The following is a 55,027-nucleotide window of genomic DNA, read 5'->3' on the forward strand; positions in this document are numbered from 1 at the left end:
CCGGAGCTGATCGAGGCCCACACCACCATGCTGCCGATCAAGCATGTGCTGGTCTGGGGCCGCAGCCTCGACAAGGCGAAGAAGGTCGCCAGCCGCTTCCACCGCCCGAAGTTCCGCATCGAGGCCACCGACGACCTGGAGGGGGCCGTGCGCGGCGCACACCTCATCTCCTGCGCCACCCCGGCGACGGAACCGCTGATCCGGGGCGACTGGCTGCAGCCCGGCGCACACCTCGACCTTGTCGGCGGCGTCACGCCGGAGATGCGGGAGGCCGACGACGACACCATCCGCCGCTCCCGCGTCTTCGTGGACACGCGGGACGGGGCCTGCACGGAGGCGGGCGACATCGTCCAGCCGCTGAAGGCCGGCATTTTGACCGAGGACGACATCGCCGGCGACCTCTACGACCTGACGCGCGGCCAGCGCGCCGGGCGCCGCTTCTACGACCAGATCACGCTGTTCAAATCGGTCGGCACCGCTCTGGAAGATCTTTGCGCCGCCCAGCTGGCGGTGGAAATGGTCGTCCACAACGACACGATTCGATAGCGATACCATCCGCCAGGGTCTTCTTCTCATGTCTCTTCGCATCACCGTCGTCGGCGCCGGCATCATGGGGCTGTGCACCGCCTGGGCGCTGGCCCGCCGTGGCCACACCGTCTCGGTCTTCGACCAGGGCCATGTGCCGAACCCCTTCGGCAGCTCCGTGGACCAGCACCGGCTGTTCCGCCACGCCTACGGCAACCAGGCCGGCTACGCCCGCATGGCCGACACCGCCCTCCAGGCCTGGGAGCGGCTGTGGACCGACCTCGGCGAGCGGCTTCTGGTGCCCAGCGGCACGCTCTGCACCGCCTCGGCGGAGGGCGGGCGGCGCTGGCTGGCGGACAGCGCGGCGGTGCTGGAGTCGCTCGGCCACCCGTTCCGCCGCCTGACCCCGGCGGAGATCGCCGCCGAGTTCCCGCTGGTCGACGCCTCGGCGGTGGCGGAGGGGCTCCACATGACATCGGGCGGCGTGCTTCTGGCCGGCCGCATCGTGGAGTTGCTGAGCCACCACTTGAACGCGCTGGGCGTCACCGTCCACGCCCGCAACCCGGTGACGGCCATCGACGCGGAGCGCGCGACGGTGACCCTGGCCGACCGCCGGGAGATCGGGGCCGACGTCCTGGTGGTCGCGGCCGGGGCCTGGGTGACCAAGCTGCTGCCGGAGACGGCGCGGCGCCTCGTCCCGTCGCGGCAGGTCGTCGCCTATCTGACGCCGCCGGAGGGCCTGCGCGGCGTCTGGGCCAACGCGCCCATGCTGATCGACGCCGATTCGGAAAGCGGGGTCTACGTCGTCCCGCCAGTCGCCGGCACCACCATGAAGGCGGGCGACCACCGCTTTTCGCGCAGCGGCGACCCGGACGCCGACCGCGATCCCGACCCGGAGGAGGCGCGCGACGTGCTCGACCGCGCCCGCCGGGTGCTGGCGGACGGGCACCGCTACAGCCTCGCCAACGCGGCGACCTGCTTCTACACGGTCACCGCGGACGAACGCTTCGTCGTCGAACCCCTATCACAGCGCAGTTGGCTGATGAGCCCCTGCTCCGGCCATGGCTTCAAGTTCGCGGCGGCGCTGGGTGAGGCGCTGGGCGCCGCCGTCGACGATCCCGAAGAGGGTGGAAAGACCCTCCCCCTTTGGGCAGGGGGCTATTGAACCGTCGCACGGAACGCTGTCGCCGCGCCCCTGTTGGGAGGATCGAAACGCCTTCATTTCAACAGGGAGTAAACCCCCCATGGCCGACGATCCTCGGAAAGTGGGCGTCTACGACACGGACGGCACCCGAACGACGACGGGCAGCACGGCCGGCCACATGAACTGGTGGATCATTGCGCTGGTGGTGCTGCTGATCCTCGTGGCGCTCTACTTCCTCTTCTGATCGCAAGGACGGCGGCCATGACAACGGAACGGCCACCTTCCGAGCACGAGCAGACGATTCCCCTCTACGACGAGGTCCTCTCCGTCGGAAAGCGCGCGGTCGAACGCGGCCGTATCCGCATCACAACGGAGGTCCACGAACGCGAGGAAACCGTCGAACAGGAACTGGACAGCGACTCGGTCGAGGTCGTCCGCGTGCCGGTCGGCCGTCCGGTCGACGCAGCCCCGGAGCCGCGCCATGAGGGCGACGTGCTGATCATCCCCGTGGTGGAGGAGGAGCTGGTGGTGACCAAGCGCCTCATCCTCCGGGAAGAGCTGCACATCCGCAAACAGACGACCCGGCGCACCGAGCGCATTACCGAAACGCTGCGCTCGGAAGAGGCCAGCGTCGAGCGCTTACCCGCGTCTCCAATCAAAAATCCCGAAACAGTCGAAACGCCTCCACAGGAGTAGGTACATGAACAGGAAGACCATCGTCGCGCTGTATGATGACCTGTCCAGCGCCGAACGCGTGCTTGGCGATCTCCAGGCCGCCAACCTGCGCCAGGATTTCACGATGATGGGCGCGGACAGCGCCACGCTCGGCGCCCGCAGCACCGCGATGGCGGGCGAGGACGGCCGGCTGGAAAGCTGGCGCCACGCCGCCGACTTCGGGCAGGACCCGAACTTCAACGCCCGCGACCAGCGCGTGTCGATGCTGACGCGCATGGGCGTGACCCGCGACGACGCGGAGGTGTTCGCCGAGGGCGTGCGCCGCGGCGGCGTGCTGCTGATCGGCCGTGTCGATGACACCCGTTGCGACGAAGCCCTGAACATCGTCGAGCAGCACGGGCCGGTGGACATCAGCCAGCGCGGCCAGACCTACCGCGAATCGGGCTGGACCGGCTACGACGCGACCACCCACGACTATGACGAGACCCAGGTGACCGAGGAGCGCACGCGCTACGGCACCGGCCTCGGCGCCGCGGCGGCCTCGCTGCGCGACGTCAACGCCGCCGGAACCACGACCGACCGGACCACGACCGACCGGACCATCGAAACCGACACGACCCGCAGCGACGCCGATCTGGGCGCGCGGCGTGCCGTCGGCACCGGCGAGGAGGAGCGCATCCCGGTTGTCGAGGAGCAGATCAACGTCGGCAAGCGCACCGTGGAGCGCGGCTCGGTCCGCGTGCGCAGCTACGTCATCGAGACCCCGGTCGAAGAGCAGGTCCGCCTGCGCGACGAGACCGTGACCGTGGAACGCCGCCCGGTCGACCGCGCCGTCGGCGAAGTCCCGCCGGAGGCCTTCCGCGAGCGCACCATCGAGGTGACGGAAACCGACGAGGAAGCGGTGGTCGAAAAGGCCGCGCGCGTCCGCGAGGAGGTTGTGATCCGCAAGGAGGCCGAGGAGCGCGCCCAGACCGTGTCCGACACGGTCCGCCGCACCGAGGTCGAAATCGACGACAACCGCACGGCGGGACGCACCGACCGTCCTGTGGACCGCGACCGCCTGGCAAGCGACCGCCCGATCGATCCCGACCTGGACCGTGATCTCGACCGCGACCCGGCCCGCAAGATCTAAGTCCCCCAATTCCCTCCCCCGCCCAGCGGGGGAGGGTCAGGGTGGGGGCAAGATCTTGCTTCGCACGAGAGTTTTTCATCACCAAGACACCAAGGCACCAAGAGTCCATCACCCCGGCAAGGCGAGGACTCTTGGTGCCTTGGTGTCTTGGTGGTGAATCTCCCCCCGACACGCATCTCCCATCCCCGGAAGTCTGGTTATCGCGCCCCGCCCTTGTTAGGCTGCGCCGCAACGACCATCTGCCAGGGTTTGGAGAGACGCGCACCATGACCACGCCGGCCTCGCGCATTTTCTGCGCCGTCGATACGACCGACCTCGACACCGCCCGCGACCTCGGCCGGCGCATCAGCGGAGTCGTCGGCGGCATCAAGCTGGGGCTGGAATTCTTCGTGGCGCACGGCCCCTCTGGCATCCGCGCGGTGATCGGCGAAGACGGCCCGCCGCTCTTCCTCGACCTGAAGCTCCACGACATTCCCAACACGGTGGCTGGCGGCATCCGCGCGGCGCTGCCGCTGAAGCCGGCCTTCATGACCATCCACAGCGCCGGCGGTCCCGCCATGATGCGCGCGGCGGCCGAGGCCGCGGCGAGCGCCGGGGCGGAGCGTCCGAAAATCCTCGCCGTCACCGTGCTGACCAGCCTCGACGCCGGCGACTTGGAATCGGTCGGCCAGCGCACCCCGGTGGCAGAGCAGGTGACCCGCCTCGCCAAGCTCGCCAAGGAGTCGGGCGTGGACGGCGTCGTCTGCTCCCCGGCGGAGGTCGCGCTGGTGCGCGCCGCCTGCGGGCCCGACTTCATCCTGATGGTGCCGGGCATCCGCCCGGCCTGGGCCGCTGCCAACGACCAGAAGCGCATCATGACCCCGGCCGAGGCTCTGGCCGCCGGGGCCGACCATCTGGTCATCGGCCGCCCCATCACCGGCGACACCGACCCGGCCGCTGCCGCCCGCCGCATTGTTGCGGAGATCGAGGAAGGAGCCCGGCCATGACCGTCAGCGTGAAGATTTGCGGCCTCAGCGAGCCCCAGTCGCTGCATGCCGCGGTGACGGGCGGAGCGCGCTACGTCGGCTTCGTCTTCTACCCCGCGAGCCCGCGCTACGTCTCCCCCGCCATGGCGGCGGAGCTGGCGCGGCTGGTGCCGACGGGCGTGCGCACGGTCGGGCTGTTCGTCGATCCCGACGACGATTTCCTGGAGCATGTGGTCAGCCAAGTCCCCTTCGACCTGATCCAGCTGCACGGCAAGGAAACGCCGCGCCGCATCGCCGAGGTGAAGGCGGCCTTCAGCATCCCCGTGATGAAGGCGATCAAGGTCGGCGGGCCGGAGGATCTGGCCCACGCGCTGGAGGTGGCGGAGGTCGCCGACCGCCTGCTGTTCGACGCCAAGCCGCCGGCCAAGGTGACGGCCCTGCCGGGCGGCAACGGCATCGCCTTCGACTGGTCCCTGCTGGCCGGGCGCCGCTGGCCGCGCCCCTGGATGCTGTCGGGCGGGCTGAAGGCCGACAACGTGGCGGATGCTGTGGCGACGACCGGGGCGGAGGCGCTCGACGTTTCCTCCGGCGTGGAGGACCGGCCGGGCCACAAGGATCCGGCGCTGGTCCGCGCCTTCCTCGACACGGTTGCCGGGCTGTAGGGGCCAGGTTGTAAGGGGCCCCCGCCGCTTTCCCACGGGTGTGTGACCCTTTGCCTCAAATGCCCGGCCTTAACTTGATCGCACGTACGCGCCCCGCGTGTGCGATAAAGAGAGCGGCCGTTCGCATCCGGCGGGATGTGGCGGTGGCTGCTTCAACGTTCCGGGAAGACCCGTAGGCCCCATGACCGACTCGACCGACACGCGCACCCCGGCCGAGAGTTTGGGCATCGTGCTCGACGAGCATCTGCGCTGGATCGGGCAGTGGCACCGCGCGGCCTTCTTCCGCGACGGGGAAGGGGGCAACCGCGCCTCGGCTCCGGCCTCCTTCGCGGCCTGGTGCGCGGTGGCCAGCAAGGACGACCTCGTCCACCAGCCGGCGGTGCGCAAGCTCGCCACGCTGCACGAGCAAATGCACCGCCACGCGAAGCTGGTCCTGCTGAAGGCCGCCGACGGGGAGCGCCCGACCGAAGCGGAGTACGAGGCGGTGATGGGCCGCTTCGAGGAGTTCGTGCTCCAGGTCCGCCGGGTGGAGCGCGCCTTCGGCGCCGCGGCCAGCGGGCTCGACCTCCTGACAGGCCTGCGCACCCGCCGCGGCATGCAGGAGGCGCTGGAGCGCGAGCAGAACCGCTTCCGCCGCACCGGCCAGGCCTTCTGCATCGCCATCTGCGACATCGACAAGTTCAAGGGCATCAACGACACCTACGGGCACGACGTCGGCGACCGCGTGCTGGCCGCCACGGCGGCGGCTGTCAGCCGCGGCATCCGCAGCTTCGACGAGGCCTTCCGCATGGGCGGGGAGGAGTTCCTGATCTGCCTGAAGGAGAGCAACCTTGCGGAGGGCTATCAGGTCATCGAGCGGTTGCGCATTGACCTGATGAAGTCGCCGGTGACCCTGCCCGACGGCCGCGTCGTCGCCGTCACCGCCTCCTTCGGACTGGTGGAGGCGGAGCAGGAGCTGTCGCTGGACGAACTGGTCGTCTGCGCCGACCGCGCGCTGTACCAGGCCAAGAATTCCGGCCGGAACCGCGTCATCCGCCACGGGGTCGACAAGCCGGAGCCGGTTGTGCCCGCGGGTGCGCCGGGCCGCCGCTGAGCGCCTCCGCCGATGGGCATTGATGACCCGCTTAAGGGCGGCTTGGCCAGACGGGGGCGGACGGGTTAGGATCGTGGACAATCCAGGCCGCGGCACGGAACCCCATGCGCACGATTCCCGAATTTCCGAACCTCTTCATCCTCGACCACCCGCTGATTCAGCACAAGCTGACGCTGATGCGGGCCAAGGAGCGGTCGACCGGCGGCTTCCGCACGCTGCTGCGCGAGATCTCGCTGCTGATGGGCTATGAGATCACCCGCGACCTGCCCCTGACGACGGAGCGCATCGACACGCCGCTCCAGCCCATGGACGCGCCGGTGATCGCCGGCAAGAAGCTGGCGATCGTGCCGGTGCTGCGCGCCGGCCTCGGCATGGCGCAGGGTCTGCACGAGCTGGTGCCGTCCGCGCGCGAGGGGCACATCGGCCTGTACCGCGACCACGACACCAAGATGCCGCACGAGTATCTGGTGAAGCTGCCGGAGGCGGCGGAGGGGCGCCTGTTCATCGTCGTCGACCCGATGTTGGCGACCGGCAATTCCGCCGTGCACGCCTGCGACGTGCTGAACCGCCATGGCGTGGACGACGAGAACATCCGCTTCATGGCCCTGGTCGCCGCGCCGGAAGGCATGCGCGTCTTCGCCGCCGCGCACCCGCGCGTGAAGGTCTTCACCGCCTCGCTGGACAGCCACCTGAACGACGACGCCTACATCGTCCCCGGCCTGGGCGACGCCGGCGACCGCATGTTCGGCACGAAGTGAGGTGATCAACCCTCTCCCAGCGGGGCTGGGAGAGGGTTGACATGCGCATCACCTTGCCATTGCGAGTTATTCTCAGTCTGTGAGACGATGGGGCACCTCCATCCCCATGGGCGTGCCTCGCGTTGACCACCGACATCCTCGACAAGCCGCAATCCCGCGCCGAAGACTCCCTCGTCCGCTGCCGTGTCCGCGTCAGCGGCTGGACGGTGGCGACCCTGCTGATCGCGGCGCTGGTCGCGCTGCCGGTGCTGGCGGTGGGCAGCCGGATCGTGGTGCCGACCGACGGGGTGTGGCAGCACCTCGTGGACACGGTGCTGGCGGAATATCTGCTGAACACCCTGCGGCTGGTGCTGGGGGTGGGCATCGGCACGCTGGTCATCGGGGTGGGCACGGCGTGGCTGGTCACCATGTGCCGCTTTCCCGGCAGCCGGGTGCTCGAATGGGCGCTGCTGCTGCCCATGGCGGTGCCGGCCTATGTGATGGCCTATGTCTACACCGACCTGCTGCAATTCGTCGGGCCGGTGCAGACGGCGCTGCGCGAGACCTTTCACTGGACGCGCCGGGACTATTGGTTCCCGGACATCCGCACGGTGGAAGGGGCGGCGGCGATGATGGCGCTGGTGCTGTACCCCTACGTCTACCTGCTGTCGCGCGCCGCCTTCCTGGAGCAGTCGGTCTGCGTGCTGGAGGTCAGCCGCACGTTGGGGCGCGGCCCATGGCGCAGCTTCTTCACCGTGGCGCTGCCGCTGGCGCGGCCGGGCATCGTGGCGGGGCTGGCGCTGGTGCTGATGGAGGTGCTGGCCGACTTCGGCACCGTGCAGTATTTCGCGGTCAACACCTTCGTCACCGGCATCTACCGGACCTGGTTCGCCATGGGACAGCCGGTGGCGGCGGCGCAGCTCGCTTCCATCCTCATGCTGTTCGTGCTGGTCCTGCTGGTCATGGAGCGCTGGTCGCGCCGGCAGGCACGCTACCATCACACCACGACCCGCTACCGCCGCCTGCCGAAGCACGAACTGACGGGCTGGCGCGCTGCGGCGGCGCTGGCCGCCTGCGGGCTGCCGCTGGTCCTGGGCTTCCTGCTTCCCGCCGGGCTGCTGGTGCGCATGGCGCTGACCGCGGGGGACGAGGCCTTCGGGCCGATGTTCCTGGCGCTGGCGCGCAACAGCTTCACGCTGGCGGCCCTGGCGGCGGTGCTGGCCGTGGCGCTGGCGCTGGCGCTGGCCTACGGGCAGAGGCTGCGCCCGACGCCGGTGTTGAAGGCGGCCGTGCGCGTCGCGGCCATGGGCTACGCCATTCCCGGGTCGGTCATCGCGGTCGGCGTGCTGATCCCCTTCGCCAATCTCGACAACGCCGTCGACGCCTTCCTGCGGCGGACCGTCGGCGTGTCGTCGGGCCTGCTGCTCAGCGGGACCATCGTGGCGGTGCTGTACGCCTATCTGGTCCGCTTCCTGGCGGTGTCCTTCAACACCATCGAGGCGAGCCTGGGCAAGATCCGCCCGACCATGGACTTCGCCTCCCGCGTTCTCGGCCACACGGCGGGGCGCACGCTGGTCCGGGTGCACGCGCCGATCATGTGGGGCAGCCTGCTGACCGCCGGCCTTCTGGTCTTCGTCGACGTGATGAAGGAGCTGCCGGCGACGATGATCGTGCGGCCCTTCAACTTCGACACGCTGGCGGTGCGCGTCTACACGCTGGCGTCCGACGAGCGCCTGACCGAGGCGGCGACCGGCGCGCTGGCCATCGTCGCCGTGGGCATCCTGCCGGTGATCCTGCTGAGCCTGTCCATCGGCCGGTCCCGCCCCGGCCAAGCGCCCGACTGATGCCGTTGCGTCCGACGCAACAGTGTTGCGCGTTCTCGTAACTTTATCCAAGACACCGGGACGATTACCTCTTTGCAGGCAAACGAACGCCTGAGGAGGCATCCATGAGCGCCGCAACCATTCGTCCCGTCCTGTCCGCCGTCGCCGGCATGGAGGCGTCCGACGGGGCCGGCGTGCGCATGACGCGGATGGTCGGCACGCCGCAGCTGCGCATGCTCGACCCGTTCCTGATGCTGGATTATTTCGGCTCCGACGAGCCGCAGGACTATCTGGCCGGCTTCCCGGACCACCCGCACCGCGGCTTCGAGACGGTGACCTATATGCTGGCCGGCCGTATGCGGCATTGGGACAACCACGGCCATGAGGGCGTGATCGAGACCGGCGGCGTGCAGTGGATGACCGCCGGGCGCGGCGTGATCCATTCCGAGATGCCGGAGCAGACGGAAGGCCTGATGAAGGGCTTCCAGCTGTGGATCAACCTGCCGGCCAGCCTGAAGATGGGCGAGCCGCGCTACCAGGAATTCGCGGCCGACCGCATTCCGGTGGAGACGCGCGCCGACGGCACGACCGTCACGGTGATCGCCGGCACGACGGAGCAGGGCACCGTGGGCCCCATCCAGGCCGGCCCGACCGAGGCCCGCTACTTCGACGTCCGCCTTCCGGAGGGCGCGACCTTCGCCGAATCGGCCCCGGCCGGGCACACGGCGGCGCTGATCGTGTTCGAGGGTTCCGTCACCGTGCCCGGCAGCTCGCTGCGGCTGGGCGGCCCGCGCGTGGTGGTGCTGGGTGAGGGCGACCGGGTCGAGGTCACCGCCGGCCCGGCCGGCGCGCGCTTCCTGCTGCTGACCGGCCGTCCCATCGGCGAGCCCGTGGCCTGGGGTGGCCCCTTCGTCATGAACACCCGCGAGGAGGTCGTGCAGGCCTACCGCGACTTCGAAGAAGGCCGGTTCTGAGGCGGGTGGTTGCCCGTTGCGGCGTACCAAGTCTTCACGGATTGCGCGGATTTGAACACGGATTTCCGGGTTTTCACTCTTGAGAAAGAGAAATCCCATGAAATCCGGTCATCCGTGCAAAAATCTGTATATTCCGTGAAGAATGAGCGCTGAGCAAAAAGAAAGGGCGCGTCTCCACCGCTGGGACGCGCCCTTTTTCGCGACGGCTGTGGCTTACTTCCAGCCGGCGCGGTCCATGATCTTCAGGGCTTCGGCGTTGTTCTTGCCGTAGACGGCGGCGTTCAGCGGGTCTTCCTTGAAGGTGCCCCAGCTGACCAGCACCGGCGCGGTCGGCGCGCCCGCGACGATCGGGTACTCGAAGTTCTTCTCGGTGAACATGCGCTGGGCGTCGGGGCTGATCAGGTACTCCAGGAACTTCTCCGCCGACTCCTTGTTCGGCGCGCTCTTGGTGATGCCGGCGCCGGAGATGTTCACGTGGGTGCCGCGGTCGCCCTGGTTGGGGAAGATCACGCCCAGCTTGTCGGCGATGGCCTTGTCCTCCGGCTTGGTGGAGGAGGCGATCCGCGCGAAGTAGTAGGTGTTGGACACCGCCACGTCGCCCTCGCCGGCGGCCACGCCCTTGATCTGGTCGGTGTCGCCGCCCTGCGGCTTGCGCGCCATGTTGGCGACGACGCCCTTGGCCCAGGCCTCCGTCTTCGCCTCGCCGTCGGCGGCGAGCAGGGAGCCGACCAGCGACTGGTTGTAGACGCTGTTCGACCCGCGGACGAGCACGCGGCCCTTCCAGGCCGGCTCCGCCAGCGACTCGTAGCGCGGCAGGTCGGCCGGCTTCACCGTGGCCTTGTTGTAGACGATGATGCGGGCGCGCTTGGAGATGCCGAACCAGTGACCCTCAGGCTCGCGCAGGTGGGCCGGGATGGCGGCCTCCAGCGCCTTGTTGCGGGTCGGCTGAAGCAGGCCAGCCTCCTGGGCGCGCCACAGGCGGCCGGCGTCAACGGTGATCAGCACGTCGGCCGGGCTGTTGGCGCCCTCGGTCTTCATGCGCTCGATCAGCTCGTCTTCCTTGCCCTCGATCACGTTGACCTTGATGCCGGTCTGCTGCGTGAAGGTGTCGTAGAGGGCCTTGTCCACATCGTAGTGGCGCGAGGAGTAGACGTTCACCTCCGCGGCGCTGGCCCCGACGGACGCGAGCAGCGTGGCGGTGAAGGCGGCGGTCAGCGCGGCGCGCGTTCCGATGTGCATCCAGATGTCTCCCGATTTCCTGATGGTCTTGCGGTTCCTAATTGCGAACCGTTCTCACCGCCAACTTGGCCGGAGGACGTCACTCTGTCAAGCGCGAATGATAACCGTTCTCATAATGGGGTTACGGAAGCTTCTGGCGAAAGGAGGAAGGTCTTGTACCACTTTTGGGTATGCCTATAATCCGCGCGGGCGGTCCGACGACCTTCCGCAACACTCCGCGACGGTTGAGGGGCAAAGACGATGCGTTGGAAGGTTCTCATCGCTTTTGGTGCGGCGCTGCTGTCCGCGATCGCCGCCGTCGGCCCGGCGTCCGCCGTGGACTTCTCCAAGGCCGCCGGGGAGTTCGGGCCGGAAGGGGCGTGGACGAACCGGTGCGAGATCGACCGCATGACCGACAGCAAGGTCTGCCGCCTGATGAACTACCGCCTGTTCGACGACGGGAAGGAGGTCGGCTTCGTGGCGCTCAGCGTCATCCCGACCGGTAACGACTTTCACCTGTTCCTGACCACCAGCCAGGGCATGGTCGAGAATTGCGCGATCCGCGTGGACCGGCAACCGCGCATCGAGACGCAGATCGCCACGCTGAACATGTGCATGTTCCCGAACTTCGTGTCCGGCCGCGTGGTGGACCAGTTCCGCAACGGCTCCACCGTGCTGGTCCGCGTCAACTTCCTGCGCGCCGGCAAGCGCGACATCGACTTCCCGCTGAACGGCTTCTCGCGCAGCTTCGAGGAGATGCAGCGCAGCCTGCAGTAACCGGCCCCACCAGAGGCGAATCGAAAAGGCGCGGAATTCTCCCGCGCCTTTTTCGTTGCGGCCTTACCGCCAGACGCCGCCGCGGCCGCGGCGGTCGTCCTCGTCGAACAACTCGGCCAGCTTGTTCATCATGGTGCCGCCCAGCTGCTCCGCGTCGACAATGGTGACGGCGCGGCGGTAGTAGCGGGTGACGTCGTGGCCGATGCCGATGGCCACCAGTTCCACTGGGGAGCGGGTCTCGATGTACTCGATCACCTGCCGCAGGTGGCGCTCCAGGTAGTTGCCGGAGTTGACCGACAGCGTCGAATCATCCACCGGCGCGCCGTCGGAGATGACCATCAGGATGCGCCGCTGCTCCGACCGGCCGATCAGGCGGTTGTGCGCCCACATCAGCGCCTCGCCGTCGATGTTCTCCTTCAGGATGCCTTCGCGCAGCATCAGCCCCAGGTTCTTGCGCGCGCGCCGCCAGGGCTGGTCGGCCGCCTTGTAGACGATGTGGCGCAGGTCGTTCAGGCGGCCGGGATTCGGCGGCTTGCCGGACGCGATCCATTGCTCGCGCGCCTGCCCGCCCTTCCAGGCGCGGGTGGTGAAGCCCAGCACCTCCACCTTCACGGCGCAGCGCTCCAGCGTGCGGGCGAGGATGTCCGCGCTCATCGCGGCGATGGAGATCGGCCGGCCGCGCATGGAGCCGGAATTGTCGATCAGCAGCGACACCACCGTGTCGCGGAAATCCGTCTCCTTCTCCTTCTTGAAGGACAGCGGCAGCACCGGGTTGACGACGATGCGGGCCAGCCGGGCGGCGTCCAGGATGCCCTCGTCCAGGTCGAACTCCCAGCTGCGCTGCTGCTTGGCCAGCAGGCGGCGTTGCAGGCGGTTGGCCAGCTTGGAGATGACACCCTGCAGGTGCTGCAGCTGCTGGTCCAGCATGTGGCGCAGGCGGGCCAGTTCGTCCGGGTCGCACAGGTCGGCGGCGTCCACCACCTCGTCGAACTGGGTGGTGAAGGGCTTGTAGGCGTTGGGATCGGGCTCGTTGCGGCCGCGCGCCTCCGGGCGCCAGGGCTGGCCGGGGCCGGCGGGCTCCTCCGCCCCCTCGCCCTCGCCCATCTGGGTGTCGCCCTCCTCGCCGGTGCCTTCCTCGGCTTGGTCGCCCTCGTCCGACTCCTGCATGTCCTGCGAGGTCATCGAGTCGGTCTGGCTCTGGACGTCGTCGGAGCCCTGGGTCTGGCCGCTGTTCGGCTCGTTGTCGTCCTGCTCGTTGTTGCGCTCGTCCTCCTCGCTCTCCTCCGGCTCGTCGGGCTCGTTGCCGACCTCCATGTCCAACTCGGCGAGCAGCTTGCGCACGGCGCGGGCGTAGGCGTCCTGGTCGCCGATGTGCTCGGCGAGGCCGTGCAGGTCGGACCCCAGCTTGTCCACGATCCAGGGGCGCCACAGGTCCACCGCGTGGGCGGCGGAGGGGGGCGGGACGGCGCCGGTCATGGCCTCGCGCGCGATCATGCGCAGCGCCTCGGCCAGCGGCACCTGGTCGCGGTCCTCCATCCGGTCGAAGCCCTGCCGGTGGTAGCGCTCGTCGAGCGAGGCCTCCAGGTTGGCGGCGATGCCCGGCATGTTGTTGGCGCCCAGCGCCTCGCAGCGGGCCTGCTCCATGGCGTCGAAGGCGGCGCGGGCGGTGTCGCCCAGCGGCATGCGCTGGAGATGGATGGCGTTGTCGTGGAAGCGCAGACGCAGCGACGCGGCATCGGCTGCGCCCCGGAGCTTGGCGACGTCCTGCGGGTTCAGGTCACGCGCCGGCGTCGGCACGCGCACGCGCAAGCCCGCCACGCCCGGCGGCTCGGTGGAGAAGCCCACCTGCACGTCCGCGCGACGCGAAAGGGCGCGCACCGTGGCGGCGGTGGAGCGCTTGAAGGCCTCGACGGGGTTTTCGCGTTCGGTCATGGCGGGCTGTCAGCAGAGTTGGGGACTACCGGGGCTTCACGGATTTCGCGGATTTTGGCACGGATTACACGGATTTTTTCCTTAAGGAAGGACGCGCCGGATCGTCAGGCTCGGCGTACCGAAGTTGAGGATGAGGCCAACCGGCATCCCGCTGGCGCGAAGATAGTTCACCACTTGCTTGATGTGCGGTTGGCCGATGGCCTCGGCGACCTTCAGTTCGACGATGACCCGCTGTTCAACCACGATGTCCGCGGAGTACGTCCCGACGCTGTTCCCCTTGTAGGAAACGTCGAACGGAATCTCCAAGCCGACATCCAGGTCACGGCCGCGGAGTTCATGAACGAGGGCGTTTTGGTAGACCGATTCGATAAAGCCTTGCCCGAGCGTGTTGAAAACCTCGAAACCGGCTCCGATGATGCGCTCGGTGAGCGCTTCGATCGTCTGGTCTAAGACAACCCTCATTCATGAAAATCCGTGTCTAAATCCGCGAAATCCGTGAAGAATGAGCACTTCACGGACAGGCGGAACACCGCCGTTTCCCGGTTCACACCAGGTTCGCCTGCACCCCCGTCTCCGGCAGTTCGGTGCCGAAGCAGCGCTGGTAGTATTCGGCGACCGTCGGGCGCTCCACCTCGTCGCACTTGTTCAGGAAGGTGATCCGGAACGCGAAGGCGACGTCGTTGAAGATCCGGGCGTTCTCGGCCCAGGTGATGACCGTGCGGGGGCTCATCACGGTGGAGATGTCGCCGTTGATGAAGCCGGCGCGGGTCAGGTCGGCCAGGCGGACCATCGATGCCACGGTCTTGCGGCCGGCCTCGTCGTCGTACTCCGGCACCTTGGAGGCGATGATCTTCACCTCGGCGTCCAGCGGCAGGTAGTTCAGCGTCGCCACGATGTTCCAGCGGTCCATCTGGCCCTGGTTGATCTGCTGCGTGCCGTGGTACAGGCCGGTGGTGTCGCCCAGGCCCACGGTGTTCGCGGTGGCGAACAGGCGGAAGCCCGGGTGCGGCCGGATGACGCGGTTCTGGTCGAGCAGCGTCAGCTTGCCTTCCACCTCCAGCACGCGCTGGATCACGAACATCACGTCCGGGCGGCCGGCGTCGTACTCGTCGAAGACCAGCGCGCAGGCGTGCTGCAGCGCCCAGGGCAGGATGCCTTCGCGGTATTCCGTGACCTGCACGCCGTCGCGCAGCACGATGGCGTCCTTGCCCATCAGGTCGATTCGGCTGATGTGGCTGTCCAGGTTGATGCGGATGCAGGGCCAGTTCAGGCGCGCCGCCACCTGTTCGATGTGGGTGGATTTGCCGGTGCCGTGATAGCCCTGGACCATGACGCGCCGGTTGTAGGCGAAGCCCGCCAGGATGGCGAGCGTGGTGTCGCGGTCGAAGCGGTAGGCCTCATCGATGTCCGGGACATGCTCCGTGCGCTGGCTGAAGGCCGGCACCTGCATGTCGCTGTCGATGCCGAAGACTTGACGCACCGACAGGGTGATGTCGGGAACGTGATCGAACAGGGCCGAGCTGGCCTGGGTGGCTCCTTGAGAAGGCATGGGAGGTTCTTATCGTTCCAGCGAGTGTCTGTGGTCGGGTGCGGCCCGGCCGAACGGATCCGGCCCAACCGTCAGGGTTCATACACCATAGCAGGCTTTTAGAGTGTTGTAGGCCTGATTGATCTCCTTCAACTTCTCTTCGGCCGCCTTGTCCCCGCCGTTGGCGTCGGGATGGTGAATTTTCACCAGTTCGCGGTAGCGGGCCTTGATCCGCGGGAAGTCCACCGGCGGGCTGAGGTTCAGCACCACCAACGCCTCCTCCTCCGCGGTGCGGGCGGCCTGGCGGCGCTGCTTCTGCTCCTCCGACGCGCCCTTGCCGGCGTCGCGGCCGAACTCGAAGCTGAAGCCGTTCATGGCGCGGTCGCGCAGGAACTTCTCCTGCACCGCCCAGAAGCCGAGCGGCCAACTGGGCCGTTGCCACGTCGTGTCGCGCCGGACCTCCTCCTCGATCTGCTCGGGCTTCATGCCGGCGTAATAGTCCCAGGCGCGGTTGTACTCGCGCACATGATCCAGGCAGAACCAGTAGTAGTCGTTAAGGTGGGTGCGGCTCTTCGGCGCGCGGTATTCGCCCTCGCACTCGCAGCCCGGATGGTCGCACGCGCGCGTCGCGGTGCGTGGCCGGGAGAAACTGCTGAAGTCGTAACGAGGGCGCTGCTTGGTCATGACGGAAGTATGGGAAGAGGCACTCACTCTGGCAAGCGCACGCAAGGGGCGGGTCCCATGACGCGGAATAACCCCCGGAAACCTTGACACGGGCTCGGCCGTGGTCCCTCCTCAGCGGCTCATCCGACCGCAGGATCCCCTCCAGGATCATTGGCCCACAGGATCACCGTTCCCCAGGATCACCATCATGGAATACGCGACCCGCATCCGCCAGAAGCTGACCGACGCCCTGGCCCCCGAGGCGCTGGACATCGCCGACGAGTCCGGCCGCCACGCCGGCCACGCGGGGGCCCGTCCGGAAGGGGAAACACACTTCCACGTGACCATCGTCTCCGCCGCCTTCGCCGGGAAGTCGCGGGTGGAGCGGCAGCGCATGGTCTACGGCCTGCTCGCCCAAGAAATGGCGGAGCGCATCCACGCGCTCGGCCTGACCACGCTGACTCCCGACGAGGCGAACCGGTAACAACCCAAACTAGAACGGCACCTTGGCCGCATTCGTCACCGTCAAAGCGGCTGCGGAAGCGGGCAGGGAAAATGCATACATATGCATGCAACCATCAAGAGTCCTTTTCCTTCGGTCCATCGTAATTTGAGTGCGGCCATGGTTGCAATTCTCGCGGTATTTAGTACAGTGCGGCTCATGCAACCATTTATCGCGCCGTGACCGACGCACGCCTCGCGCGTCATCCGGCGGCTTCGTGGAGAGTGCGGCGGATGGCGAAGCGCGGGCCGAAGAAGCGGGTGAGCACCATGCCCAGCCTTGGGGTGGAGCCGCTGAAGAGCATGAACATCATGGTGGGCGGCCATCGCACCAGCATGCGGCTGGAGCCGTCCATGTGGGACGCGCTGGAGGACATCGCGCGGCGCGAGGGCCTGACCGTCAACAAGCTCTGCACCCAGATCAAGGAGCGGCTGGACGAGCAGGCTCGGCGCAAGGGCCTGTCGGCGGACAGCGTGGAGGTGACGCTGACCTCGGCGGTCCGCGTCTTCATCGCCGCCTATTTCCGGCGGGCCTGCACCGAGGACGGCCACGTGCGGGCCGGCCACGGCGGCGGCGACCCCTTCGTCGGCACGCCCTTCGAACTGCCGCAGCCGGAGGACCTCGACCAGCCCGCGGGCAACACCGGCACACAGGCGATCGCCACGCCGCCGGGCTTCCCGGCCACCGGCTTCACCGACGTTCCGCGCGCGACCTACGAAGCATAAGCTTGGCGGGGCGTAGCCCGGCGCCGGTACGGTCGGAAATACGATCCAAAAGGCGGTGGGAGGCGGTCAGTCAGCCGCTTCCGCCGCCTTTTCCGTGTCGCCGGTGTAGTGGTCGGGCCAGTTCTTGCGCACGACCTCGCCCTTGCTGTCGAAGATGTGGCAGGTGTTCAGCAGGACCGGCCGCTTGGTGCTCAGCATGGCCTCGCCCGTTTCGCCGTTCTTCGCCTTCGCCGCCTGCTCGCGGGCGAGGATCGGGTAGATGGTCTGGAACGCCGTCGTCGCGACCGGACCCAGCAGTTCCACCAGATGGGTGCAGCCCTGGATGCCGCCCAGGCGTTCCTTCACGGCGCGGGTCCAGCCGCTGGCGATCCGCAGCCCGACCAGGCGCTGGAAGTTCGGGAGCACCGCGCCGCAGGTGCGGTAGGGGCTCTTCTCCGTGACCGCCTCCACCGCCCGGACCGTCAGGCTGTCGTCCACCGTCAGGCGAATCCACATGCCGTGCACCGGGTCGCCGGGCAGGATCTGGCCGCGCTGCTCCGTGGTGAATTCATAGGCCTTCACGTCGGTCAGGTGGCCTTCGATGTCCCACAGGCCGTCGGCCCGCCGAAAGCCCCGGCAGGTGACCTCCCGGGTGTGGATCGGCTCGCGGGCGGCGGGTTCGGACAGCGGCATGGTGCTCTCTGGTCTCGGTGGGTGTGGGGCTCGGGTGGTCCAGCCGGTTCGACGTAAACCGGCCGGCCGTCTTTCCAATGGCCGTCTTGCTGGGACGGCGTGTTTGTGGGTTGAAGGAATATCGGCGGGGCCAGCGTTCAGGTCAAGCCGGCCCCGCCGCATTGCAGCATCAACTGGGCAACATTAACTGTGAGGCATCAGCCGGGTTCCGTCGGTTGGGTCTCCTCAGGGGGACACGCCGACGGAATAGTTCGACCCGAAGATGAAGGCCTCGCGGTCGCGGATTTCGTCCTCCAGATGCGCGCGCACCACGGCGAACAGGTCCCGGATCGACACGATCCCCAGCACCGCGCCGCCGTCCGGGCCGTCGGCGGTGACCGGCAGGTGGCGGTAATGGCGCCGCTCCATCAGCTCCAGCGCCTCGATGGCGCGGGCGTTCGGCCCCAGGGTGTCGGGGTTGGCGGTCATCACCTCGGCAAGGCGCGTGGCGGCGGCGTCACGGCCTGCGGCGACGACTCGGGCGGTCAGGTCGCGTTCCGTGACGATTCCCTTGAGCGTCCGGCCCTCCGTCACCAGCACGGCGGCCACCCGCCGCTCCGCCATCAGCACGGCGGCGTCGCGGGCGGTCGCGTCGGGCGGAAGCGTGACGAGCTGCTGGTCCTTGATGACGTCGGGCATGAGCTTGCGGTTCGGCATGTCTCTTCTCCCTCTTTGGGCAGCGACTCGGCGCCCGATAGGGCGCGAATCGAGACGATGGAGAATTCTGACAGTTCGCCCCGCCAACGGTCAAGGCATCCGGTTGTGATGCCGGCCGGTTGTTATACCGGAACCTCAGTTCCCGGAAACGGCATCCTCCAGCAGGGAGCGCACCGCGGCAGGCTCGACGTCGCGCAGGGTGAAGGCGTCGCCTAGGCCGCGGACCAGGACGAAGGTGACTCGGCCGTCCTTGACCTTCTTGTCCTTGGCCATGGACAGGATCAGCCCGTCCACGTCCCACTCCACGCCCGGCACGTCGGTGGGGCGGACCGGCAGGCCGACGCCGGCCAGATGGGCCCGCGCCCGGTCGGCGTCCGCCGCGGGGCAGAGGCCGAGCCGCACCGACAGGTCGAAGGCCAGGACCATGCCGATGGACACCGCCTCCCCGTGCAGCAGGCGGGAACCGAAGCCGGTCGCCGCCTCCAGCGCGTGGCCGAAGGTGTGGCCGAGGTTGAGCAAGGCGCGGTCGCCGCTCTCCCGCTCGTCCACGCCGACGATATCGGCCTTGGCGCGGCAGCTGGCGGTGACGGCGTAGCGGCGGGCGTCGCTGTCGCCGGCCACCACACGGGGGCCGTTCTGCTCCAGCCACGCGAAGAAGTCGGGCAGGCGGATCAGCCCGTACTTCACCACCTCGGCGTAGCCGGCCAGCACCTCGCGCCGGGGCAGGGTGTCCAGCGTGGCGGTATCGGCGATGACCAGCTTCGGCTGGTGGAAGGCGCCGACCAGGTTCTTGCCGTGGCGGCTGTTGATGCCGGTCTTGCCGCCGACCGAGCTGTCCACTTGGCTGAGCAGGGTCGTCGGCACCTGGATGAAGTCGATGCCGCGCAGCGCCGACGCCGCGGCGAAGCCGGTGATGTCGCCGATCACTCCGCCGCCCAGCGCCAGCAGAACGGCCGACCGCTCGATCCCGCGCTCCAGGATGGCGTCCATCAGCCGTTCGAAATGGGCGAAGTCCTTGGTCTTCTCGCCGGCCGGCAGAACGATGGCCTGGGTCGGCTCCACGCCGGTCTCGCGCAGGGTGCGCTCCAGCGTGGGCAGGTGCAAAGGCGCGACGTTCTCGTCGGTGACAACGATGGGGGCGCGGCCCCGGGTGACCGCGGCGATGCGCGGGCCGGCGTCGGCCAGCATGCCGTCGCCGACCAGGATGTCGTAGCTGCGCGGACCGAGGTCGAGGCGAACGGTGTCGGTGACGGACGTGGTCATGGTCGGGCCTCGGTCAATGCTTGTCGGAAGGGTGGGCGGCGTGGTGGCGATGATGGTGATGGCCGCCTTGGCGCAGGGCGATGCCGAAATGCGCTTCCAGCGCGTCCAGGACCTGCTCCACCGTCGCCTCCGGCGGGCGTTCGTCGCTGATCACCGTCAGGTCGGCCTCCGTGTAGACGGGGTAGCGGGCGGTCATCAGCTTCTGCAGGATTTCCTTCGGGTCCCCGGCGTTCAGCAGTGGCCGGTGGGTGCGCCGCGCGGTGCGCGCCAGCAGCACGTCCAGTTCCGCGCGCAGCCACACCGACAGGCCGTGCCGGCGGATCATCGCCCGCGTCTCCGGGTCCATGAAGGCGCCGCCGCCGGTCGCCAGGATGTGGACGGGCTGCTCCGTCAGCAGGCGGGCGATTATCTTGCGCTCCACCGACCGGAAGACCGCCTCGCCGTCGCGGGCGAAGATTTCCGCGATGGTGCAGCCGGCCGCCGCCTCGATCTCCGTGTCGGCATCGACGAAGGGCAGGTGCAGGCGCGCAGCCAGGCGCCGGCCGATGGCGCTCTTGCCCGCACCCATCAGCCCCACGAGCACGACCGTCTTCGGCAGGGCCTTCGCCGGGCCTGGAGGCGGGCTCTGCGGCGGGCCTGGAGGCGGGGTGTGTGACGGTGCGCGAGCGGTCATGACGTTGCGAAATCCCTGATACCGGCGTCCAAATCCAGATCCGCCGCACGACCGGTTGTTGCGCCGAACCGTGCCGTGCGTCTAAGGTGGTACGTCCTGCGGTCATCGACCATCGGGTCAGCGGCGCGGACGGGTTCGCGATGCTTTAGCATGAAGCGCATCCTTGTCCCAAGCCGCACGGACGCAGACCGTGATACAGCGCCGCCGTTCCTTCCACAGAAACACGTCAACGATCACTATGAGCCGGGTCATTTCCGTACTCTTCGTCCTGCTTCTGCTCGTTGTCGGCGGCGGCATGGCGTTCCTCGCGTCCTGGGACATGCCGGCACCGTCGAAGACGGTGGAAAAGGTCATTCCGGATGAGCGGTTCCCCCGCTGACGCCGGGATATCCGCCGGGCGACCGCGCTCGCCCGCGGCCTCCACCGTCGTGGCCGCGGGCGCGTTCGCCGTCTCGACTGCATTTTTGGCCGCCTTTTTGATCGCCGCGCCTGCGCTGGCGCAGGACGGCCGCGTCGGCCCGCCGATCCGGCTGGTGCCTGCGCCAGCGCCCGCACCGGCATCGCCCGCCCCGCCGCCGGCGGTCGCGGCGCCGCCGGCTGCCCTACCGCCGCCCGTGACGCCGGTGGCGCCCCCGCCCCCGTCCTTCGACGTGGTGCCCAAGGTGGCGCCTCCCGCCCCGATCCAGGTGGAGACGCTGGGGCCGCTCGACCCCGACGGGGCCGGCACGCTCGACGACCCTCGCGGCCTGGGCGGCAACCCCTGGCAGGGCCTGCCGCGCGCCGTCCTGCTGCGCCTTCTGCCCGAACTGCCCGTCGCCACCCCGTCGCCCGCCGTCAAGGAGCTGGAGCGCCGGCTTCTGCTCAGCCGCGGTTCGCCCCAGGCGGCCCCGGGCGAGCCCGCCCCGCCGCGCCGCTTCGGCGCGCTCCGCGTGGAGAAGCTGGCGGCCATGGGCGACCCGCGCGGTGCGGCCGACCTCGCCGCCCTGCTGCCCGACGCCCTGGCCGACGAGGCCGCCGCCCGCGCCCTGACCGACGCGCAGATGCTCGCCGGCCCCCTGGACTGCGCCGCCGCGCAGGAACGGGCGAAGCCCTTCGCCGGCGCCTATTGGCAGCGGGTGACGCTGTTCTGCCGCCTGCGCGCCGGAAAGGCGGCAGGGGCGGCGGCGGAGTCCTCGGACACCGGCCTGACGCTCGACATGCTGCGGGAGCAGCCGGGCGGCGACCGCCTGTTCCCAGCCTTGGCGGAGGCGATGGCCGGCGGCCCGCCGCCCGCGCTGCGCGGCCTGAAGGATCCCGGCCCGGTGACCCTGGCGGCCCTGCGCGCGCTCCAGCTCGGCGCGCCGCCCGACGTCCTGGCATTGAGCGACCCGGCCCGCCTCGCGGCGGTCGCCACCAACCCGTCCACCGACCCCGCCACCCGCGTCACCGCCGCCGAACGCGCCGCCGCGGCCCTGTTCCTCGACGCCCGCCAGCTGGCCGACGCCTACCACGCGGTTCCCTCCAAGGCTGAGGATCCGGTCCTGCTGAAGGACATGGCGGCCCGCGACCGCTCCGCCCGCACGCGGGCGCTGGTGCAGCGGGCCTTCCTTGCCGCGATGGACGGTCGGCGCCGGGTGGAGCTGGCGCGGCTGGCCGTGGACCTCGTGGACGCGCCGCTTCTGGCCGGCCCGCTGGGGGCCGCTGCGGCGGGGATGCTCGACACGACCCCGGACGCCGCGGCGCTGGCCCCAGCCGCCGCGCGCCTCTGCTTCGCGCTGGGCCGCGCCGAGGCGGGCCGGCGCTGGTACGACCTCGCGTTGCGCAGCCGGCCGACGGCCGAGGTGGCGCGGCTGTGGCCGCTGTCCGTCATCGCTGGTGGCGCCCCGCCGGGGAACGCCGGCCTTGCCGGTTGGCTGGACGAGGCGCTGCGCGGCGCCGACGCCGCGGCCCGGGCGCGGGTCGCCGGCCAGCTTGCCCTGTTGCAGGCGGTCGGCGTGGCCGTGCCGGACGACGCCTGGCTGCGCGCCGCCGACGGCGAGGCGCCCGCCGCACAGATCAATCCCATGCTTCCGAACCCCGCCCTGTGGGAGCGGCTGAAGGACGCCTCCGCCGCCGGCCGGACCGGGGAAACCGTGCTCGCCGCCCTTCTGCTGCTGGGGGAGGGTGGCCCTGCCGCCGCCTCGCCCGTGGTGGTGGCCCGCGTCGTGGCGGGCCTGCGCGCCGTAGGTCTGGAGGCCGACGCCCGCGCCATCGCCCGTGAAGCCGCCGCGGCCCTGGCTGGATGACCCGAATGCCCCCAAAGAACCCCCAGGCCAAGACCCCAGCCAAGAGCACCGGGGCCAAGCGTCGCGGGCGCCCCTGCAAGCCGCGGCCGGTCGCCGCGTCGCCGCATGTGGACGCCTTCCTCGACATGCTGACGGCGGAGCGCGGGGCCGCGCTGAACACGCGCATTGCCTACGAACGCGACCTCGCCGACCTCGGTCTCTGGCTCGCCCAGCGCGGCCTGCCGCTGGACAAGGCCGGGACGGAGGATCTGCGCGGCTATCTGGCCTACCAGCACGCGGCCGGCGGCGGCGACCAGAAGCCCGCCGCCCCGCGCACCGTGGCGCGCCGCCTGTCGGCGATGCGCCAGTTCTACCGCTTCCTGGTTTCGGAAGGGCGGCGCCAGGACGACCCGGCCTCGGCGCTCGACAGCCCCAAGCAGGGCCGGCCGCTGCCCAAGATCCTGACGGTGGACGAGGTCACCCGCATGATCGACGCCGCCCAGACCCGCGGCGGGCCGGAGGGGCTGCGGCTGGTGGCCCTGCTGGAGGTGCTTTATGCCACCGGCCTGCGCGTGTCGGAGCTGGTCGGCCTGCCCATGGCCTCCATCCTGCGCGATGGGCGCGGCCTGATCGTGCGCGGCAAGGGCGGGAAGGAGCGCATGGTCCCCCTGTCGGAGCCCGCCTCGGCCGCGCTGGCCGCCTACCTGCCCTGGCGGAGCCACTTCATCCTGGCTGGCCGGGAAAGCGGGCCGGTCGCCTTCATGTTCCCGTCGCGCAGCTCCACCAACGGTCACCTGACCCGCCAGCGCTTCGCCCAGCTGCTGAAGGAGCTGGCCATCGAGTCGGGCATCGACCCGGAGAAGGTCAGCCCCCACGTGCTGCGCCACGCCTTTGCCACGCACCTGCTCGACCGCGGCGCCGACCTGCGCTCCGTCCAGAAGATGCTGGGCCACGCGGACATCGCGACCACCCAGATCTACACCCACGTGGTTTCGGAACGGTTGAAGCAGGTCGTGCACGAGCACCACCCCTTGGCGCGGCGAAAGACCGCACGTACGCAATAGTGTTACGCCGCGACCGCTTGGCGCGACCGATCCGTGCGATGCATCGTTGGTCCGATCCTCCCGTTGTGGTATAGCCCTGAACCAATTGGGCCAATTGGGGTCTGGCGGCCGCGCAACGACGCGCCGCTCCGTTCGGGGGGAGAACACGCATGGGCACGACCATTTCCGGTCTGGAGATCCTGGGGCCGATCAAGCCGGGCTTCGACGCCATCCTGACGCCGGAGGCGCTGGCCTTCCTGGCGGAGCTGGAGGGGCGCTTCGGGTCGGAGCGCCTGCGCCTTCTCGACGTGCGTGCCAAGCGGCAGGCCCTGCTGGACAAGGGGCAGAAGCCGGACTTCCTGCCGGAAACCCGCGCGGTGCGCGAGGCGGCGTGGATGATCGCGCCGCTGCCGCACGACCTGCTCGACCGCCGGGTGGAGATCACCGGCCCGGTGGAGCGCAAGATGATCATCAACGCGCTGAACTCCGGCGCGAAGGTCTTCATGGCCGACTTCGAGGATTCGCTCTGCCCGTCCTGGGCCAACCAGGTGGAGGGGCAGATCAACCTGCGCGACGCCGTGCGCCGGACGATCAGCCACGAGGATCCGGCCAGCGGCAAGAAGTACCGGCTGAACGACAAGACCGCCGTGCTGAAGGTCCGCCCGCGCGGCTGGCACCTTGAGGAAAAGCACGTCCTGCTGGACGGGGAGCCGATCTCCGGCGCGCTGTTCGACTTCGCGCTCTTCGCCTTCCACAACGCCAGGGAATTGCTGGAGCGCGGCTCCGGCCCCTATTTCTACCTGCCGAAGCTGGAAAGCCATTTCGAGGCGCGGCTGTGGAACGAGGTGTTCACGCTGGCCGAGGACTACCTGAAGATTCCGCACGGCTCCATCAAGGCGACGGTGCTGATCGAGACGATCCTGGCCGCCTTCGAGATGGACGAGATCCTCTACGAACTGCGCGACCACTCCGCCGGCCTGAACTGCGGGCGCTGGGACTACATCTTCAGCTTCATCAAGAAGTTCCGCAACGACCCCGCCGCCGTCCTGCCCGACCGGGCGGAGGTCACCATGGCGACGCATTTCCTGCAGTCCTACAGCCTGCTGGCGATCCGGACGTGCCACAAGCGCGGCGCCCCGGCCATCGGCGGCATGGCCGCCTACATCCCCGTCAAGGACGACCCGGCCGCCAACGAGACCGCCTTCTCCCGCGTCCGCGCCGACAAGGAGCGGGAGGTGTCCAACGGCCACGACGGCACCTGGGTGGCGCACCCCGGCCTCGTCCCAGTGGCGATGGAGGTGTTCAACACCTACATGCCCACCCCCAACCAGATCGACCGCAAGCGCACCGACGTGACCGTCGCCGCCGCCGACCTGCTGACGGTTCCGGACGGGTCGAAGACGGAGAAGGGCCTGCGCAACAACGCGGCGGTCGCCATCGGCTATATCGAGGCGTGGCTGCGCGGCATCGGCTGCGTGCCGTTGTTCAACCTGATGGAGGACGCCGCCACGGCGGAGATCAGCCGCACCCAGGTCTGGCAATGGCTGCACCACGGCGCCGCGCTGGACGACGGCCGCCCGGTCACCATGGAGCTGGTCGACGCCATCATCGACGAGGAGCTGGCCGCCTGGAAGGACCGCGTCGGCCCCGCCGCCTTCGAGGTGGGCCAGTACGAGGAGGCCGCCGTGCTGTTCCGCGATCTCGTGGAGCGCAAGGACTTCGTCGACTTCCTGACCCTGCCCGCCTACGACCACATCGTCGTGCAGGGGGTGTGAGCGCTTCCTTAAACAAGGCGGGCGGCGCTACCATGTTTCGTAACGGGTTACGAAAAGAGTTGGGCATGGGACGCAACGCCGCCGCCTATGAGGACGATTTCTACGGCTGGACGCAGGAGCAGGCCGGGCTTCTGCGCGCCGGCAAGCTGTCCGAGGTGGACGTCGAAAACCTCGCCGAGGAGATCGAGAGTATGGGCCGCAGCGAAGCGGACCGGCTGCGGAATTGCCTGCGCCTGATCCTTCTTCACCTCCTGAAATGGCAGGAACAGCCGGAGCGCCGATCGCGAAGCTGGCGCAACACCATCCAGCGCGAGCGCGACAACGCCGCCCTGGCGCTGGAGGAAAACCCGAGCCTCGCGCCGAAGCTCCCGGCCCTGTTCGACAAGGCTTACCAGTTGGCCCGCCGCGAAGCCGTCCGCGAGACGGACTTGCCGGCGGAGCGCTTCCCGGTGGACTGCCCGTTCACCCTCGACCAGACCCTGAGCCCGGATTTCCCGGAGGGGCTGGAGGATGGCTGGCGTCCCGCCCAGCGGCGTGGATGACCCGAAGCGACACCGTGTCCGCATCCTCTCCTGCCGCCCGGCCAGCCCCGCGCACCGCATCCCACGGCGTTGAATCGCTCCTGCTCCTGCTGTCCACCGGCGGGCTGATCGGAGCGATCGTTCCGGCGACGAAGTTCGCCCAGGCGGCGGGCGTGCCGCCGTTGCCCTGGGCTTTTTCCATGATGTTCGGCGCCGGGGCGATCCTGGCGGCGCTGGCGCGGGCCAAGGGGGCGCCGTTGCCGCTGACCGGGCGGTACCTGCGCTATTTCCTGGTGTCCGGCTTCCTGTCCGTGGCGCTGCCCAACGTGGTGCTGTTCATCGTCATGCCGCCGCTGGGCGCCGGCCTGTCGTCCGTGGTCTACACGCTGCCGCCGATCCTGACGCTGGTGATGGCCACGGCGGTGGGCATCGAGCGGCCGGACCGCTGGCGGGCGGCGGGGATCGGGCTGGGCTTCGCCGGCGCGCTGATGATCGTGGGGCCGCGCGGCAGCCTCCCGTCGCCGGACCTCGCCGGCTGGATGGCGCTGGCTTTCCTGATGCCGGTCTCGGTCGCCGCCGGCAACGTCTACCGCACCGCCGCCTGGCCGCCGGGGGCGAAGCCGCTGGCGCTCGCGTCCGGCACGATGCTCGGCGGGGCGGCCTGGGTGGCGCTGGCCCTGCTCGCCACTGGGGCAGCGGGGGAACTGCCGAAGCTCGGGCTGGCGCCGGGGCTCGCCGCGCTGCAGATCGCGGTGACCGCCTTCACCTACATCCTCTATTTCCGCCTCCAGGTCGTGGCCGGGCCGGTCTATCTCAGCCAGATCGGCTATGTGGCGACGGCGGTGGGGCTGGGAACGGGCACGCTGGTCTTCGGGGAGCGCTATTCCGCCTGGATTTGGGGCGGGGCGGCAGTGATCGTCGCCGGTGTTCTGCTGGTGGCCTTCGGGCGGCGACTTCTGGGAAGCCGCGTTTTTGGGCATAATGCCGCGCGATAACCTGTGGCGTCGCCGCGCCGCACCGTGCTACCAAGGCCGGTCCGCGACGTCCGCGTCCTATCTATATCGGTCCGTGATCCTTCCGGCATGCAAACCTTCCTCGAATTCGAAAAGCCGATCGCCGAGCTTGAAGGCAAGATCGAAGAGCTGCGCCACCTGACCAACGCCGGCGATATCAACATCGCCGACGAGGTCACCAAGCTGCAGACCAAGGTCGACAAGCTCCTGCGGCAGACCTACGCCAAGCTCACCCCCGCACAGAAGGTGCAGGTGGCGCGCCACCCCAACCGGCCGCACTGCCTGGACTATGTGAAGGGGCTGATCGAGGACTTCACGCCGCTGGCCGGCGACCGCGCCTTCGCCGAGGACCGCGCGGTCATCGGCGGCCTGGGCCGCTTCCGCGGCCGGTCGGTGGTGGTCATCGGCCAGGAGAAGGGCCACGACACGGAAACGCGCGTGCGCCACAACTTCGGCATGGCGAAGCCCGAGGGCTACCGCAAGGCCCAGCGCCTGATGGACCTCGCCGACCGCTTCAACCTGCCCGTCGTGTCGCTGGTCGACACCGCCGGCGCCTTCCCCGGCGTCCAGGCGGAGGAGCGCGGCCAGGCCGAGGCCATCGCCAAGAGCATCGAGCGCTGCCTGCGCCTCGCCGTGCCCATGGTGGCCGCGGTGATCGGCGAGGGCGGCTCGGGCGGCGCCATCGCCATCGCGACCGCCGACCGGGTGCTGATGCTGGAGCACGCCATCTACTCCGTCATCTCGCCGGAGGGCTGCGCCTCGATCCTGTGGCGCAACCCCGACATGGCGGGGGAGGCGGCGATCGCGCTGCGCCTGATCAGCCAGGATCTCAAGGAACTCGGCGTCATCGACCGGGTGGTGAGCGAGCCGATCGGCGGAGCCCACCGCGACCCGGCGGAGACGGTGAAAGCGCTCGGCGACGCCGTCGAGGAATCGCTGCGCGATCTGGAAGGGCTGGACGGTGCCGCACTGCGCGCCCAGCGCCGCCAGAAGTTCCTCGACATGGGCCAGAAGGGCTTGGGCTAAGGGCCTGGGCTGAGGGATACGCCATGGCCGCCGGCAGGAGGACCCGTCTTCTGACGCTGGCGGCTACCGTCAACCTGACGGCTGTGGCGCTCACGCTCGCGGCCTTCTGGCTGCTGTTCGCCATCGTCGCGCCGCCGGAGGGGATCGCCAACCCCGGTGCGCGCATGGCTTTCTGGGCGCGCCTGGCCTTGTGGCCGGCGTTGGTCTTGTTTCTGGCCGTGGGCGGCGTCATGCTGGCGCGCGCCCGGTCGGTCGCCCTGAACCCCATCGACGATCCCGAGTCGCGGTTCCACCGGGTCAGCCAACGCGTGCTGAGCAACACGGTGGAGCAGACCATGGTCTTCCTGCCGGCGCTGGCCGCTCTGGTGGCGCAGGCTCCCCTGCCGGATCTCGGCGCAGCGACCGTGGCGACCATCCTGTTCGTGGTGGGCCGCCTGCTGTTCTGGGCCGGCTACCTCACCCACCCCTACGCCCGCGCGCCGGGCATGTCGGTGACCCTGACGGTCAACGCCGTGTTGCTGGGCTGGAGCGTCCTGCTGGCCCTGGTCTGAAGCCACTTTCTGTACAACCCCTGGGAACGGCAGCGTTGAGGTTGCGCAACGCTATGCGTATGATGGTCGCCTCTTTTCGTCTTGAGTGGCCCACCAGCGCCTGGAGTTCGCGCGATGCGTTTGTCCCAATGGCCTTCCTTTGCCCAAATCGCCGTTTCCGCCTTCCTGCTCCTGACGGCGGTGCTCGAACTGTTCGACACCATGCTGGAGGACCTCATCGGCACGGAAATCACCACGGCCCATGGGCTTTTCGTGTTCGCGATCGGGAAAATCCTGAAGGAATGGCTTGAAGTAAAAGAGAAATTTTCTGCCACGCGCGAGAAATTTTCGGAACGGCACGAGACGACCCATTCCGTCCGCGACGGAGAAACCATGGCCAAAACCCGAACGGCTTAGGTGGTTCGTTCTGCTTCTGCGCCTGTGGCATACCACCATCGGCGCAGTTCATTCCCCAGCAAATAACAATCATGTTCCTCCGAAGTCGAGACCGGGAGGCTTCATGCGCGCGTTCCGAAAATACTTGGTGGCTGCTTCTCTTTCTGCCTTGTCTTTGAGCATGCCCTTCGCAGGAAGCGTGCACGCCGCGTCGTCCCCCGATCTGGTCAGCTTCGGCGTGGGCGCGTATGATTCCATCGTCTTCCAGGAGTCGACGGACACGCCCCGCAACCGGTCGCTCGATTTGCGGCTGGAATATCGCTTCGGCTATTCCCTGTTGCCCTTCACCGAACCCTACGCGCAAATCCATCCCTGGCTGGGCGTGGAAACCACGATCGACGGCATGCTGTTCGGCGGGGGCGGCTTCCTGGCTGATTTCAAGCTCGGGCCGGTGGTCCTTACGCCCAGCGTCGGGTTGGGCTTCTGGCGGCGCGGCGGCAGCAAGAACCTGGGCTCCGCGCTGGAATTCCGCAGCCAGATCGAGGTCGGCTACGAGTTCGACAACCAGATGCGGGTGTCCGCCTACCTGTCGCACATCTCCAACGCCGGCATCACCCAGAAGAATCCGGGGGTGAACACGGCCGGCGGCTACCTGCACATTCCCTTCAACACGCTGTTCGGCGGCTGGTAAGGACGCTTTTTAAAGCCAGCGCCGCGACCGGAAATAGAGCATCGGGAGCAGGGCCGACAGGACCATCAGCAGGATGGCCATCGGATACCCCCACTCCCAACTTTTTTCCGGCATGTCGGTGAAATTCATCCCGTAGATGGTCGCGACCAGCGTCGGCGGGAACAGGGCCACCGTCAGGATCGAGACGATCTTCACGATCTCGTTCTGCTCGACGTTGATGTGGCCCAGCGTGGTGTCCAGCAGCAGCCCGACCTTGCCCGCCAGGAACCGCGCGTATTCGCTCAACCCCACGACATCCTGCAGGGCCGCGCGGGCCCAGCGCCGGGTCGGCTTGGCGGCGGTCCATCCCTCCCCGCGGGCGAGGAAGGTCAGCATGCGGTGAAGGCTCGCCAAGCTGACATGCGCCTTGCCGACCAGATGGCCGGTGTGGCCGATGCGTTTCAGCGTGCGGGTGTCGTCGCTGTTCTGGGCGCTTTTCTGGGCGCGGGAGGGCAGGGCGCGGCCGCGGAAGGCGCGGCTGCTCATGGTGTCCAGCTCCAGCCCGACGCGGCGCAGCACGCCGGCCGTGCGCTCCACCATGGCCTCGACCAACCCCGCCAGCACGGCTTCGCCGCCGGTCGCCGCCCCTTTCGCCACTGGGCATCCGCTGCGCGTGACGCGGCGGCGGAAGGCCAGGAAGGGTTGCGGATCGATGGGATGGATGGTGGCGAGCCGCCCGCCGGCCAGGACGAAGCTGACCGGGACGATGCTCGGCCGGTCGGTGTCCGCCCACAGCAGGGCCATCACCGTCATGTGCACGGCGCCGGGGGTGATGCGCAGGCGGCTCGACTCCTCAATCTCCGCCATCTGCTCCCGCGTCGGCAGGGCCACGCCCATCAGCGCCTCGGCGCGGGCCAGCTCCTGCGGCGTCGGGTTCAGCAGGTCGATCCAGACCGTCTCGGCCGGCAGCGGTCCGTCGTCCTGCTCGGCCTCCTTGGACCAGCGCAGCGTGCCGCCGTCCTTGACGAATGCGTGCAGCATGCCGGGACGCCGCCGTCAGACGATGCGGCCGACGCGGTGGGGCTTCGGCGGGGGCGCGTCATCCGCCTTGTTCGGGCCATCCTGCTTTGGAAGCTCCAGCTCGGCGGGGCCGCCGTCCTTGCGCAGCTCCGCCTCCAGCTTGCGGCGGAAGGCGCCGCCGTCCTGCCGGGAGTCCAGGAAGTGGCCGACGGCTTCTTTCGCGGAGTCGCGGTCGAAGGGGACCTTGCCGAAGACGGACAGCTTGGCGCGTTCCAGCAGCTTCGGGTCCATCCGCTCGCGGATGGCCTTCATCTGGCGCAGCAGCTCCTTGCGGACGTCAGACATGGCAGGCCCCCTTCCGATCTTACTCGCGGCCGATCAGCGTGCCGGCCCCGCCCTCCGTGAAGATCTCCAGCAGCAGGGCGTGCGGCACCCGGCCATCCAGGATGACGGCGGCGTCCACGCCCTGCTCGACGGCGTCGATGCAGGTTTCGATCTTCGGGATCATGCCGCCCGTCGCGGTGCCGTCGGCGATGGCCTCGCGCGCCTGGTCGAGCGACATCCGGGTGATGATGTCCTTGTTCTTGTCCATCACGCCGGCCACGTCCGTCAGCAGGAAGAAGCGCGTGGCGCCCAGCGCGGAGGCGACGGCCCCGGCGGCGGTGTCGGCGTTGATGTTGTAGGTGTCGCCCTGGCGGTCGAAGCCGATCGGCGCGATGACCGGGATGATGTCCGACTGGGCCAGCGAGGTGATGATCGACGGGTTCACCTGGTACGGCTCGCCCACGAAGCCCAGGTCCAGCACCTTCTCTATGTTGCTGTCCGGGTCCCGCTGGGTGCGGCGCAGCTTGCGCGCGGTGATCAGGCTGCCGTCCTTGCCCGACAGGCCGACGGCGCGACCGCCCGCGTTGTTGATGGCGGCGACGATCTGCTTGTTGATGGAGCCGGCCAGCACCATCTCCACGACCTCCACCGTCTCCTTGTCGGTGACGCGCAGGCCGTCGATGAAGCTGGACTTGATGGCCAGCCGTTGCAGCATCTGCCCGATTTGCGGCCCGCCGCCGTGCACGACCACGGGGTTGATGCCGACCTGCTTCAGCAGGACGATGTCGCGGGCGAAGCTCTCCGCCAGGCTGTCGTCACCCATGGCGTGGCCGCCGTACTTGATGACGAAGGTGCGCCCGGCGTAGCGGCGCATGTAGGGCAGGGCTTCGGACAGGGTGCGGGCCTTGGCGAGCCACTCGTCGCGGGTGGTGTTCTGCACGGGAGAGCCGTTCGTCAGGGTGGACATTGGCGGACTCTTTAACGGAAAGCTCCGGGGGTGCCTAGTGGGCTTTTTCAGCCGGGAACCCTCGAAAGGCTGCTTGGTTCGCGATCTTACAACCGAGGGGCAACCGAATGGCAACCGATTGGGACGAGACCATGAACGACCGCATCATGCCGACGCCGCGCAACCCCTTCACCGAAGCCCACAAGGAGGAACTGGAGGAGAACGCCCGCAAGATCGAGAAGGGCCAGGGAGAAACGAAGCCGCGCAAGGACGAGGGCGGGGAAGACGGGGAGTCGAAATGACGGGGCCGTCGCGCTGTTGCGGGCAACAAACTCAACACGAATTTCCCAGATTCTGGCACGGATGACACGGATTTTTCTTTGATCTTGGCTCGGTCCGGGCTGCTCGGCCAACCGTTGCTCAGCAAGCCGAATGGTCCGTGAAATCCGTGTCATCCGTGTAGACCCTGTTGCCTGCAAGGATCAGCGACCCGCGCCACCCGCCCGACCAGCAGCGTCATCGGCTGGGTCAGCGCGGTTGCCGTGACGGCCATCAGCACCATGGCGGAGAAGCAGGCCCCGGACAGCACGCCGGCCTCCAGCAGGATGGTCAGCACGATCACCTCCATCAGCCCCTTGCAGGGCATCAGGGCGCCGAGCCTCCAGGAGTCGCGCCAGCTCTCGCCGGTCAGGCGAGCAGGCAGGGCGGTGCCCAGTGTCTTGCCGACCAGCGTCGTCACGGTGGCGAGCGCGAACACCCACCATTGGGCGGAGGCCGCGAGGTCCAGATCCACCTTCAGCCCGGTCAGGGTGAAGAAGAAGGGCAGCAGGACCAGCGTGGCGAAATGCTCCAGCCGGTCCAGCACGGCGGCGGCCAGCCGGCGCGGCACGACGGTGCCGGCCACGAAGGCGCCCAGGATGTAGTGCAGGCCGATCAGCTCCGTCACCGCGGCGGAGGCCAGCAGCGCGGTGCAGGTGACGACCACGGCGGTGTCGCCGACCCGACCGTCGGGCGCCACGCGGTCCAGCAGCCGGCTCAGCAGCGGGCGGGCGACCAGTTCGGTAAGGGCCAGATAGGCGAAGCCCAGCACCGCGACCATCGCCACGCCGCTAAGCCCCTCGGCCCCGCCCGCCGCCCAGGCCAGGACGGCGGTGATCAGCACCCAGAGCAGCGCGTCGTTCACCGCGGCGTAGCCCAGCGCCAGCCGGCCCACCCGCTCCTCCAGCAGGCCCATCTCGCGCAGGATGGCGCCCAGCACGGGCAGGGCGGTCACCCCGACGCAGATGCCGAAGCCGGCGGCGAACAGCCAGGGCTCCGCCTTCGGTCCGGCCATGCCCGGAAAGGCGCCGGCGATCCACAGGCCAAGCGCGCCGCCCAGCAGGGTCGGAACCAGCATGCTCGACAGGCTGACCGCCACGAAGCCGCGCCCGCGCCCGCGCAACTCGTCCACGTCCAGGTGCAGCCCGGTCAGGAAGGCGAAGAACACCACCGCCAGCAGCGCCAGCCCCGACAGGGGTGCCAGGGAGGCCGGGGCGAACAGCGCCCCCCACAGGCCAGGCGCGACGTTGCCCAGCCCCGAGGGACCAAGCGCGATCCCGAACAGGATCTGGATGACCACCATCGGGGCCACATGCTTCACCCCGCACAGCCGCCACAGCAGGAACGGCCCGGCGATCAGCAAGATCGCCTGGACCAGGAACAGCAGCGCCGGCGTCAGCGCGGGGGGCATGGCGTCACTCCGCGGCAAGCGCCGCGAGGCTGGCCCTCAGCTCCGCGATGCCCAGCCCCTTCTCGGAACTGGTGATGTGCACCTGCGGAAAGGCGGCGGGATGCTTCTTCAGGCCGGCCTCGCACCGCTTGGTGACTTCGGCCAGCTCCTGCGACCGCACCTTGTCGGCCTTGGTCAGCACGACGACGTAGGGCACGGCGGCCTTGTCCAGCATCGTCATGATCTCGTCGTCGTTCGGCTTCAGCCCGTGGCGCGAATCGATCAGCACCAACGCGCGGCGCAGCGTGACCCGGCCCTTCAGGTAGCGCCGGACCATGTCGTTCCAGGCCTCGACCTTCTCCTTCGACTCCTTGGCGTAGCCGTAGCCGGGCATGTCCACCAGCTTCAGCCGGCCGCCCAGGTCGAAGAAGTTCAGCTGCTGCGTCCGCCCCGGCGTGTTGGAGGTGCGGGCCAGCGTCTTGCGCCCGGTCAGGGCGTTGACGAGGCTCGACTTGCCGACGTTGGAACGGCCGGCGAAGGCCACCTCCGGCAGGTCGGCTTCCGGCAGCTGGTCGGGCGTCTGGGCGCCCCACTTGAAGTCGCATTCCTTCGCGAACAGGAGCCGCCCCGCTTCCAGGGCCTCCTCGCTGAAGCCGGACATCAGGCCGGTGCTGGTGGGCCCGGTGCTGTTTGACGAGGTCATGGCTGTGCTTTCACGTGTGCGGGCGGCCCAAAACATAACCGCCGGCAAACGCCCGTCAAGGAAGGGGTTTGCCGGCGGTCATGGGGTCCGCTCAGGAGGGAAGGGCGATCAGGCCTTCACGCCGTCCTGGCGCATGATGATCCACTGCTGCGCCACCGACAGCGTGTTGTTCCAGGCCCAGTAGATGACCAGGCCGGCCGGGAAGCTGGCGAGCATGAAGGTGAAGATGATCGGCAGGAACTGGAACACCTTCTGCTGGACCGGGTCCGGCGGGGTCGGGTTCAGCTTCTGCTGGAAGTACATCGTGATGCCCATGATGATCGGCCACAGGCCCAGCATCAGCATGTGCGGCGGCGTCCAGGGGATCAGGCCGAACAGGTTGAAGATGGTGGTCGGGTCGGGCGAGGACAGGTCGTGGATCCAGCCGAAGAACGGCGCGTGCCGCATCTCGATGGTCACGAACAGCACCTTGTAGAGCGAGAAGAACACCGGGATCTGGATCAGGATCGGCAGGCAGCCCGACACCGGGGAGACCTTCTCGCGCTTGTACAGCGCCATCATCTCCTGGTTCAGGCGGACCTTGTCGTCGCCCACGCGCTCCCGCAGCTCCTGCATCTTGGGCTGCAGCTTCTTCATCTTGGCCATCGCGTGATACGACTTGTTGGCCAGCGGGAAGAAGCAGGCCTTCACGATCACGGTGAAGACCAGGATGGCGACGCCGAAGTTGCCGAACAGGCGGCCCAGCCAGTCCAGCGCGTAGAAGAACGGCTTGGTCAGGAAGTAGAACCAGCCGAAGTCGATCGCCAGGTCGAAGTTGGCGATGCCCAGCTTGTCCGAATACTCGTCCAGCAGGCGGACCTGCTTGGCGCCGGCGAACAGGCGGCTGGTCTGCTCGGCCGTGGCGCCGGGGGCGACCTCGATGGCCTGGCCCAGCGTGTCGACCTGGTAGCGGTCGGCGGCACCCGGCGAGCTGTAGAGGAAGCGCGCGGTGACCTGCTCCTTCTGGTCCGGGACCAGGGAGACCAGCCAGTACTTGTCCGTGATGCCGATCCAGCCGCCGGTGGTCGGGGCGGAGATGGAACCGGACTTCTTCAGGTCGTCGTACTTGTGCTCGTTCAGCTTGCCGTTGAAGACGCCGAGCGGGCCCTCATGCAGGATGTAGTAGCCGGACGTGTGCGGCGTGCCGGCGCGGCTGACCAGGCTGTACGGCAGCAGGCGCACCGGGGCGGCGCCCGTGTTGCGCACCTTCTGCGTGACCGTGAACATGAAGTTCTTGTCGACGGCGATGGTCCGCTCGAACACCAGGCCCTTGCCGTTGTCCCAGGTCAGGGTCAGCGGCTTGTCCGGGGAAAGCGCCTGGCCGTTGGCGGTCCACTTGGTGTCGCCGCCGGGGACCGGCTGCGCCTTGTCCTCCGGCACCCAGCCGAACTCGGCGTAATAGGCGTCGGGTGTGCCGCCCGGGGCCAGCAGGACGATCTCCGGGCTCTTCGGGTCGGTCGTCTCGTGGTAGTCGGCCAGCGTCAGATCGTCGATCCGCGCGCCCACGAGGTTGACCGAACCGTGCAGGGCCGGCGTGTCGATCTTGACGCGGGTGCCGGCGGCCATCTGCTCCGCGATCAGCGCGGCGCGGTCCTTGACCGATTCCGGTGCCGCAGCACCGGGCGCCGTGGCGCCGGGAACGGCTCCAGGGAGTCCGGGCGCGGCGCCGGGGGCGACCGGCTGCTCCGTCTGGGCGGCCTGCTGCGCAGCCTGCTTCTGCTGCTGCACCTTGGGGCCTTCGTAGAAATACTGGAAGCCCAGCAGGATGGCGATCGAAAGGGCGATCGCGAGGATGAGGTTGCGTTGGTCGGTCATGGCATCCCGGTTGCCGTGGGCCTTGCTGAAGAGGGCGGCCGATGGCCGGCCTCAGGGCCGGCCTGAGAAAGTGTGTCGATGCGCCGCCCCGGACGGGCCGTGCGAACAGCAGCGGTCCGCCTGTCCCCGCTCGGGCACGGGGTCATACCCCCACCCGCCCCAGGGATGGCAACGCAAGAGCCTCCGGACGGTCAGCCAGCTGCCCCGGATCGCTCCGTGCTTAGATAGCGCCTCGAGCGCGTAGTTGGAACAGGTTGGCTGAAATCGGCAGTGCCACCCGACGAAGGGTGACAGCGTCCATTGGTAGAGGACGACAAGACCGCGCAGAAAAAGGGCAAGCGGGCTCATGCGCCGGCCCCCTCGCTGCGTGGTCCGTCGTCTGGCCCGCTTTTCGGCGCATCGCGCCAAAGCCCGAGACGCTTCAGCGCCGCGGACAGGTCGCCCAACAACTCCGTCCACGGCCTTTCGGCCGTGTCGGCGCGGGCCACCAGCACGAAATCGTGACCGGGGGCCGCGTGGGCGGGAAGGATCTGGCGGGCCGCCTCGCGCAGGCGGCGGCGGGCGCGATTGCGCACGACCGCGTTGCCCACCTTGCGGCTCGCTGTCAGGCCAAGACGAATCGGCGGCTCGCCAGGGGCGGGCCGCTGTCGATCGTCGTGTCGGCGCACCTGCAGGATCAGGCCGGGAGCAACGTGCTTGCGCCGTGTACCGGCCACGGCCAAGAACTCCGGCCGCCGCTTCAGGCGCCCGACCAAGCGGTCCGGCGCCGCCATCGCGTGTTAGGCGCTCAGGACCTTGCGGCCCTTGGCGCGGCGGCGGGCAATCACCTTGCGGCCACCGACGGTCGCCATACGGGCGCGGAAGCCATGCCGGCGCTTGCGCACGATCTTGCTGGGCTGGTACGTGCGTTTCACGGCACTTTACTCCTCGATCTCAGGGCAAAAAATGAGCCCCGCTGTATAAGGGCACAGCCCCCCGGAGTCAATCGCCGCGGTCTGCCTCCGTGCGGAATCTTCTCCGTCCGGGGTGCCCCCGGTGCAAACAGGGTATGGCGCTGCCCCTCCGCCGGGCCACGGTGTTTATCCCTGACCACATGTGAAGGTCCGGAATATGAAAGTCCGGAGTGGGCCAGGGGTCCGGAGAGGGGAAATCGGCATGCTGCACCGGCGGCAGTTCATCGTGTCCAGGCAGGCGCAGGAGATTGGGGCGGCCATAGGGACGGACTGGGTGGTCCGTGACATCGGCGGGCTGGTCCTGTCCCACGCCCCCGACCTGCCGGTCGAGCGCGTGCTCGGCGCCGACGGCACGGTCTGGCACCTGCTGGGCCTAGCCGTGCAGACCGACCCGGCGCGCCTCGACCCGGCCGAGGCCCTGGCCGGCGCGCGCTTCGACACCATCGGGGAGACGCACCGCTCCTGGGCGGGGCGCTGGGTCCTGCTGAACAACCGCGCCGTGCACATGGACGCCGGCGGCACGCTCGGCGTCTTCTACGGCGAGGTGGACGGCGGCTTGGTCCTATCCTCCAGCGCCGCGCTAATGGCGGAGCTGCTGGGCGACAAGGCGGAATTCCGCCGCCGCCTGACGCACGAGGCCGGGCTCGACTGGTACCCGCTGCCGGGCTCCGGCCTGAAGGGGGTGCGGCGCCTGCTGCCGACCCAGGTGCTGAATCCGTCCCGCCGCATTGGGGAGGAAGGGTTCCTCACCTTCCGCCGGCCCTTCGCGCCGGTGCTGCCCGGCTTCTCCGACGAGCAGGCGATGGAGCGGATGGAGCGCATCCTGGTGACCGCCGTGCGCAACCTGCACCGGGCCGTGGGGCGACCGCTGATGCTTCAGCTGACCGCCGGCTTCGACACGCGGCTGCTGCTGGCCACGGCGCGCAAGGCGGAGGTGCCCTTCGCGACCTTCACCTTCGATCACAAGGACCTGACCCCCGGCGACCGCAAGCTGCCGCCGAAGCTGGCGCAGATCGCGGGGGTTGAGCACAAGCTGATTCATTGCGGCCCCATCGACCGGCAGCGGGCGCGCGACTACCTCGCCCACACCGGCCGCCACACGGCGGCGCTGGACGGGGAGTTTCATTCCAACGGCGCCTGGGACGGCGTGCCGGAGGGCAGCACCGTGCTGCACGGCGGCGTGTTCGAGGTGGCGCGCTGCTTCTACTGGGGCCAGATCCCGCCGGGCCTGACGGCCGACGGCGAGGACACCGCCGCCCGTCTGTTCGACAGCTTCCGCGGCAAGCTGTACAACCCGCTGTCCCATTACGACTCGCTGCGCGAGTGGCTGGACTGGGTGGTGCGCACGCCGGAGCTGGCGATGGATCTCCGTGACCGCTTCTACCTGGAACAGCGCGTCGCCGGCTGGCTGTCAGCCATCGACCAAGGCGTGGACCTGACCGGCCGGCAGCTGTTCCAGCCCGGCAACTGCGCCGATTTCATGGCCGTGGCCCTGGCCCTGCCCGTGGACGTCCGCCGCGCCAGCCGCCACCACGCGGAACTGATCCGCCGCATGGCCCCCGAACTGCTGAGCGAACCGATCAACCCGCCGCAGCCCGCCGTCCTGCGCCAGCTCCGCAAGCTGCCGCGCCGCCTGAACAAGCTGCGCACGGCCATCGGGCATCATTTGATGCGGAAGTCGGCGTGATGGTGTGTGGGGAGGTGGTCGTGCTGGGCCCCCCTCCCAACCTCCCCGCCTGCGGCGAGGGGAGGGGCTTTAGGGGACGAGCGGCGGAGTTCCCTCCCTTGCCTCTCGCGCATGCTTGCATGCGCTGATGGCGTCAGGCGAACGCCCTTGGCGTTCGCTGAGAGCCGAAGGCGGGGGAGGGTTAGGGAGGGGGCCCAACACGACCACTGACGTCTTCTCCTCCGCGACCCGCCCCGGCGCAGCCGTGGCGGCGAGGTGCTGCCAGCGTCGGTAGGCCTCCACACCCACCGGCGCGCGGTGCTTCATACCGATTCGCATGATCTCCGGCAGGGCCGCTAGCACCTTCAGGTCGGTCAGGCGCGGGCCGTGGCGCAGGTTCTTCCAGCTGTTTCCGATCCAGGCTCGGGCGAAGCGCCAGGGCAGCAGCCCGGCCGGGCAGCGGGCGACCTCGCGGATCAGGTCGTTGCGGTGGTTGTAGAAGCGCTCCAGCCCCGGCTTGCGGCCCTTCTCGCTCTTGTCGTGGTAGACCATGACGTCGGGCAGGGCGACGACGCGGAAGCCGGCGCCCATCAGGCGCAGGCAGCGGTCCTTCTCCTCGCCCTGGCGGTACAGCTCCGGCATGTAGAGGCCGACCGAGGCCACGGCGCTCCGGCGCAGCAGGTGGCCACAGCCGACGTACCAGGGCACGTCGAAGGGGGCGGCGGCACGGGGGAAATAGACCAGCCCGTCGCGCGTCTCGATGTTGCAGGCGACCACCGCCGCGTCGGCGTGCGATTCCAGGAAGGCCACCGCGCGGGCGAGCCCGTCCGGCGCCTCGAACCAGGAATCATCGTCCACCGACAGGACATAGTCGCCCGTCGTGTTCACGAATCCGAAGTTGCGGGCGTAGATCAGCCCGGCGTTGTGCGGCAGGCGGACGTAGCGGACGCTTGGGAACTCAGTCCGCACCATCGTGTCGGTACCGTCGGTCGACCCGTCGTCCACCACCAGGATCTCCGCCACCGCGTGGGTTTGCGCCAGCAGGCGCGACAGCGCGGTGCGCAGCTCCGGCGCGCGGTTGTAGGTGGCGATGACCGCACTCACCGACGCCATCAGGCGACCTCGCTGGAGGAGGATGAGGATGCGTGCGGACGTTCCGGCATGGGCAGGAAGGTCGGCGGGCGCTTCTGCTCCTCCGGATACTCATCGCGGAGGCCGGCCAGGTAGCTCTCCAGGAAGACGCTCAGGCCTTTGAAGTCGCGGTTCAGCAGGTAATAGGCGCTGTACTTGGCGATCATCCGCGGGATCACCGCCGCCTTCTCGTAGTTGGCGTGGATGTAGCCCATGTTGCGGAAGAAATGCGGGGTGCGGTCGGCGCGCATCGTCTCCACGGTGCCCAGCCGGCCGCCCAGCACCTTGTGCTCCGTCCGCGACATGCCGGGGTGGACGTGGATCGCCTTCACCGCGGTGCCGGCCTTAAGCCCGGCGCGACGGGCGCGCAGTGTGAACTCGTACTCGTCGCCCCAGATGAACATCTCGCGCTTCACGTTGCCGATGGTCTCGAAGACCTTGCGGCCGATCAGCGTGCCGTTGAACAGCGCGATGGTGTCGGGCACCAGCCCGTCCACGGCCTTCGCGCGCAGCGCGTCGGGGTCGCGGATGCCCTGCATGGGGAAGGCGAGAATCCCGTGGTCCTCCGCCGCCAGCACCAGCGGGCCGACCATGTCGAGCCGGTGCCGGTCGGCCTGGGCCAGCAGTTCGGCGAGCGCGCCCGGCTGCGGGATGCCGTCGTCGTCGGTGCTCCAGATCCAGCGGTGGCCGAGGCCGAGCGCGGTGTCGAAGGCGGTGTGGTAGGCACCGGCGGAGCCGCAGTTGGCCTGCCGCACGACGACCAGCACGTCGCCCCATTCCTCCTTCTGGGCGGCCAGCCACTCCGGCGTGCCGTCGCTGGAGCCGCTGTCGACCACCACGACCCGGTCGGGCCGCGGCACCTGGTTCAGGATGGCGGCGAGGCAGGTCGGCAGCAGCGCCAGCCGATTGTGGGTGACGACGATCGCGGCGACGTCGTGGGCGACATCCGTCGCTGGGGAATATGGTGCCATGGCCGGGCGATCCTCGATCAATCAGTCTGGACTTGAAACGGAACGCAGTCGGAAGACGGCGGGCGGCAGGGCAGGGTCGCCACGCTCGGCGCCTCGGTCGGGACCAGCACGCCCAGCCGCGCCAGCGTCGCCTGCACGACGCGTGCGGCGTAGAAATGCCCCTCCGTCCCCCAGCGGCTGTCGTTGGGCTTGTACAAATCGATCACGCCGCCGGCCGCCAGCGCCTTCAGCCCGGACGCGAGCGGGGCGAGGTGCAGCGTGTGGTCGCTGGCCAGCACCTCCTCCACCGCGGAGCGGACGGGTGGGGGCTCCAGCAGGAAATCGGCGTAGACCGTGCCCTTGTCCGGCGCCACCATCACCAGGAAGCGAGTCCGCCCGTTGGCCTCCACCGCCGCCTGGAGCGCGCGCAGGCTCCGCCGCCGCTCCTCCAGCAGCGCGCGGTCGGCGCGCCAGGGCAGGAAGTCGTCGGTGCGGAACAGCGTGCTGGAGGCGGCGGCCGAACTGAACAGCCCCGCGTAGACCAGCGTCCGCTCCTGCACCGACGGGGCCGGCAGGTTCAGCAGGGCGCGGGGCACGGCCTTCACCAGGATGTCCATGGCGTAGCCGACCGGCGGCGCCGCCCAGGCGTGGGCGCGGGCGCGGGTCCAGGGCTGCGGGGTCTGCCCGATCACCTTGGGCGCCAGCGGTGCCGCCTTCGGCGGGGGCTTCGAAGGACCCCTCGCCTGGGACACCACCGTCAGCGCGGGCGCGCGCAGCAGGCTCTCCGCCGGGGCGGGCAACGCCGCCGTGCGGGCGCGCAGGTCGCGCTCCGCCACCTCCAGCACCAGGGCGCGGGGCGGACGCTCCCGGAAGTCGGCGGAAGCCAGGTACTTGGCCAGCGGGGTCTCGTCCAGGTGCAGCACCCCGACGCTCAGGCCAGTCTGGTTGCGCAGGTGGTCGGTCCAGTAGTGGCCGTAGGGGGTGCGGGTGTCCGACGGGTCCGGGCGGGAGAAGCCGTCGCCCATCACCACCACGTCGTAGGCCGTGCCCGGCCGGGCCGCCTCGGCCAGCGGCGGGACGAAGATCGCCTGCGGGGCCGACGGGCCGAAGCGGTTCTCCGCGAAGCCGCCCATCCGCGTCAGGTCGCCGTCGGGCGGGTCCAGCGTGTGGGCGAGCGGCAGGACCAGCGCCGCCACCAGCGCGACGATCCGCAGCGCAAGGCCGTCGAATCCCCGGAACAGGCCCCCGAACAAGCCCCCAGCCAGGCTTCCCAAGCGCATCCTCATGCCGACCTCACGACCGTTCCGGCAGGCGCAGGGTGGGCTGGTCTGCCCGGTCGGCCAGCCCATCGCCCAGCCGCATCCAGACGCGCAGCAGCCGGGTCACCGCGATCCACAGCAGGATCGGCAGCAGGGAGAAGAAGCCGAACTTCACGATGGTGATGTTGCCGTCGCGGAACCACTGCAGCGACAGCGGGATGAAGGCGCAGTAGAACAGCACGGCGTAGCGGTTCAGGAACCCGCTCTGCCAGAACCAGCGGTGCAGCCGGCCCAGGATCAGGCCCACCACCACCATGGTCACGATCATCCCAATCCAGCCGCCGCTCATCCAGCCGTCGCCGGCCAGCGAGGTGGTCAGGTTGGCGAAATTGCCGAAATCGTGCAGCGACACCCACTTCAGCGGCGCGCCAATGGGCTTGTCCGGCCACAGCACGCGCGGGATCGGCTCGGTGAACAGCTGCAGGTACTGGGTGAACCAGGTGTAGGTGCCGGACTGGTTCGGCACGACCCACAGGATGAAGGCCAGGAAGTCGAAGTTGGCGATGTCCTGGTTCGACACGCTGTCGACGAAGGAGTTGGAGCCGCCGTCGAACATGCGGAACATGTTGAAGGGGCTGACGCTTCCGTCCAGCACGCCGCGCAGGAAGTCGCGGTTGTTGCCCAGCGTGTGGAACAGCAACAGCACCGGCAGGCCGATGGCCACCTGCCACCAGCGGAACCACTTCGCCCGCGTGTGGTACAGCACCAGCAGCACCATGCCCAGCACGCCCATGATGATCGCCCAGCGCCCCCAGCCGAGGAAGGCGCGGTAGCTGACGAAGGCGATGAAGGGGATGAAGGACAAAGGGTGGAAGCGGCTGACCCAGATGATGCCCAGCGTCAGCGGCAGGCCCATGGAATGGGCTTCCGCGATGTAGCCGGTGGTGTTGACGTAGACCGGCTGGCCGGTCATCGGGTCGCGTTCCATCTGGACGTCGCCCGTGCCGCTGAAGTCCGCGCCCTGCTGGCGCAGGATGGCCGAATAGACGGCCAGCGGGGCCAGCGCGATGACCGTCATGACGAAGGCCGTGATGTCCAGCCGGTCGAAGGTGAAGGAGGGGATGCGGCTGAGGTCCGGCTTGGCCCGCCCGGCGTAGCCGCAGGCGATGGAAAAGGCGATCAGCGCGACCGAACTGACGGTCAGCGACTTCACGAATTCCGTGGCGCTGGGCCAGAACCCGATGAACAGCCAGACGTTGTCGATGTTGAAGGTGTACACCAGCACCGGGCGGATCACGAAGACCAGCGTGTGGAAGACCAGGTAGTAGGTCAGGGGGTGGAACATCGACGCGGTGCCGCTGCTCACGAACACCACGGCGATCAGGGCCACCACCAGCACCTGCGCGATCAACGCCGTTTCGATCATACCGGGCTCCGCCTCGCTCGTGACGACGCGCCTCGCCCACCCAGCCCGTTTGGAAGGGGCCGGCGGGGAGGACGTCCGGACGATGCAACGCAGCGCACACGGGCCGGGGTCCGCCGGAGGAGCGTGCGCAGACGGCGAGCGCATCCCGAAAGCGGGCTATCCCCACCGGGGTGTCAACCGCCCGCAGGTCTCTACGCCGGAGGGCGTTCGGGGCCGTACCCCATGGCAGGGTCGGGGCATGGGCCTCGCGGACATTCGGGGCACTCCCTCCGCGCTTTTGCCACGACGGGGCTCCGCCGCCAGTTTCGCTAGCGTCCGAAGCGGAGGTGATATGACGCGCCTGAGGAAAAGCTGGTCCCGTGGTGTCTTCGCGCTGTTGCTGTGCCCGATCCTGAGCATGATCCTGTCCATTCCGGCGCTGGCGGCCGATCCGGCCATCTATGTGTCCACCCAGGGCAACGACCATTGGTCCGGCCGGCGCGCCGACCCGGCCCCGGACGGCAAGGACGGTCCCGTCGCCACGCTGGAACGCGCCGTGGAGGCAGCCCGGCAGGCGAAGACGCGCGTCGTCCTGCTGCGCGGCGGCACCTACCGCCTGACCGAGACCGTCACGCTGGGGCCGGAGGATTCCGGGCTGCGCATCGCCGCCTATTCCGGCGAGCAGCCCGTCCTGTCGGGCGGGGAGCGCGTCGCCGGCTTCACGGTGGAATCGGGCGGCACCGTCTCCGCCCCCCTGGCGCGGGAGCCCGGCCTGGACGTCACCGCCGGCGGCGTCCGCCAGCGCGCGGCGCAGAGCGGCAACTTCGACCCGAACGACCCGATCCGCTCCGGCTGGTTCGTCGCGCAACAGACCAAGGGCGGCGGCGACAAGCGGCAGTTCCGCTTTCCGCCCGGCACGGTGCAGCCGGCCTGGGCGGTCCCCGGCGTGCGTGTGCAGGCGCTCGACCGCGAGCGGCAGGCCGACGACATCCGCGGCATCGAGCGCATCGACAAGAACGGCACGCTCTTGCTCGACCGCGACGGCTGGTACCCGTTCCGCGACGGCACGACCTTCCGCCTGCTCGGCCACCCCGATTTCCTGAAGTTCCCCGGCCAGTTCGCCTGGCGGGCGCGGGACAAGCGTCTCCTGCTCCGCCCCCACGATCCGGAGGGCTTCGCCCGCAGCGGGGAGGCGGTGGTGGCCCGGCTGGCCCCGTTGATCCGGTCGGACAAGGCGGACAAGCTGACCATTGAGGGCCTAAGCTTCGCCGACACGCCCTACGACGGCGCCGCCATTCGCCTGACGGGTGGGGCGGGGCACCGCGTCGTCGGCAACCGCTTCTTCGCGGTCGGCACGGCCGTGATTCTGGACGGGGCGGACGGCAGCGAGGTGAGCGGCAACGCCATGGAGCATCTCGGGCGCAGCGGCGTGGAACTGACGCCGGGCAGCAACGGCAACCGCATCGTCGCCAACAGCATCCGCAACATCGGCGAGGTGAACCTCTACAGCGCCGGGGTCATGGCCGCCGGGGTCACCCGCACGACCATCGCCCACAACGACATCCGCACGGCGGCGCGCTACGGCATCTCGCTGAAGAACTGGAACCCGCAGACCAAGAACAGCGACAACGTCGTCGAATACAACCGCATCCGCGACGTCGGGCGGGAGACCGCCGACCTCGGCGCCATCGAGACGCTGGGGCGTAGCGACATCGACACGCGCACGGTGATCCGCTTCAACGACATCCGCGGCACCGGCGGCCTCGCCACCAACCCGGCCGGCGACTGGCTGGTGCGCTACAAGGGCTTCGGGATCTACCTGGACGACCTGACCAACGGCGTGACCATCCAGGGCAATTTCCTGGAGGACACGGGCTGGGCGGCGGTCTTCATCCACGGCGGCGACGGCAATCGGGTGGAGAACAACATCGCCGTGCTGACCGACGGGCGCGACAAGTTCGTCCGCTTCGAATGGGTGCCCAGCGCCGGGACGGCCGGCTTCCTGCACGACAACGCGGCGACGCGGAACCTCGTCTACGCCCGCGTGCCGGTGGAGCAGATCGTCACCAGCCTGACCGGCGGGGAATACCGGCTGGAGAACAACATCCTGGACCGCGCCGGCCGCAGCGGCCGCGCCCAGGCAGCCGGGTCCGACCGGACCCAGCGCTCGGTCCAGGCCGGCAGCCTGCCGGACCCCTACTTCCAGGACCCGGACAAGGGCGACTTCCGCCTGCGCGCGAACTCCCCCGCCCGCAAGATCGGCTTCGAGGACCTGCCCTGGTCCCGCATCGGCCCGGAAGGAGCCCGCTGACGCCGTGGACGCCGTCTCCCCCACTCCCCCGACCGAAGGGGTCCCGACCGAAGCGCCGCCTTCGGAAACCATCGGCCTTGCCCCGCCGCGCCTCGACCTGGACGCCCTGCCGCCTCGCATGCTGCGCGAACTGCGCGCCAGCCACGTGGGGGAAACGGTCGCGGTGAACCTCTACGACGGCGTGGCCGGCGCCACCACCGACCCGGAACTGCTGCGCTTCGCGGCCTCGCACCGGCTGGTCGAACTGCGGCACCTGCGGCTGTTCGAGGCGGTGCTTCCGCACGCGCGCCGCAGCCGCCTGATGGGGTTCTGGCGCCTGTCCGGCCGGCTGATGGGCGGCCTGCCGGCCCGCCTCGGCCCGGACTACGTCTACGCGGTGGTCGCGGGGGTGGAGTCCTGGGTGGACGGGCATTATGCCGGGCAGATCGACACGGTCCGCCGCCTGGCACCCGATCCCGGCTTGCTGCGCATGCTGGAAGCCTGCCGCCACGACGAGATCCAGCACAGCCTGGACGCGGCGCGGCTCGACCCGGCCCCGCCCTGGGGAGCCCGCGCGCTCGCCCGGCTGGCCGTCGGCCTGTCGCGGCTCGGCGTTGCACTGGCGCGGCGGGTGTGACCGGCGGGACTCTTAGGCGATGGGCGTGCGGTCGGCGGCTGGGGTGGCCATCGCGCGCGTCACGGCCTTCACCAGGCCGGCCGTATCGAAGGGCTTGCCGATCACCGGGAAGCCCAGGGCGCGGGCCTCCGCGATGGAGTCGCTGTAGCCGGACACCAGCAGGACCGGCATGTCCGGCCACTCCTCCCGGATGCGCCGGGCCAGTGTGACGCCGTCCAGCGCGCCGGGCAGCCGGATGTCGGAGATCACCACCTGGATGGGGCCGTCCTGGATGACATTGGCGGACGATCGGTCCGACAAAAGGCCCAGCGCCGTTTCCGCGTCGACTACGCAGTGGACGGCGAAGCCGGCGTCGGCCAGCAAGGCGGTCGTCACCCGCCCGACCTCCTCGTTGTCCTCCACCAGCAGCAGGCGCGTGCCGGGCACGACCCGGCCCGCTGGGGCATCCTCCCATCCGGCCGCGGCCGTTCCGTCCGTCTCCTCCGCCAGCGGCAGGTGGATCGACACCGTGGTCCCTTGTCCGGCCGCGGGCGCAAGGGTGCTGGCGATGGACACGCCGCCGCCCGCCGCCTTGGCAAGGCCGTAGACCTGGCTGAGGCCGAGCCCCGTGCCCGACCCCACGCCCTTGGTGGTGAAGAAGGGCTCGAAGACGTGGGGCAGGATCTCCGGCGGCACGCCGGCCCCGCTGTCGGTGACCGAAAGCGTCACGCCCCGGCCCTCGGCTCCACCCTCCAGCGTCGCCCGCTCCAGCGCGATGCGCAGCGTCCCGCCCTCCGGCATGGCGTCGCGCGCGTTGACCGCGAGGTTGATCAGCGCCAAGTCCAGCTGCACCGGGTCGATGGCAACGCGGAATCCGGGGGCCAAGTCGAGGTCGAGCGCGATGCCACCGTTCAGCGACCCGCCGTTCAGCGATTGGCGGATGAGGCCGAGGTTGCCGCCGATCCGCTCCGCCAGGTCGATGGTTTCCACATGGGCGGCGCTGCCGCCGCGGGAGAAGACCAGCAGGTCGCGCGTGATCCGCGTTCCCTTCTCCACGGCCAGCTTGATCGACGCCAGATGGCGGTCGAGCTTGGCATCCTCCACATGGTGGCGGTCGCGCAGGCGCCGACCGATCAGGTCGGCGTTGCCCTGGACGGCCATCAGCAGGTTGTTGACATCGTGCGCCACGCCGCCGGTCATGCGGCCGAGCGCTTCCATGCGGGCGGCGTGGGCCTTCGCCTGGATGTCCCGCCGCTCCGCCCGGATCTCCCGGCGCAGCAGCGCCACCAGCAGTGCGGTGAGGCCAAGCGCCGCGAGGCAGGCGACCCCCAGAATCCAGACGGAGCGGTCGAAGGGCGCCTGGTAGACGCCCAGCGGAATGGCGACATGGACCGACCATCCGGTCTCCGGCGACTTGCGGAAGGCGGTGATCGTCCCGGCGTTGTCGGGCGTTAGGCCCCGGTAGACGCCGGCGTTCCCCTCGGCCCGCGCCTTCAGGGCCATGGGGCCGGGGGACTGGCCGATGCGGTTCGGGTTTCTCGTCGTGGCGACGATGACCCCGGCGTTGTCCACCACGAAGGTGCGCAGCGGCTCCCGCAGCCCTTCGCGCAGCAGGCCGGCGAAGCGCTCGGCCTTGATGGTGGCGGCCAGTGTGTAGACGACCTGCCCGTTCCGGATCACCGGGGCGCGCACGCTCACCATGCCGCGGCCGTTGATTGAGGCCGGCCCCGGACCGGCCATGTTGCCCACGATGGGCTTGCCCACCGCCACGACGCGCAGATGCCCCGCCTCGTCGACGACGTGGCCCAGCGGGGTCCCGAAGGGCAGGCCGGTGTTCACCAGCTGGTCGCCCGCCGGGTTGGCCAGGAAGATGCGGTCCCAATGCGGAAGCTCGGCCTTGAAGCGGGTCGCCACCTCGTAGAAGGGCGCCAGGTCCGTTGCGTGGTCGGGCGCATCCTCGTCCAGCCGGGGGGAGCGCGCCAGAACCTTCAGCAGCTCGATCTGGGTGGCCAGGTCATGGTCGATGCGCGCCGACAGCGCGTCGGCCCGGCCGACCGCCTCGTCCCTCATGCGCTCCTGCTGCGTGCGGAGCGCGACCGCGGTGACCCCCGCCGCAAAGAGGACCAGCGGCAACAATGCCCCGATCACGAGAAGGAGAAGCCGATGCCGCAATCGATGGACTCGCGGGGGGTTGTCGCGAGGCCACCAATGGGCTTCCCGTGTTTCAGGTGTCAAGCTGGCTGATCGGCTTAACCGACGGGAAGGCGCGGCGTCACCCCACCGCGCGCTTGGGTCGGACCGCCGCGGATTCCGGTTCGGGCGCCGGGCCGGCGACGCGCTCCAGCACGGCTTCGAACCCGGCGTGGCTTGCCTCATAGGCCGCCCGCGCCCGCGCGTGGGCCTGTTCGGAGGCGAGCGCCAGCGCGGCGCGGTCCTCCGCCCAGCGGCGCAACGCCGGCATCACCGCCTGGACGAAGTCCTTGTCCTGGGGAATCAGACCCGGGCGGGGGATGTCGCTGCCGATGCATCCGCGGTCATAGGCCAGGACCGGCACGCCGGCGGCCATCGCCTCGAACAGCACCAGCGGCTGCGCCTCGTTGCGGTACTGGGTCGGGAAGACGAAGACGTCGATGTCGCGGTAGAAGACGGCCTTGGCCTCCCCGTCCACGGGCCCTCGGTATTCCACGTCGCCGTCGAAGGCGGCCAGCCCTGCGGCGACCAGCGCATTGTCCATACGGCCCAGCCCCGGTCCGGCCAGGACGAGCTTCACGTCCATGTCCTCGGCCCGCAGCGCGCGCAGCAGGTTGAACATGGTGTCCAGCCCCTTGTCGACGCACAGGTTGGACAGGTGCCCAATGCGCAGCGGCCCCGGCTTGCGCGCGCGCGGGCGGGGCACCGGCGGCGTGAAGATGGCGTTGGACATGCTCATGCCTGCGCGCGCCGCGGGGTAGAGCTTCTGGAATTTCAGCTGCATCGCCGGGCAGAGCAGCACATGCATGCAGTCGGCGCCCGCCACGCGCGTCAGAAGGCTCATCCGCCAAGTCGGCTTGGTGATGGTGGCGAAGGAGTGGTGGTGCAGCGTGCGTTCGTACCCGAACAGCCGCGCCAGCCCGGCCAGCGCCGTGGTGTAGACGATGCCCAAGCCCGAATCCACGGGCATGTAGAAGCGCCGGTCGTCCTGCATTGCGCCGGCCGCCAGCCGCATCCCGGCCAGCAGGACGCGCAGCGCCTTGGCCGCGTGGTAGCGCGGACCGCCGCCGTTCCAGCCCGGCGATAGGTCCGCGACCTCCACGTCGCCGCGCGCCCGCAGGCGGTCGAGCACGAGGGCCGTGACGCGGCTCATCCCGTCGACCGGCGGAGGCAGGCGGCCGGAAACGACGATGTGGGGGGACGTGCTGCGGTCGGTCATCAACCCTCGCTTTCACGAGTGGATGGCATGGGGGCGGACGGCATGGGAGCGGACTGGATGGAGGTGGGACGGGAAACCGGCTGCGCGCCCAGGCTGACCAGGGCCTTCTCAACCGATTCCGCGAAGAAGGAGGCGTCAGCCAGCGTCTGGAACGGCCGGCCGTTGAGGCTGAGGCGGCGCCACTCCGCCTCGTCCGCCGCGACGGAGAGCATGTGGCGCGCCAGCCCTTCCGGGTTGTCGGGCTCGACGATGTGGCCGTTCAGCCCGCTGCGGATCAGCACGTCGCGGGCGCCGCACTGGTCGGACAGGATCGTCGGCACGCCCATTGCCAGCGCCTCGTTCACCACCAGCCCGAACTGCTCCTCCAGCGAGGGCAGCAGCAGGCACAGGGTGGAGCCCAGCGTCTCGGCGATGCCCTTCTCCTGGAGGAAGCCGCGGAAGATGATGTGCCCTTCCAGACCGCGCTTGGCGACCTCCGCCCGCAGATCCGCCTCCAAGGGGCCGGAGCCGCAGAGGTGCAGCGGCCGCGCCGCGCCCCCCTCGCTGGCCTCGGCCAACCGCCGGTACAGGTCGTAGGCCTCCACCGCGCGGAACAGGTTCTTCTTCGGCACGAAGCGGGCGATGATCGTGAAGTGCCGCTCGGCGAAGGGCACGCCGTCCGGCGCCGGGGTCATCCCGGACAGCCGGCGCACGCGGTCCAGCGACAGCGTGTCGTAGCCGATGAACAGCCGGTCCTTCGGCAAGCCCAGGAAGCGGTAGTAGTCCACCGTGCGGTGGCTGCCGCCGATCGCCGCCTGGTAGGGCTTGTAGAGCAGGCCCTTCAGCGCCTCCCGCCACAGGACGCGCGGCTTGTCGTCGAACTTGGAGGCGTTCATGTTGACGACCTTGCGACCGAGCAGCCGCATTGTCACCGCCAGCCCGAAGACGTCCGGATCCTCGTAGTGGCACAGGAACACGTGGCTGGCGTTCGCCTTCCGGCATTCGCGCAGCAGCGCCCGGTAGACCTGGAAAGACGGGATGTCCGCCTTGGACCGGCCGGGAAACAGCGTGACCTTGCGGAAATTCTGGCCGCTGCCGGTGGAATCCCAGGCGTAGGTGTGGGACTTCGACCCGACCTCCAGCCCGACCACGTCGTACAAGTGGCCGAGCCGGCGCCCCACAGCCTCCAGGCGGTCCATGTGGTAGGGGCCGAACATTTCCCAGGAAAAGATCAGGGCGGGCTTGGTCATTCCACCTCACCGTTGAGAAGCAGCCCGGCGTAGCGCGCCAGCACCGCGCTGCGGCTGGCGTGGGCTTCGACCCAGGCGCGGCCGCGGCGGCCCATGGCGGCGCTGCGGTCGGGTGCGTTGAGCAGGTCGGCCACGGCCTTCGCCATGGCCTCGGGCGCGTCGGGCGGGGTGCTGAGGAAGGCGCCGATCTCCGCCTCCAGCCGTGCGAGCGCGGAGCCCGGCAGGCAGGTGCAGACGAAGGGGCGGCCGGCCGCCAGGATGGTCACCGCCTTGCCCGGCATGGCGAAGGCCGCTCCCTCCGGGCGCTGCGGGACGAGGTGCACGTCGCCCTCCGCCAAGCCTTCGGCCAGCCGTTCCTTGGGGATCAGCGGCGCGAACTCGACGTTGGTCAGGCCCATGCCCACAGCTTGCGCCTTTAGTTCCTCCTCCAGCCCGCCCTGGCCGCGCAGCAGGACGCGCGCGTCGGGCCGCAGGCCGTGCAGATGGCGGGCCATCTCCAGCACCTGCTCCAGCCCCTGCTTGCGGGCGAAGGCGCCGCTGTAGAGCACGGTCGGCGGCTGGCCGTCCGGGCGGGGCAGGGGGTGGATGGCGTCGGCGTCCACGTGCGGCGGGATCACCGCGACGGGGCGGCGCACGCCGAGGTCGCGCAGAACGTCGCGCATCGCCTCCGACAGCACGACGATGCTGTCGGCGCGGTTCAGCGCAGTACGCTCCAGCGCCTGGATCGCCTTCAGCGCCGCCCCGCCGCCCATGCCCAGCGCGCCGGCAAGGCCCGACTGGATGTCGTGGACGATGGCGACGTGGCGGCCACCCGGCGCCTTGAAGCGGTCGGCGACCGCCACGCTGAAGATCGACGGGCAGAGCGACAGCACCGCTTTGTGCTTGGCCACCCGCCCGCGTGCCCGGGCGGCGAGGAAGCCGCCGTGCAGCACGCCCTCGTGCACCAGCCGGGCCTTCATGCCGCCGCCTTTCGGCGGGATGGTGAACAGCCGTTCGATCCGCACGCCGTCCACCGTCAGATGGTCTTGGCTGCCGTCGGCGTAGCCGTCATAGACGCGGTTGCCCGGGTAGTTGGGCCGGGCGGTCAGCACGGTCATGTCCGTTCCCGCCGCCGCGAAGGCGGTGGCGAGGTCGGTCATCATCGGCGCGCTGCCGGCCGGCTCCGGCCAATAGCTCATGGCCACCATCAGGGCGCGGGGCGGAACGGCGACAGTGGAGGTGACGGCGCGAAAGGCGGCGGAATCGTCGGGCATGGGATCACTCCGCAGCCTTGGCAGTGGAGGACTCGGCAGCACCGTCAATCCCGGGGGCTACATGCTCCTGGAACCAGGCGTAGGTGCGCCGAAGCCCTTCCTCCAGCCCGACCTTGGGCCGCCAGCCGGTGGCGAACAGGCGGGACACCTCCATCACCTTGCGGGGATGGCCGTCCGGCTTGCTCAGATCCTGCGTCAGCGTGCCCGGATAGCCGACCACCTCGCGGATCATCCCGGCGAGATCGGCGATGGTGACGTCCTCGCCGGGGCCGACGTTGACGATATCCTCGCCGTCGTAGTGATCCATCAGGTGCAGGCAGGCGTCGGCCATGTCGTCGACGTAGAGGAACTCGCGCCGCGGCGTGCCCGTGCCCCACAGCGTGACAGAGGGGGCGCCTTCGCGCTTCGCGTCGTGCAGGCGGCGGATCAGGCCGGGGATAGCGTGCGAGCCTTCCGGGTCGAAGTTGTCGCCGGGGCCGTAGAGGTTCGACGGCATGGCGCAGATGGCGTTGAAGCCGTACTGCTGCCGGTAGGCTTGGCACATGGTGATCCCGGCAATCTTGGCGATCGCGTAGGGCTTGTTGCTCGGCTCCAGAGGGCCGGTCAGCAGGGCGTCCTCGCGCAGCGGCTGCTCCGCGAACTTCGGGTAGAGGCAGGAGGAGCCCAGGAACAGAAGCTTCTTCACCCCCGCCCGCCAAGCCGCGTCGATGACGTTGGTCTGGATTTGCAGGTTGTCGCGGATGAAGTCGCCGCCGAAGCGGTCGTTGGCCAGGATGCCCCCGACCTTCGCGGCCGCGAGGAAGACGTACTCGATCTTCTCTCGGTCGAAGAAGGCGCGCACCGCGGCCTGATCGGTCAGGTCCAGTTCCGCGCGGCTGCGCAGGACGAGGTCGCCGTAGCCTTCCTCGGTCAGGCGGCGCAGCACGGCGGAGCCGACGAGGCCCCGGTGCCCCGCGACGAAAATGCGGGCGTTTCTATCCATGGGCTCGGTCCTTTATTCGGCCGCGCTGGCGATTGACATCTGGTTTCCCGGGCCCTGCCCGCGGCTGCGGGCGGCGTACCAGTCCACCACGCTTGGCAGCCCGTCCTTCAACGGGATGCGCGGCGTGTAGCCCAGCCCCGACAGGCGGGCGATGTCCGGGCTGCGCCGCTGGGTGCCGCCGGGTGCTGGCGGGCCGGCCTGGATCTCCGCCTCGCGGCCGAGGATGGCGACGACCTGCCGGGCGAGGTCGGCGATCGCCACCTCCTCCGGGTTGCCGACGTGGTAGATGCCCAGATGCTCGCCGCGCTCGATCACCGTGACGATGCCGTCGATCGCGTCGTCGATGTGGACGAAGGCGCGGGTCTGGGTGCCGTCGCCCTGGATCAGGAAGGGCACCGGGCCGCGCGGCGACAGGTCGATGGCGGCCACGGCGCGGCGCACGAACTCCGGCACCACATGCTCCCAGCCCATGTCGGCGCCGTAGACGTTGTGCGGGCGGAAGATCGCCACGCGGTCGAAGCCGGTGCGCCCCCAATTGACCGCCAGCAGCTCCGAAATCAGCTTGGACCCGCCGTAGCTGTAGCGCGGGTTCAGCACGTCCGGCACGACCAGCGGGATGTCCTCCGGCGTGGGCACGACCGGCGGGGTCTGGTAGGCCTCCGATGAGGAGGCGAGGACGAGGTCGCCGACCCCCTCCGACCGGCAGGCGTCCAGCACGTTCAGCATGCCACGCACGCCGACGTCCAGCACCGTCTCCGGCTTCTCGTAGAAATGCTTGGTGCCGTTGACGGCGGCCAAGTGCAGCACGCCGTCGACGCCCTTGACCGCCTTGGTCACGGCGGCGACATCGCGGATGTCGCCGGTGACGAACTCCACGGCGTTGACCACGTCGCCCAGCCGGCGCGGATGGCCGCGCGAGTTGTCGTCGAGCACGCGGACCCGGTGACCGTCCTGGACCAGGCGGCGGACCAGCGCCGCACCGATGAAGCCGCTGCCCCCGGTGACGAGGTAATGTTTCGGCATGGAATTCCCCTTGGGAGCGATACGCGAGATTTTAGGAAACGTGGCTGAAGCGGGCGGCGCCGTGGCTGCCGAGCGCCACGTAGGCCGTGCCCTCGGGCAGGTCCACCTCGCGGCTGTTGAAGTTGTTCCAGAAGTCGTAGATGACGCCCGGCCGGTCCATGCGGCTCGCCAGGTCCGGCAGCGGCATGGAGGTGAAGACCGGGTGGTTGTTCAGGATGACGGCCAGATTGGCGCCGTCCACCGCCTCGGCCATGCTGCCCGCCGGCTCCAGGCCGAAGCCGCGGATGTCGTCCGGCGCCACCACCGCGTCGAAGCCGCGCCAGCGGGCCTTCGGGAAACGGGTGCGCAGCTCCTCGTACAGCGGCTTGGCCATGGTGCCGCGCAGGTCGTCGGTCGCCGGGCGGCCCTTGAAGGCAAGGCCCATCAGGCTGATGGTCGGGGCCTTGGGGAAGCCCTGCATGGAGCTGGTCAGCTGCTCCAGGAACACCGACACCTCGATGGGCTGGCTTTCGTTGACGCGCCGGCCGGCGGCGGTGATGTCCATGTCCACCCCGAACTGGCGGGCGGACTCGATCAGGATGTGCGGGTCCTTCTCCAGGCAGGGGCCGCCGACCGGGCCGGGCAGCGGCAGCTGCGTGCGCGGGTAGCCCAGCTTGCCGGCGCGCGACACCTCCAGCGCGGAGACCTCCATGGCGTTGCACAGCCGGGCG

The 55,027-nt window shown here is 69.5% G+C and carries 57 protein-coding genes (2 of these 57 running past the window's edge); 28 read left to right on the forward strand and 29 right to left on the reverse strand.

Translation table 11 applies throughout. From position 1 onward, the window contains the following. From M2351_RS01865 to M2351_RS01915, 11 genes are all read left to right on the forward strand, one after another. Window positions 1–546 carry the 3' portion of an ornithine cyclodeaminase family protein gene (locus M2351_RS01865; protein WP_264654465.1) on the forward strand. Its footprint begins 411 nt before the window's first position, so 546 of the gene's 957 nt are visible here — the last part of the coding sequence; the start codon falls outside the window, past its left edge; its stop codon occupies window positions 544–546. 28 nt (window positions 547–574) lie between these two features. Next, window positions 575–1,690 carry an NAD(P)/FAD-dependent oxidoreductase gene (locus M2351_RS01870; RefSeq protein ID WP_264654466.1) on the forward strand — a complete coding sequence of 372 codons (1,116 nt, stop codon included), beginning with the start codon at window positions 575–577 and terminating at the stop codon, window positions 1,688–1,690. A 79-nt stretch (window positions 1,691–1,769) separates the two neighbouring features. Further along, window positions 1,770–1,913, forward strand: coding sequence for a hypothetical protein (locus M2351_RS01875; RefSeq protein ID WP_209770149.1), 144 nt, complete (start codon window positions 1,770–1,772; stop codon window positions 1,911–1,913). 17 nt (window positions 1,914–1,930) lie between these two features. Next, window positions 1,931–2,365 (forward strand): YsnF/AvaK domain-containing protein, encoded by a 435-nt coding sequence (locus M2351_RS01880; protein ID WP_264654467.1) that lies wholly within the window; start codon window positions 1,931–1,933, stop codon window positions 2,363–2,365. Between the two features lie 4 nt (window positions 2,366–2,369). Beyond that, window positions 2,370–3,476 (forward strand): YsnF/AvaK domain-containing protein, encoded by a 1,107-nt coding sequence (locus tag M2351_RS01885; RefSeq protein WP_264654468.1) that lies wholly within the window; start codon window positions 2,370–2,372, stop codon window positions 3,474–3,476. A gap of 266 nt (window positions 3,477–3,742) precedes the next feature. Beyond that, complete coding sequence (pyrF, locus tag M2351_RS01890) at window positions 3,743–4,462, forward strand: orotidine-5'-phosphate decarboxylase (RefSeq protein WP_264654469.1); 720 nt, start codon at window positions 3,743–3,745, stop codon at window positions 4,460–4,462. Continuing rightward, entirely contained in the window at window positions 4,459–5,103 is a 645-nt protein-coding gene (locus tag M2351_RS01895; RefSeq protein WP_264654470.1) for a phosphoribosylanthranilate isomerase, read from the forward strand. The genes pyrF and M2351_RS01895 overlap by 4 nt, the downstream gene beginning before the upstream one ends. A gap of 181 nt (window positions 5,104–5,284) precedes the next feature. Continuing rightward, window positions 5,285–6,196: a diguanylate cyclase gene (locus M2351_RS01900; RefSeq protein ID WP_264654471.1), complete on the forward strand. Its 912-nt coding sequence runs from the start codon at window positions 5,285–5,287 to the stop codon at window positions 6,194–6,196. 104 nt (window positions 6,197–6,300) lie between these two features. Next, window positions 6,301–6,954 (forward strand): uracil phosphoribosyltransferase, encoded by a 654-nt coding sequence (gene upp / locus M2351_RS01905; RefSeq protein WP_264654472.1) that lies wholly within the window; start codon window positions 6,301–6,303, stop codon window positions 6,952–6,954. A gap of 122 nt (window positions 6,955–7,076) precedes the next feature. Next, the gene (locus M2351_RS01910) at window positions 7,077–8,777 is read left to right on the forward strand and encodes an ABC transporter permease (protein ID WP_264654473.1); all 1,701 of its coding nucleotides are present in this window, start codon (window positions 7,077–7,079) and stop codon (window positions 8,775–8,777) included. Between the two features lie 104 nt (window positions 8,778–8,881). Next, window positions 8,882–9,730 (forward strand): pirin family protein, encoded by an 849-nt coding sequence (locus tag M2351_RS01915; protein ID WP_264654474.1) that lies wholly within the window; start codon window positions 8,882–8,884, stop codon window positions 9,728–9,730. A gap of 213 nt (window positions 9,731–9,943) precedes the next feature. Here the strand turns inward: M2351_RS01915 and M2351_RS01920 are convergent, their stop codons facing one another. Then, window positions 9,944–10,969, reverse strand: a complete 1,026-nt coding sequence (locus M2351_RS01920; protein ID WP_264654475.1) for a Fe(3+) ABC transporter substrate-binding protein — start codon at window positions 10,967–10,969, stop codon at window positions 9,944–9,946. Between the two features lie 240 nt (window positions 10,970–11,209). Here M2351_RS01920 and M2351_RS01925 point away from each other — a divergent pair, with 240 nt between their 5' ends. Next, on the forward strand, window positions 11,210–11,725 hold the full coding sequence (locus M2351_RS01925; protein WP_264654476.1) for an invasion associated locus B family protein: 516 nt from the start codon (window positions 11,210–11,212) through the stop codon (window positions 11,723–11,725). 63 nt (window positions 11,726–11,788) lie between these two features. Here the strand turns inward: M2351_RS01925 and cobT are convergent, their stop codons facing one another. The 4 genes from cobT to M2351_RS01945 all read right to left on the reverse strand — a co-directional run bounded on the left by cobT (window position 11,789) and on the right by M2351_RS01945 (window position 15,869). Further along, window positions 11,789–13,657 (reverse strand): cobaltochelatase subunit CobT, encoded by a 1,869-nt coding sequence (gene cobT / locus M2351_RS01930; RefSeq protein ID WP_264654477.1) that lies wholly within the window; start codon window positions 13,655–13,657, stop codon window positions 11,789–11,791. Between the two features lie 81 nt (window positions 13,658–13,738). Next, on the reverse strand, window positions 13,739–14,119 hold the full coding sequence (locus M2351_RS01935) for a GxxExxY protein (protein WP_264654478.1): 381 nt from the start codon (window positions 14,117–14,119) through the stop codon (window positions 13,739–13,741). Window positions 14,120–14,201: 82 nt separating this feature from the next. Next, complete coding sequence (gene cobS, locus M2351_RS01940; protein WP_264654479.1) at window positions 14,202–15,206, reverse strand: cobaltochelatase subunit CobS; 1,005 nt, start codon at window positions 15,204–15,206, stop codon at window positions 14,202–14,204. 78 nt (window positions 15,207–15,284) lie between these two features. Beyond that, window positions 15,285–15,869, reverse strand: coding sequence for a J domain-containing protein (locus tag M2351_RS01945; RefSeq protein WP_264654480.1), 585 nt, complete (start codon window positions 15,867–15,869; stop codon window positions 15,285–15,287). 187 nt (window positions 15,870–16,056) lie between these two features. Here M2351_RS01945 and M2351_RS01950 point away from each other — a divergent pair, with 187 nt between their 5' ends. Continuing rightward, a complete protein-coding gene (locus M2351_RS01950) occupies window positions 16,057–16,332 on the forward strand; it encodes a BolA family protein (RefSeq protein WP_264654481.1) in 276 nt (91 codons plus the stop codon). A gap of 251 nt (window positions 16,333–16,583) precedes the next feature. Beyond that, entirely contained in the window at window positions 16,584–17,075 is a 492-nt protein-coding gene (locus tag M2351_RS01955; RefSeq protein WP_264654482.1) for a ribbon-helix-helix domain-containing protein, read from the forward strand. Between the two features lie 66 nt (window positions 17,076–17,141). Here the strand turns inward: M2351_RS01955 and M2351_RS01960 are convergent, their stop codons facing one another. The 4 genes from M2351_RS01960 to M2351_RS01975 all read right to left on the reverse strand — a co-directional run bounded on the left by M2351_RS01960 (window position 17,142) and on the right by M2351_RS01975 (window position 20,379). Continuing rightward, window positions 17,142–17,747 carry a DUF2889 domain-containing protein gene (locus tag M2351_RS01960; protein ID WP_264654483.1) on the reverse strand — a complete coding sequence of 202 codons (606 nt, stop codon included), beginning with the start codon at window positions 17,745–17,747 and terminating at the stop codon, window positions 17,142–17,144. Window positions 17,748–17,972: 225 nt separating this feature from the next. Beyond that, entirely contained in the window at window positions 17,973–18,443 is a 471-nt protein-coding gene (locus M2351_RS01965; RefSeq protein WP_264654484.1) for a CBS domain-containing protein, read from the reverse strand. Between the two features lie 135 nt (window positions 18,444–18,578). Next, window positions 18,579–19,706: a 3-dehydroquinate synthase gene (gene aroB, locus M2351_RS01970; RefSeq protein WP_264654485.1), complete on the reverse strand. Its 1,128-nt coding sequence runs from the start codon at window positions 19,704–19,706 to the stop codon at window positions 18,579–18,581. A gap of 13 nt (window positions 19,707–19,719) precedes the next feature. Next, window positions 19,720–20,379, reverse strand: coding sequence for a shikimate kinase (locus M2351_RS01975; RefSeq protein WP_406567354.1), 660 nt, complete (start codon window positions 20,377–20,379; stop codon window positions 19,720–19,722). A 238-nt stretch (window positions 20,380–20,617) separates the two neighbouring features. Between M2351_RS01975 and M2351_RS01980 the strand changes: the two genes are divergently transcribed. The 10 genes from M2351_RS01980 to M2351_RS02025 all read left to right on the forward strand — a co-directional run bounded on the left by M2351_RS01980 (window position 20,618) and on the right by M2351_RS02025 (window position 29,617). Continuing rightward, window positions 20,618–20,758, forward strand: coding sequence for a hypothetical protein (locus tag M2351_RS01980; RefSeq protein ID WP_246500552.1), 141 nt, complete (start codon window positions 20,618–20,620; stop codon window positions 20,756–20,758). Continuing rightward, the gene (locus M2351_RS01985; protein WP_264654486.1) at window positions 20,739–22,643 is read left to right on the forward strand and encodes a hypothetical protein; all 1,905 of its coding nucleotides are present in this window, start codon (window positions 20,739–20,741) and stop codon (window positions 22,641–22,643) included. The genes M2351_RS01980 and M2351_RS01985 overlap by 20 nt, the downstream gene beginning before the upstream one ends. Before the next feature lie 5 nt (window positions 22,644–22,648). Continuing rightward, window positions 22,649–23,686, forward strand: coding sequence for a site-specific tyrosine recombinase XerD (gene xerD / locus M2351_RS01990; RefSeq protein ID WP_264654487.1), 1,038 nt, complete (start codon window positions 22,649–22,651; stop codon window positions 23,684–23,686). A 149-nt stretch (window positions 23,687–23,835) separates the two neighbouring features. Further along, window positions 23,836–25,440 carry a malate synthase A gene (gene aceB / locus M2351_RS01995; RefSeq protein WP_264654488.1) on the forward strand — a complete coding sequence of 535 codons (1,605 nt, stop codon included), beginning with the start codon at window positions 23,836–23,838 and terminating at the stop codon, window positions 25,438–25,440. A gap of 65 nt (window positions 25,441–25,505) precedes the next feature. After that, window positions 25,506–25,982 carry a DUF29 domain-containing protein gene (locus tag M2351_RS02000; protein ID WP_264654489.1) on the forward strand — a complete coding sequence of 159 codons (477 nt, stop codon included), beginning with the start codon at window positions 25,506–25,508 and terminating at the stop codon, window positions 25,980–25,982. A gap of 14 nt (window positions 25,983–25,996) precedes the next feature. Then, window positions 25,997–26,956 (forward strand): DMT family transporter, encoded by a 960-nt coding sequence (locus M2351_RS02005; protein ID WP_264654490.1) that lies wholly within the window; start codon window positions 25,997–25,999, stop codon window positions 26,954–26,956. A gap of 87 nt (window positions 26,957–27,043) precedes the next feature. Continuing rightward, complete coding sequence (locus M2351_RS02010) at window positions 27,044–28,000, forward strand: acetyl-CoA carboxylase carboxyltransferase subunit alpha (RefSeq protein WP_264654491.1); 957 nt, start codon at window positions 27,044–27,046, stop codon at window positions 27,998–28,000. A 23-nt stretch (window positions 28,001–28,023) separates the two neighbouring features. After that, window positions 28,024–28,551, forward strand: a complete 528-nt coding sequence (locus tag M2351_RS02015) for an MAPEG family protein (protein WP_264654492.1) — start codon at window positions 28,024–28,026, stop codon at window positions 28,549–28,551. A gap of 114 nt (window positions 28,552–28,665) precedes the next feature. Continuing rightward, window positions 28,666–28,947, forward strand: coding sequence for a hypothetical protein (locus M2351_RS02020; protein ID WP_264654493.1), 282 nt, complete (start codon window positions 28,666–28,668; stop codon window positions 28,945–28,947). Between the two features lie 160 nt (window positions 28,948–29,107). Next, window positions 29,108–29,617 (forward strand): acyloxyacyl hydrolase, encoded by a 510-nt coding sequence (locus tag M2351_RS02025; protein ID WP_264654494.1) that lies wholly within the window; start codon window positions 29,108–29,110, stop codon window positions 29,615–29,617. A 9-nt stretch (window positions 29,618–29,626) separates the two neighbouring features. Here M2351_RS02025 and M2351_RS02030 read toward each other — a convergent pair whose 3' ends face one another. Genes M2351_RS02030 through argB form a run of 3 tightly spaced genes read right to left on the reverse strand, consistent with a single transcriptional unit; the run spans window position 29,627 to window position 31,907 of the window. Continuing rightward, on the reverse strand, window positions 29,627–30,637 hold the full coding sequence (locus M2351_RS02030) for a magnesium transporter CorA family protein (protein WP_264654495.1): 1,011 nt from the start codon (window positions 30,635–30,637) through the stop codon (window positions 29,627–29,629). Between the two features lie 15 nt (window positions 30,638–30,652). Beyond that, the gene (locus tag M2351_RS02035) at window positions 30,653–30,961 is read right to left on the reverse strand and encodes a hypothetical protein (protein WP_264654496.1); all 309 of its coding nucleotides are present in this window, start codon (window positions 30,959–30,961) and stop codon (window positions 30,653–30,655) included. 19 nt (window positions 30,962–30,980) lie between these two features. Further along, window positions 30,981–31,907: an acetylglutamate kinase gene (gene argB, locus M2351_RS02040; RefSeq protein ID WP_264654497.1), complete on the reverse strand. Its 927-nt coding sequence runs from the start codon at window positions 31,905–31,907 to the stop codon at window positions 30,981–30,983. 107 nt (window positions 31,908–32,014) lie between these two features. On the opposite strand from argB, the gene M2351_RS02045 reads away from it, so the two are divergent. Further along, window positions 32,015–32,188, forward strand: coding sequence for a hypothetical protein (locus M2351_RS02045; protein WP_264654498.1), 174 nt, complete (start codon window positions 32,015–32,017; stop codon window positions 32,186–32,188). Window positions 32,189–32,337: 149 nt separating this feature from the next. On the opposite strand, the gene M2351_RS02050 is transcribed toward M2351_RS02045, so the two are convergent. From M2351_RS02050 to rpmH, 6 genes are all read right to left on the reverse strand, one after another. Beyond that, window positions 32,338–33,615, reverse strand: a complete 1,278-nt coding sequence (locus M2351_RS02050; protein ID WP_264654499.1) for a cation:proton antiporter — start codon at window positions 33,613–33,615, stop codon at window positions 32,338–32,340. A 4-nt stretch (window positions 33,616–33,619) separates the two neighbouring features. Beyond that, window positions 33,620–34,297 (reverse strand): ribosome biogenesis GTP-binding protein YihA/YsxC, encoded by a 678-nt coding sequence (yihA, locus tag M2351_RS02055; protein ID WP_406567355.1) that lies wholly within the window; start codon window positions 34,295–34,297, stop codon window positions 33,620–33,622. Window positions 34,298–34,405: 108 nt separating this feature from the next. Beyond that, window positions 34,406–36,151: a membrane protein insertase YidC gene (yidC, locus tag M2351_RS02060; protein ID WP_264654500.1), complete on the reverse strand. Its 1,746-nt coding sequence runs from the start codon at window positions 36,149–36,151 to the stop codon at window positions 34,406–34,408. Window positions 36,152–36,202: 51 nt separating this feature from the next. Continuing rightward, window positions 36,203–36,499: a membrane protein insertion efficiency factor YidD gene (yidD, locus tag M2351_RS02065; protein WP_264654501.1), complete on the reverse strand. Its 297-nt coding sequence runs from the start codon at window positions 36,497–36,499 to the stop codon at window positions 36,203–36,205. After that, window positions 36,496–36,924: a ribonuclease P protein component gene (gene rnpA / locus M2351_RS02070; RefSeq protein WP_209766161.1), complete on the reverse strand. Its 429-nt coding sequence runs from the start codon at window positions 36,922–36,924 to the stop codon at window positions 36,496–36,498. The genes yidD and rnpA overlap by 4 nt, the downstream gene beginning before the upstream one ends. Before the next feature lie 6 nt (window positions 36,925–36,930). Next, window positions 36,931–37,065, reverse strand: a complete 135-nt coding sequence (rpmH, locus tag M2351_RS02075; RefSeq protein WP_209766162.1) for a 50S ribosomal protein L34 — start codon at window positions 37,063–37,065, stop codon at window positions 36,931–36,933. 241 nt (window positions 37,066–37,306) lie between these two features. Between rpmH and M2351_RS02080 the strand changes: the two genes are divergently transcribed. After that, on the forward strand, window positions 37,307–38,791 hold the full coding sequence (locus M2351_RS02080) for an asparagine synthetase B family protein (protein ID WP_264654502.1): 1,485 nt from the start codon (window positions 37,307–37,309) through the stop codon (window positions 38,789–38,791). 69 nt (window positions 38,792–38,860) lie between these two features. Here M2351_RS02080 and M2351_RS02085 read toward each other — a convergent pair whose 3' ends face one another. Genes M2351_RS02085 through M2351_RS02100 form a run of 4 tightly spaced genes read right to left on the reverse strand, consistent with a single transcriptional unit; the run spans window position 38,861 to window position 43,536 of the window. Then, window positions 38,861–39,883, reverse strand: coding sequence for a glycosyltransferase family 2 protein (locus M2351_RS02085; RefSeq protein ID WP_264654503.1), 1,023 nt, complete (start codon window positions 39,881–39,883; stop codon window positions 38,861–38,863). Then, on the reverse strand, window positions 39,883–40,872 hold the full coding sequence (locus M2351_RS02090; protein ID WP_264654504.1) for a glycosyltransferase: 990 nt from the start codon (window positions 40,870–40,872) through the stop codon (window positions 39,883–39,885). The genes M2351_RS02085 and M2351_RS02090 overlap by 1 nt, the downstream gene beginning before the upstream one ends. Window positions 40,873–40,889: 17 nt before the next feature. After that, complete coding sequence (locus M2351_RS02095) at window positions 40,890–42,137, reverse strand: alginate O-acetyltransferase AlgX-related protein (protein ID WP_264654505.1); 1,248 nt, start codon at window positions 42,135–42,137, stop codon at window positions 40,890–40,892. 7 nt (window positions 42,138–42,144) lie between these two features. Beyond that, entirely contained in the window at window positions 42,145–43,536 is a 1,392-nt protein-coding gene (locus M2351_RS02100; RefSeq protein ID WP_264654506.1) for a hypothetical protein, read from the reverse strand. Window positions 43,537–43,867: 331 nt separating this feature from the next. On the opposite strand from M2351_RS02100, the gene M2351_RS02105 reads away from it, so the two are divergent. Then, entirely contained in the window at window positions 43,868–45,826 is a 1,959-nt protein-coding gene (locus tag M2351_RS02105) for a right-handed parallel beta-helix repeat-containing protein (RefSeq protein WP_264654507.1), read from the forward strand. Between the two features lie 4 nt (window positions 45,827–45,830). Next, window positions 45,831–46,442 carry a demethoxyubiquinone hydroxylase family protein gene (locus M2351_RS02110; RefSeq protein WP_264654508.1) on the forward strand — a complete coding sequence of 204 codons (612 nt, stop codon included), beginning with the start codon at window positions 45,831–45,833 and terminating at the stop codon, window positions 46,440–46,442. Window positions 46,443–46,454: 12 nt separating this feature from the next. On the opposite strand, the gene M2351_RS02115 is transcribed toward M2351_RS02110, so the two are convergent. The 7 genes from M2351_RS02115 to M2351_RS02145 form a co-directional block, all read right to left on the reverse strand. Further along, window positions 46,455–48,554, reverse strand: a complete 2,100-nt coding sequence (locus M2351_RS02115) for an ATP-binding protein (protein ID WP_264654509.1) — start codon at window positions 48,552–48,554, stop codon at window positions 46,455–46,457. A 139-nt stretch (window positions 48,555–48,693) separates the two neighbouring features. Then, entirely contained in the window at window positions 48,694–49,830 is a 1,137-nt protein-coding gene (locus M2351_RS02120; RefSeq protein ID WP_264654510.1) for a glycosyltransferase family 4 protein, read from the reverse strand. Beyond that, window positions 49,830–51,059 (reverse strand): glycosyltransferase family 4 protein, encoded by a 1,230-nt coding sequence (locus tag M2351_RS02125; protein WP_264654511.1) that lies wholly within the window; start codon window positions 51,057–51,059, stop codon window positions 49,830–49,832. The genes M2351_RS02120 and M2351_RS02125 overlap by 1 nt, the downstream gene beginning before the upstream one ends. Further along, a complete protein-coding gene (locus M2351_RS02130) occupies window positions 51,056–52,312 on the reverse strand; it encodes a glycosyltransferase family 4 protein (protein WP_264654512.1) in 1,257 nt (418 codons plus the stop codon). The genes M2351_RS02125 and M2351_RS02130 overlap by 4 nt, the downstream gene beginning before the upstream one ends. A gap of 4 nt (window positions 52,313–52,316) precedes the next feature. Further along, window positions 52,317–53,294: a GDP-L-fucose synthase family protein gene (locus tag M2351_RS02135; RefSeq protein WP_264654513.1), complete on the reverse strand. Its 978-nt coding sequence runs from the start codon at window positions 53,292–53,294 to the stop codon at window positions 52,317–52,319. 12 nt (window positions 53,295–53,306) lie between these two features. Beyond that, complete coding sequence (locus tag M2351_RS02140; RefSeq protein ID WP_264654514.1) at window positions 53,307–54,317, reverse strand: NAD-dependent epimerase/dehydratase family protein; 1,011 nt, start codon at window positions 54,315–54,317, stop codon at window positions 53,307–53,309. Window positions 54,318–54,348: 31 nt separating this feature from the next. Continuing rightward, a protein-coding gene (locus tag M2351_RS02145) for a nucleotide sugar dehydrogenase (RefSeq protein ID WP_264654515.1) crosses the window boundary here: on the reverse strand, window positions 54,349–55,027 show its 3' portion. Its footprint extends 677 nt past the window's final position; only the last 679 of its 1,356 coding nucleotides appear in the window; its start codon lies beyond the right edge, outside the window; it ends in the stop codon at window positions 54,349–54,351.

Source organism: Azospirillum canadense (genome assembly GCF_025961225.1).
Classification (GTDB): domain Bacteria; phylum Pseudomonadota; class Alphaproteobacteria; order Azospirillales; family Azospirillaceae; genus Azospirillum; species Azospirillum canadense.

Bases quoted from the DNA above. Each gene is read 5' to 3' on its own strand.
- M2351_RS01870 (WP_264654466.1), top strand. From the start codon at position 575: ATGTCTCTTCGCATCACCGTCGTCGGCGCCGGCATCATGGGGCTGTGC.
- M2351_RS01875 (WP_209770149.1), top strand. From the start codon at position 1,770: ATGGCCGACGATCCTCGGAAAGTGGGCGTCTACGACACGGACGGCACC.
- M2351_RS01880 (WP_264654467.1), top strand. From the start codon at position 1,931: ATGACAACGGAACGGCCACCTTCCGAGCACGAGCAGACGATTCCCCTC.
- M2351_RS01885 (WP_264654468.1), top strand. From the start codon at position 2,370: ATGAACAGGAAGACCATCGTCGCGCTGTATGATGACCTGTCCAGCGCC.
- pyrF (WP_264654469.1), top strand. From the start codon at position 3,743: ATGACCACGCCGGCCTCGCGCATTTTCTGCGCCGTCGATACGACCGAC.
- M2351_RS01895 (WP_264654470.1), top strand. From the start codon at position 4,459: ATGACCGTCAGCGTGAAGATTTGCGGCCTCAGCGAGCCCCAGTCGCTG.
- M2351_RS01900 (WP_264654471.1), top strand. From the start codon at position 5,285: ATGACCGACTCGACCGACACGCGCACCCCGGCCGAGAGTTTGGGCATC.
- upp (WP_264654472.1), top strand. From the start codon at position 6,301: ATGCGCACGATTCCCGAATTTCCGAACCTCTTCATCCTCGACCACCCG.
- M2351_RS01915 (WP_264654474.1), top strand. From the start codon at position 8,882: ATGAGCGCCGCAACCATTCGTCCCGTCCTGTCCGCCGTCGCCGGCATG.
- M2351_RS01920 (WP_264654475.1), bottom strand. From the start codon at position 10,969: ATGCACATCGGAACGCGCGCCGCGCTGACCGCCGCCTTCACCGCCACG.
- M2351_RS01925 (WP_264654476.1), top strand. From the start codon at position 11,210: ATGCGTTGGAAGGTTCTCATCGCTTTTGGTGCGGCGCTGCTGTCCGCG.
- cobT (WP_264654477.1), bottom strand. From the start codon at position 13,657: ATGACCGAACGCGAAAACCCCGTCGAGGCCTTCAAGCGCTCCACCGCC.
- M2351_RS01935 (WP_264654478.1), bottom strand. From the start codon at position 14,119: ATGAGGGTTGTCTTAGACCAGACGATCGAAGCGCTCACCGAGCGCATC.
- cobS (WP_264654479.1), bottom strand. From the start codon at position 15,206: ATGCCTTCTCAAGGAGCCACCCAGGCCAGCTCGGCCCTGTTCGATCAC.
- M2351_RS01945 (WP_264654480.1), bottom strand. From the start codon at position 15,869: ATGACCAAGCAGCGCCCTCGTTACGACTTCAGCAGTTTCTCCCGGCCA.
- M2351_RS01950 (WP_264654481.1), top strand. From the start codon at position 16,057: ATGGAATACGCGACCCGCATCCGCCAGAAGCTGACCGACGCCCTGGCC.
- M2351_RS01955 (WP_264654482.1), top strand. From the start codon at position 16,584: ATGGCGAAGCGCGGGCCGAAGAAGCGGGTGAGCACCATGCCCAGCCTT.
- M2351_RS01960 (WP_264654483.1), bottom strand. From the start codon at position 17,747: ATGCCGCTGTCCGAACCCGCCGCCCGCGAGCCGATCCACACCCGGGAG.
- M2351_RS01965 (WP_264654484.1), bottom strand. From the start codon at position 18,443: ATGCCGAACCGCAAGCTCATGCCCGACGTCATCAAGGACCAGCAGCTC.
- aroB (WP_264654485.1), bottom strand. From the start codon at position 19,706: ATGACCACGTCCGTCACCGACACCGTTCGCCTCGACCTCGGTCCGCGC.
- M2351_RS01975 (WP_406567354.1), bottom strand. From the start codon at position 20,379: ATGACCGCTCGCGCACCGTCACACACCCCGCCTCCAGGCCCGCCGCAG.
- M2351_RS01980 (WP_246500552.1), top strand. From the start codon at position 20,618: ATGAGCCGGGTCATTTCCGTACTCTTCGTCCTGCTTCTGCTCGTTGTC.
- M2351_RS01985 (WP_264654486.1), top strand. From the start codon at position 20,739: ATGAGCGGTTCCCCCGCTGACGCCGGGATATCCGCCGGGCGACCGCGC.
- xerD (WP_264654487.1), top strand. From the start codon at position 22,649: ATGCCCCCAAAGAACCCCCAGGCCAAGACCCCAGCCAAGAGCACCGGG.
- aceB (WP_264654488.1), top strand. From the start codon at position 23,836: ATGGGCACGACCATTTCCGGTCTGGAGATCCTGGGGCCGATCAAGCCG.
- M2351_RS02000 (WP_264654489.1), top strand. From the start codon at position 25,506: ATGGGACGCAACGCCGCCGCCTATGAGGACGATTTCTACGGCTGGACG.
- M2351_RS02010 (WP_264654491.1), top strand. From the start codon at position 27,044: ATGCAAACCTTCCTCGAATTCGAAAAGCCGATCGCCGAGCTTGAAGGC.
- M2351_RS02015 (WP_264654492.1), top strand. From the start codon at position 28,024: ATGGCCGCCGGCAGGAGGACCCGTCTTCTGACGCTGGCGGCTACCGTC.
- M2351_RS02020 (WP_264654493.1), top strand. From the start codon at position 28,666: ATGCGTTTGTCCCAATGGCCTTCCTTTGCCCAAATCGCCGTTTCCGCC.
- M2351_RS02025 (WP_264654494.1), top strand. From the start codon at position 29,108: ATGCCCTTCGCAGGAAGCGTGCACGCCGCGTCGTCCCCCGATCTGGTC.
- M2351_RS02030 (WP_264654495.1), bottom strand. From the start codon at position 30,637: ATGCTGCACGCATTCGTCAAGGACGGCGGCACGCTGCGCTGGTCCAAG.
- M2351_RS02035 (WP_264654496.1), bottom strand. From the start codon at position 30,961: ATGTCTGACGTCCGCAAGGAGCTGCTGCGCCAGATGAAGGCCATCCGC.
- argB (WP_264654497.1), bottom strand. From the start codon at position 31,907: ATGTCCACCCTGACGAACGGCTCTCCCGTGCAGAACACCACCCGCGAC.
- M2351_RS02045 (WP_264654498.1), top strand. From the start codon at position 32,015: ATGGCAACCGATTGGGACGAGACCATGAACGACCGCATCATGCCGACG.
- M2351_RS02050 (WP_264654499.1), bottom strand. From the start codon at position 33,615: ATGCCCCCCGCGCTGACGCCGGCGCTGCTGTTCCTGGTCCAGGCGATC.
- yihA (WP_406567355.1), bottom strand. From the start codon at position 34,297: ATGACCTCGTCAAACAGCACCGGGCCCACCAGCACCGGCCTGATGTCC.
- yidC (WP_264654500.1), bottom strand. From the start codon at position 36,151: ATGACCGACCAACGCAACCTCATCCTCGCGATCGCCCTTTCGATCGCC.
- yidD (WP_264654501.1), bottom strand. From the start codon at position 36,499: ATGAGCCCGCTTGCCCTTTTTCTGCGCGGTCTTGTCGTCCTCTACCAA.
- rnpA (WP_209766161.1), bottom strand. From the start codon at position 36,924: ATGGCGGCGCCGGACCGCTTGGTCGGGCGCCTGAAGCGGCGGCCGGAG.
- M2351_RS02080 (WP_264654502.1), top strand. From the start codon at position 37,307: ATGCTGCACCGGCGGCAGTTCATCGTGTCCAGGCAGGCGCAGGAGATT.
- M2351_RS02085 (WP_264654503.1), bottom strand. From the start codon at position 39,883: ATGGCGTCGGTGAGTGCGGTCATCGCCACCTACAACCGCGCGCCGGAG.
- M2351_RS02090 (WP_264654504.1), bottom strand. From the start codon at position 40,872: ATGGCACCATATTCCCCAGCGACGGATGTCGCCCACGACGTCGCCGCG.
- M2351_RS02095 (WP_264654505.1), bottom strand. From the start codon at position 42,137: ATGAGGATGCGCTTGGGAAGCCTGGCTGGGGGCTTGTTCGGGGGCCTG.
- M2351_RS02100 (WP_264654506.1), bottom strand. From the start codon at position 43,536: ATGATCGAAACGGCGTTGATCGCGCAGGTGCTGGTGGTGGCCCTGATC.
- M2351_RS02105 (WP_264654507.1), top strand. From the start codon at position 43,868: ATGACGCGCCTGAGGAAAAGCTGGTCCCGTGGTGTCTTCGCGCTGTTG.
- M2351_RS02120 (WP_264654510.1), bottom strand. From the start codon at position 49,830: ATGACCGACCGCAGCACGTCCCCCCACATCGTCGTTTCCGGCCGCCTG.
- M2351_RS02125 (WP_264654511.1), bottom strand. From the start codon at position 51,059: ATGACCAAGCCCGCCCTGATCTTTTCCTGGGAAATGTTCGGCCCCTAC.
- M2351_RS02130 (WP_264654512.1), bottom strand. From the start codon at position 52,312: ATGCCCGACGATTCCGCCGCCTTTCGCGCCGTCACCTCCACTGTCGCC.
- M2351_RS02135 (WP_264654513.1), bottom strand. From the start codon at position 53,294: ATGGATAGAAACGCCCGCATTTTCGTCGCGGGGCACCGGGGCCTCGTC.
- M2351_RS02140 (WP_264654514.1), bottom strand. From the start codon at position 54,317: ATGCCGAAACATTACCTCGTCACCGGGGGCAGCGGCTTCATCGGTGCG.